The following is a 49,698-nucleotide window of genomic DNA, read 5'->3' as shown; positions in this document are numbered from 1 at the left end:
CCATCAACACCATCACCCACCAACCCACAAAGGACCAGCAAGCAACCATGTCAACGGGGCAAAACAAACTAATTCGTCGACTAATCAAACACACTGTTGAGTTCTCAAAAATCAGACGCACCCACATCGCGATCCGGTGAGGATCTCGGTTGCGTGAGGCAACTGGTGAAACTTAGCGAGCGACTTTCTGTCGTGGCAAATCCTCGACTGTTTCGCTCTGACCCGGTGGTGTCACCGTGACCGATGACCGCTTCGGGTTGTCCTGCCCGGGGCCGGGAACCCGACCTGACCGGTCTTGTTCCCCGCCGCTCCCTGGCGACGAAGAGAACAGTATGCGTACTCAGGACTACGCGCAAATCGAGATGGTGTGACCGCGGGCACATCCACGTTTTCGCAGGTCAGAGGCCTGTTGTGACGCGTGGGGCGTGTCGTGGGGCGTGTCGCGACCCCCGCCACGCGCCTCACGTGGCTGCTGTCAGCCGACCTCGATACCGGCGAAGTTCTTCTTCCCGCGACGCAGCACGAGCCACGAGCCGGCGACCAGGTCGGCCTCGGTGGGTCGGAGCTCGGGGTCCTCGACCCGCACGTTGTTGAGGTAGGCCCCGCCCTCGGCGACCGTCCGGCGCGCATCGCCCTTGCTCTTCACCAGGCCCGCGACCACGAGGAGGTCGACGATCCCGGGCAGCTCGCCGGCCGGGAGCGTCGTACCGCCGGCCTCCCGCAGCGCGGAGGCCAGGGTGTCGGGCTTGATCGACGACAGGTCTCCCCCGCCGAACAGCGCGGCGGCCGCGGCCTTGGCCTGCTCGACCTCGTGCTCCCCGTGGACCAGGGCGGTCACCTCGTCGGCCAGACGCTTCTGACCGGCGCGCAGGAACGGCTTCTCGGCCGTCTGCTGCTCGAGGTCCTCGATCTCATCGCGCGTGAGGAACGTGAAGACCCGCAGGAGCTCGCCGACCTTGTCGTCCTCGACGTTGAGCCAGAACTGGTGGAAGGCGTAGGGCGAGAGCATCTCGGGGTCGAGCCAGAGCGCGCCGCCCTCGGTCTTGCCGTACTTGGTGCCATCCGACTTGGTGAGGAGCGGCGTGGCCAGCGCGTGGACGTGTCCGCCGTCGGTGCGACGGATCAGCTCCACGCCGGCAGTGAGGTTGCCCCACTGGTCGGAGCCACCGAACTGCAGGGTGATCCCGAACTGGCGGTTGAGCTCGAGGTAGTCCATCGACTGGAGCAGGACGTAGGAGAACTCGGTGTAGCTGATGCCGGACTCGAGCCGCCTCTTGACGGTGTCGCGAGCAAGCATCCGGTTGACCGGGAAGTGCTTGCCGATGTCGCGCAGGAAGTCGATCGTCGAGAGCGATGCCGTCCAGTCGTAGTTGTTGACCATCGTCGCGGCGTTGTCGCCCTCGAACGACAGGAACGGCTCGATCTGGGCCCGTACGCGCTCGACCCAGTCCTTGACGGTGTCGAGCGTGTTGAGCGTGCGCTCGCCGGAGTCACGCGGGTCGCCGATCATGCCGGTCGCGCCGCCCACGAGGGCGTACGGCGTGTGCCCGGCCTCCTGGAGTCGCTTGGCGGTGAGGACCTGGACGAGGTGCCCCATGTGCAGGCTCGGTGCCGTCGGGTCGAAGCCCACATAGAACTTGACGCTCCCCTCGCCCAGCGCCGCGTGGAGCGCGTCGCGGTCGGTGGAGTGGGCGATGAGGCCGCGCCACTCCAGCTCGTCGAGGACATTCGGGGTCGTCACGTGGATTCCTTCGGGTGGAGTCGGGCTGGTGGTCGGCTACTAGCCTAGGGCGAGCAGTCAGGAAGGACGGCACGTGATCGCAGGCAGGTACAGGCTCGAGCGGGAGATCGGCCGTGGCGGTTCCGGCACGGTGCACCTCGCCGTCGACGAGGTCCTCGGCCGCCAGGTGGCGATCAAGCGCATCGGGATGATCCCCGGCTCCGACGACGTCGAGCGCGAGCGGGCGGAGCGCGAGGCCCGGCTCGCCGCCGCGCTCAACCACCCCCACGTCGTGTCGGTCTTCGACCTCGTCGACGAGGCCGACGTGCGCTGGCTGGTGATGGAGTACGTCGACGGCGAGACGCTGAGCGAGCGCGTCCGGCGTACGGGACCGCTCGATGCCGCGGGAGCGGCGACACTCCTCGGCCAGACCGCCGACGCACTGGTCGAGGCCCACGCCAACGGGATCGTGCACCGCGACGTGAAGCCCAGCAACATCCTGATCTCCGACGGCGGCGCGAAGCTCAACGACTTCGGGATCGCCCGCTCGGAGAACGACGCCTCGCTCACCCAGACCGGGCTGGTGACCGGCTCCCCCGCCTACCTCGCGCCCGAGGTCGCCAGCGGTTCGTCGGCGACCCCCGCGAGCGACGTCTGGTCGCTCGGCGCGACGCTCTACCACTCCGTCACCGGCAGGGCGCCGTACGACGTCGGCGACAACCTCATCGGCGCGCTCTACAAGATCGTCCACGAGGACCCGCCGCGCCTGCCGGAGGACCACGCGATGGCAAGTCTGCTCGCGGTGATGATGACGCACGACGCGGACCAGCGGTGGTCGATGCAGCAGGTCCGCGACGACCTGGCCCGGATCTCGCGCGGCGAGCGGTCCACCGCCGCGGCCGGCACGGCAGCACCCGCACGGAGGCCCGCGCCCGACCGCGAGCGCACCGGCGTGCTCCCACCGGTGCAGCCGGCACCGCTCCCCCGCGCCGCGCGTCCCCGGCGTCGGCAGTGGGGGTGGATCGCGGCGGCCGCCGTCGCCGCGATCGCGGCCGTCGTCGCGGCGTACGTCTGGGCGGGACGCGGCACGCCGGAGGCAGCGCCGGACGACTCCCCCGTCCCGTCACAGACGGCGGCCACGGACGAGCCGAGCGACGGCGCCTCGGAGCCCACGCCCGAGGAGGTGCGGCAGCAGATGGACGAGTTCATCACCTCCTACCTCGCCACCGTCACCACCGACCCCGAGGCCGCCTTCGCGCGGCTGACCCCCGAGTTCCAGGCGTCGAGCGGCGACTACGAGGGCTACATCGGATGGTGGAGCAAGGTCCGGTCGGCGCAGCTCCAGAGCGTGGAGAGCAACCCCGCGGACGAGACGGTCGCCTACACGGTCACCTACCAGATGAAGTCCGGGGCGGAGAGCACGCAGCGCGTCCGGCTCCAGCTCACGCGGGACGGCGACGACTTCCTGATCGCCGGCGAGAGCAGCTGAGCCCTAGCCGCCCGGAGCGTCGAGGTCGTGGCGCTGCACCCAGAGTGCGGCCTGCGTCCGGTCGGCGACCCCGATGCGCTGGTAGGCGGAGGTCAGGTGCGCCTTCACCGTGCGCTCCGTGATGCCGAGCCGGCCCGCGATCTGCTTGTTGAGCAGTCCGTCCACCACCAGCCGCAGCACCTCGGCCTCGCGGGGAGAGAGCGTCGATGCCGCCGGGGGCCCCGCCCCCTCGGATCGTGCGGCGCGCGTGAGCAGCCGGCGCGCGGCACGCGGGTCGAACGGTGACTCGCCCCGTGCGACGGCGCGGATGCCGTCGAGGAGGGCCTCGGGCTCGGCGTCCTTGAGGAGGTAGCCGACCGCGCCCGCCTCGATGGCGGCGTCGATCCGCGCGTGGTCGGAGAAGGACGTCAGCACGAGCACCTCGGTGCCCGTGTCGCCGTCGACGATGGCGCGGGTCGCCTCGACGCCGTCGAGCACGGGCATCTGGAGGTCCATCACGGCAACGTGCGGGCGGTGCTCGCGGACGAGCTCGACCGCCTCGCGGCCGTCCCTCGCGACGCCGACGACCTCGAGGTCGTCGGTCGACTCGATCAGCCCGGCGAGCCCCCGGCGTACGACGTCGTGGTCGTCGGCCAGGACGACGCGGATCAGCTCGGTCATGCGAGAGGGACCTCCACCCGGACGATCGTGCCCGAGCCGGGACTCGACTCCACGTCGAGGGTGCCGCGGTGCTCGCGCACGAGGCTCTCGGCCGCCCGCAACCCGAAGCGGGCGTCGGCCGGCGTCGTACCGGAGTCGAAGCCGACCCCGTCGTCGACGACCTCCAGCAGCAGGCGGTCGTCCTCGCGCCGCACGGTCAGCGACATCCGGGTCGCGCGGGCATGGCGCGCCACGTTGCGCACCGACTCCTGGGCCAGCCGCCAGACGAGGGCGACCGCGGCGTCGGAGGCGTCCTCGTCGCCGCTGACGTCCACGTCGACCTGTACGCCTGCGCCGGCCAGGGGTGCGACGAGGTCCTGCACGGCGGCTGCCAGGCCGGCGGTGTGCAGGTCGGGTGGATAGATCTCCACGAGCAGCGAGCGGAGCGAGCGCATGCTCACCCGGAGGGCACGTCCCACCTCCTCGAGGTCGGAGGACAGGGGCGCGCCGTTCCGGGCGGCGAGGGTGGACAGGGCGAGCGAGGAGCCGGCCAGGTCCTGGACGACGCCGTCGTGCAGGTCGCGCGCGATGCGGAGTCGTTCGGCGTCGGATGCCTGGACGGCTGCCTCGAGCAGGCGCTGTCGCTCGCGGGCCGCTGCGGACAACCGGCGCGACAGCAGCAGCATCAGCGGCGTGGTCAGCAGCACCAGCGCGGCGAGGGCGCCGATGGTGATCGGGAGGAAGCGGTCGAGGACGGCTGCGCGCTGCTCGCCGAGCTCGTCGGCGGTGAAGTAGGCCTCGAACAGGAGCGGCTCCTGCTCGGGCGACCGGACCCGCGTGTAGACCTCCAGCATGTCACCGCCGAACGCTCGCTCGTAGCGGTTCTCCGGGCGGGTGAGGTCGGAGATCTCGGCGTCGGTGCCGCCGTTCTCGATCACCTCGCGCTCGTCGTCGCCGAGCGGGTAGACGGCCCCGATCAGCTCCGTACGGTCGCTGTAGAGCACGGTGCCGTCCGCGGCCCAGATCTTGATCCGGCCCACGTCGCCCACGAGCAGGCGGTCGAGCACCGTGCGGTCGAGCTGGTCGATGGCCGCCGCGTCCCCGGACACCAGGCCCTCGGGGATCGCCGGCTGGGCGACCGACCGGCCGAGCACCTGGGTGATCGCGCGGGCATCCGCGACGGCCTCCTCGTCGGCCGCCTGACGGCTCAGTGCGCCGGTCACCACCACGACGACCACGAGCGTGACGAATCCCGTGGCCAGGAACTGCGCCACGGGATTCGTCAGCCAACGCATGTGGTGTGCACCTTCCGCCTCAGGCGAGGTCAGTAGTTCACCACACCCCGGCAGACCTGGCCGTCGCGCACGGCGCGGAACACGACCGCGTCGGTGCCGGCGAGGTCGACGATCTTCCGCTCGACCTCGAAGGACCCGCTGCGGGCCGTCGTGGTGGCCGTACCGCGGTCGCTGGTCGAGCCGTTGTGGCGGAGGGCCCAGCGCCACTGCTGGCCGGCGACGTTGCTGTCGATCTCGCCCTCGACCTCGAGGCGGCCGTCGTCGGTCTTGACCTTGAGCTTCCAGACGGCGCCGGCGATGCAGCTGCCGGTGCGGATGACCCGGTCGTCGCTGCCGCCGCCGCTGCGGGTGCCGCCCTTGTCGTCGCTGCTGGTGGTGGGGGTGGTGCTGGTGGTGGTGCCGCCGTGGTCGTCGCCCGCGGGGTCGTCGGCGCCGTGGCCGCCGCGGTCGTCACCGGCCGGGTCGTCGTCGCCACCGCTGCGCAGGGAGACGGATCCGGCCTGGGCGGACGCGGCCGGGACGCTGGCTGCCAGCGCGCCGACGGAGAGGGTGGCGAGCGCGGCACCGACGGCGATCGCGCGGCCGAGTCCGGCCGTGGCGTTCTTGATGGTGGTCATGGGTCCTCCTTGGTAGGTGGGACCAGCCTCGTCGCGGGCGGTCGTCACCGCGAGATGTCCGATGGTGCTAGTACCCGGACCTCCGTCCGAACGGGTGTGAGCAGCACGTGGGCCCGCGGCTAGCGTGGAGCGCGGTCCACCGAAAGGGACGCGCGTGATCGCAGGCAGGTACACCCTCGACCGGGAGATCGGCAGGGGCGGCGCCGGCATCGTGCACCTCGCTCACGACGAGGTGCTCGGGCGGACAGTCGCCATCAAGCGCATCGGTCTCCTGCCCGGCACCACCGACCGGGACATCGAGCGCGCCCAGCGGGAGGCCCGCATCGCCGCAGGGATCACCCACCCCCACGTGGTGTCCATCCTCGACCTCGTCAAGGACGTCGACTGCTACTGGATCGTGATGGAGCACGTGCGGGGCCGCACCCTGGCCGAGGTCGTCCGCGCCGACGGCGCCCTCCGGGCCGAGCGGGCGGCCGGGATCCTCGCCCAGGCCGCCGACGCCCTCGTGCACGCCACTCGCGCGGGCATCGTGCACCGCGACGTCAAGCCGAGCAACATCATGGTCGGGGACGACGACCACGCGAAGCTCGGCGACTTCGGCATCGCCCGCGGCGCCAGCGACTCGGCGCTGACGGTGACCGGCGAGGTCACGGGCTCACCCGCCTACCTCGCCCCCGAGGTCGCGTCCGGCTCGCCCGCGACGGCGGCGAGCGACGTGTGGTCGCTGGGTGCCACGCTGTTCCACGCGGTCATGGGGAGAGCTCCGTACGACGTGGGCGGCAACGTCATGGGTGGGCTCTACCGGATCGTGCACGAGGAGCCGCCGCGCCTGCCGGCGGACCACGCCCTGGCCGGCGTGCTGGCGCACTCGATGGTCAAGGACCCTGGCGGCCGATGGTCCGCGGAGCGGGTCCGTGACGAGCTGCGTCGCATCGCCCGGGGCGGGAGGACCGCGGACGCCACCACCAGGATGGAGACCGTGCCCGTGGAGCCCGTGCCGGTCGCGACTCCACCGCCGGCGACGGGTCCGCCAGCGCAGAGGGAACCCGTGCGCGAGCCTCGTCGCGCCCCGCTCGGCTGGATCGCGGCCGCGGCGGTGCTCGTGCTGCTGGCGGCGCTCGGCGCCTGGCTGTTGTGGCCCGGCGACGGACAACGGCCCGAGGCGTCCGACCCGACGACCCAGCAGTCGGAGGAGCCGTCCGAGGAACCGTCGCAGGAGCCGTCGTCCGCCGAGCCGTCGGAGACCGCCTCGGAGGAGCCGAGCACCGATTCCAGCCCGTCACCCGGCTCGTCCGCGGCTGGTGCCCGCGCCGAGGTGCAGGCTCTCCTGCAGGACTACTTCTCGTTGGTCACCTCGGACCCCGAGGCGTCCTTCGACATGCTGACGCCCGCGTTCCAGGAGGCGAGCGGCGGATTCGGGCGCTACTCCGGGTTCTGGAGCACCATCCGGTCGGCGCGCGTGTCCGACGTCCGGGTCGACGCGCAGTCGCTGACGACGACGTACACGATCGACTACGTCACCACCTCGGGGCGTACGACGACCTCCCAAGGTCGGCTGCAGCTCGTCCGGCAGGGCAATGGCTACCTGATTGCTGCCGAGGGCTGAGGCGCCTGCCGACCGGGTAGGGCGGGTGGGGCTCGAACCCACGACCCAAGGATTATGAGTCCTCTGCTCTGACCGACTGAGCTACCGCCCCTCGCGGCCTCGGGCCGCACGTGACCCTAACCGGCGGCCGTACGCGCCACACCGAGAGGCCGTGTCAAGGCCAGTGGTCTGGTCATCTGCTCCACCCGAATCGGCGTCAAGACTTGATCCGGACTGCATGGTCGTGGCGCTGTCGCGCGCGTTCCATGGAGGGGACGCGCACCGGGGGGTGCCCACCGGCACATGACCTTCTACGCAAGGCCCGTTCTCACTCCATCACTCTCGTGGGGGACGTACGGATGACCACACGCACCAATCACAGCGACGCCCCTCCGACGGGCGTCACCACCACACTCACCGGACGGCGCACCGTCGCCAAGGGCATCGCCTGGACCGTCCCGGTCGTCGCGGTCGCGACGGCCGCGCCGGCCTTCGCTGCCAGCTGCGACACGTTCACGTTCGGTGCCGGCAGCTGCAAGTGCCCGGGGCAGTCGACGACCGACCCCTGGGGCTACTGGCTGGTGCTCTGCTACAACTGCCCGCCCGGGACCAACGCCAACGCAACCGGCCAGGCGACCATCACGGGCATCCGCAACACGCCCAACGGAGACTTGCTCCCCGTGACGCCCAAGCCCGGTGCTTGCCCCACGACCTACGGGTCCATCCCGCTGAACGGGTGCGGTGGACAGATCCACCTGACGGGCGCGAGCAGCGGCAACTACCTCTACATCGACTACACGGTGGGGGGCACGGCCTACCAGTTCCGGATCGATTCGCCCCCGGACTGCGCCCCTGTCCTGGACAGCAACGGCAACGTGGTCGCCCAGAGCAAGTGCGTCACCGCCGGCACCTGCCCCTAGCCCACTGTCGCCTCCATCTCGTGCATCCGCTCCACGACGCGGAAGCCGAGGGCAGTGTTCGTGCGGTGCATCGCGCCGTTCGACGGCGCCGTCCAGGTGTGCACCACCTCGACGGCGCCGGGCAGGGCACCGTAGTTGGCGGTCTTGAGCGCGGCACCGAGGCGACGGCCGCGGTGCTCGGGCATGACGAGGGTGTCGTCCTGCCACGCGTAGGTCTCCCCGTGCGGGACGAAGAGCAGTGAGTAGCCGCCGAGCACGCCGTCCGACCGTCGGCGGGCGGCCGCGACGCGGACGTCGTACGCCTTCATGAGCCGCTCCTCCGACGACGCGAGCCGGGCGTCGTCGAGCACCGCGGCCTCCAGGTCGAGCTCGCCGATGGGGACGTCGGCGTTCATCTGGTTGCGCATCGCCAGGTAAGCGGTGCGGTGCTCGTCAGGGCAGCGTCCGCGCCACGTGACGACGTCGTACGCCGGGTCGACGAGGGCAGCCGGGACCGGCAGGTCGAGCAGCAGGTGGTCCTCGCGGTGCTTCTCCGCCGCGCCCATCGCCGCCGCGAACGCCAGGCCCGGACCGCCGTCCACCGGAGCGACCGACACCTCTCCTCCGACACGGGTGCGGCCGGCCGCGCGAGCGGCATCGACCACCGCTGCCCACAGCAGCCGTCCGGTCCCCCGCCGGCGGTGCCCGGGCAGCACGTTGACCTCGGCCCAGCCCACGTCGAGGTTCTCGGTCAGCGGGAGCTCGAGCTCGGCGACACCGACGAGGACTCCCCCGTCGCACGCCTCGAGGCGCAGGCGCCGAGCGTGCTCGCCCGGCTCGGTCGCGGACACCTCGAACGCGGCGAAGCCCTCGAGCAGCGCGTGGGGGCGGTCGGCCCGCGCCGAGGCGTCCATCACCTCGAACCACGCACGTCGGGCGGCCGGGTCTGACACATCGAGCTCGCGGATGTCCACCTCGCCATCCGACACGGGCGCCGTCCCACGAGCAACCCGATAACGCTGCCACCCCGGCCCGCGACGTGCCACAGTAGGGCGTCTCGGGATTGCGGGAGGGCCGTCGTGGGCAGAGATCGTGGGAAGTTGCAACCGTTGCTGACACCGTCACAACGGCACCTCGTCATGCGCTTCGGCTACGGCATCGACGCCGCGCTGGCGAACGACGTACGCCGTGCGGGTGGCGCGCAGGCCTGGTTCGAGCAGCAGCTCACCCGGCCGGGCGCGTTCCCGGACGGTGCTGCGGACGAGGTACGCCGCTGGTGGCCGGACCTCGACCGCACGCCGAAGGACCTGTGGCAGCGCCAGGTCGACGAGGTGCGCGGCGGCTGGCAGGTGATGGAGGACTACGGACGGTGGCTGCTCGTCCGCCGGATCCGCACCCGGCGTCCCGTGCTCGAGAAGATGACCGAGTTCTGGGAGGCCATGCTCCACGTCCCCGTCAGCGGCGACGCCCACTTCACCTGGCGGGCCGACTACGGCGAGACGATCCGCACGCACGCGCTCGGTCGCTTCGACCAGATGCTCGTCGCGACCACGACCCACCCGGCCATGCTGATCTTCCTGTCGGCAGCGACCTCGACCAAGCGCGCACCCAACGAGAACCTCGGTCGTGAGCTGCTCGAGCTCCACACCCTCGGCGCGGGCAACTACAGCGAGGACGACGTGAAGGCGTCGGCCCGGATCCTCACCGGGTGGCACGTGGACCTCTGGGAGACGTGGGCTGCGTCCTACGTCAAGGAGGACCACTGGACCGGCACCGTGCAGGTGAAGGGCTTCAAGGACAAGAACCGCAAGGGTGACGGCCGCGAGCTCACGAAGGACTACCTGCGCTACCTCGCCCACCACCCGCTGACCGCGCGCCACATCGCCGAGCGGCTGGCCACCAAGTTCGTCCACGACGACCCGCCCTCGTCCCTCGTCAACCGGCTCGCGAAGGTCTACCTCAAGAACGACACCGAGATCGTGCCCGTGCTGCGGGCGCTGGTGGCGAGCAAGGAGTTCCGACGTGCAGGGGGCAAGAAGCTGCGCGACCCCAGCGAGGACGTCGTGGCGACCTACCGCGCGCTCGGCGTGGAGGTCGGTCGCCCCACGGCCGACGACTCCGGTGCGATCGCGATGCTGTGGCAGGCGTCCGGACTCGGGTTGTCGCCGCACGCCTGGCCGCGGCCCGACGGCACTCCGGTGCGCGACGACATCTGGGCGTCGCCGTCGCGCGCGCTCGGCTCGATGAGCATGCACTGGGCGATGGCCGGCGGCTGGTGGCCGACCGTCGACCTCCGCTACCGCAAGCCCGCTGCGTGGGTCCCGGCGAAGAAGCCGATCCGCTTCGCGGACCTCGTCGACGCGGTCAGCCGCGACCTGCTCCACCGGCCGGCGTCGGAGAATCTCCTCGAGACCGCGTGCCTGGCCACCGGCTGCAGGGCCAAGGAGAAGATCGATCGCGAGCACGGCCTCTACCAGTGGGGCTTCCCGCGGCTGCTCGCCGCTGTCCTCGACTCCCCCGACCACCTGGCGTGCTGACATGACCGAGACGACTCCCACGACCGCCTCCTGCGGCTGCCCCGACTACGACGAGGCACGCCTCGCCCTGAGCCGCCGCGCCCTCCTCGGCACCGCGCTCGCCGGTGGCGCGCTCGCCCTCGGCCCGGGCCTGACGCGCTCAGGCCCGCAGGCGTACGCCGTCACCGGCCGCACCGCGAACCGGCTCTCCTCGCCGCTGGGCTCGGTCCTCGTGCTGCTCTCGCTGCGCGGTGCTGCCGACGGCCTCTCGCTCGTCGTGCCCCACGGCGACCCGGCCTACTACGCCGCGCGCCCGCGCATCGGCGTACCGCACACGTCGCTGCTGGCACCCGACGCCATGTTCGGCCTGCACCCGGCTCTGGCCCCGCTGCTGCCGATGTGGAACGCCGGGACGCTGGCGGCCGTGCACGCCACCGGGATGGCGACCCCCAACCGCTCGCACTTCGCCGCGATGGAGGCCATCGAGGACGCCGCGCCCGGCTCCACCGAGCGCAACGGCTGGCTCAACCGGCTGCTCGGCGACCTGCCCGGCACCTCGCCGCTGCAGGGCACCGCGATGGGCAACCAGGTGCCGACGTCGCTCTTCGGGACCAACCCGGCCTTCGTGGTGGACGACGTGGACCGGGCCGAGGTCGCCGGGACGGACGACGACGGCCGGCGGCTGCTCGCGCTCCAGCACGTGTGGAAGGGCCGCGGCCGGATGAACGAGGCGGTCCGCGACGCGATCTCGGGGGCGCAGAGCTTCGGGGTGGCCCGTGACCTGCCGGCGAGCGAGTCCGCGACGGCGGCCTACCCCTCCACCGATCTCGGCCGAGCGCTCTCCGACGTGTCGCGGATCGTGCGCTCCGGCGTCGGTGCCGAGGTGGTCACCGTCGACCAGGGCGACTGGGACATGCACACCGACCTCGGGACGCTCGAGTGGGGCGACATGCGCCGCAACGCCGGCGACCTGGCCGGCTCGATCGCCGCCTTCTTCGCCGACCTCGGCCCGTTCGCCGACCGCGTCACGCTCGTGACGCTCAGCGAGTTCGGCCGGCGGGTCAAGGAGAACGACAACTACGGGACCGACCACGGCTTCGGCAACGTCATGTTCGTCGCCGGCGCCGGGGTCCGCGGCGGTCGCTACTACGGCTCGTGGCCCGGCCTGACCGACTCCCTGGACGCCGACCTGCTCGTCACCACCGACTACCGCAGCGTGCTCAGCGAGATCGTCACCCGCCGCTTCGGCGTCTCGACGGCCCAGGTGTTCCCCGGGTTCGCGCCGACGCCCGTCGGGGTCATGGCCTGATCGGGGCGGGCAGCCGTCACGCCACCTGCACCGGGTGGCGTACGACGGCGTCGAAGAAGTAGCCCTGGGTGTTGAAGGCCGCCTCGAACGGCTGCGTCCGGCCCTGGTCGTCGGTCGCGCGGGCGAGCAGCTCGTGGCGACCCCGACGCGGGTTGCCCCACCGCACCGACCACTGCGTCCAGCCCTGGCCCTCGCGGCCGCGCCGGTCGAGCACCGCGGGTCGCCACGACGCGCCGCCGTCGAGGCTGACGGAGACCTTGGCGATCGTGCCGGCGCCGCTCCACGAGCGTCCGGTGAGGGTGACCGGCCGCGCGGGCAGGACCTGGTCGCGGGCCAGCTCCCAGGCCGAGCGCACCGGGTTGACGGTGAGCGGCGGTGAGTCGGCGGGCCACTGCGGACCCGTCATCCGGTAGAAGGTGGTGTTCCACGGCGAGGTGAGCTGCGTCGTCGAGACCTCGAGCGAGCCGAGCCACTTGATGCTCGCGATGCCCACCCAGCCGGGCAGCACCAGCCGCAGCGGGTAGCCGTGGTCGGGCAGCAGGTCCTCGCCGTTCATCCCCCACGCGAGCAGCGCGTCGTCGAGCGCCTTCTCGACGGAGAACGGTCGCCGGACCCTGCCGTAGTTGGTCCCGCCCGACACGAAGTCGTCGTCGAGCCCGGTCGCCTGGATCGACACCGCGTCGGGCGAGATCCCGACGGAGGCGAGCACGTCGCGCAGGCGCACGCCGCTCCACCGCACGGTGCCGACGGCACCGCTCGTCCAGGCGGTGCCCGAGACGGTCTGGCCCTGCTGGGTCGTGAAGTAGCTGCGGCCGTTGCCGGTGCACTCGAGCACCGCGGTCAGCTCGTGGTGCGGGAGGCGCTGGAGGTCGGCGAAGGACAGCGTGAGCGCCTCGCCCTCGGTGCGCGAGGTGGCGAGCCCGTCGCCGTACACCTTCAGGGCGTAGGTCGAGCGGTCGAGCTGCGGCGTGCGCGAGTGGTTGCGCACGAAGAGCCGCGACTGCGGCGTCAGGTAGGCCGTCGGGTCGACCGAGCTCCACAGCATCTCGGCGTTGGTGCCGAAGTCGCGGAACTGCGTGGCGGGTGTCGGCTTGAGGATCGCCGGGAACGCGCCTGCGGCAGGCGCCGCGCGCCAGAGGGAGGCGGGGGTCAGTGCTGCACCGCCGACGACGGCAGCGGAGGCGAGGAGGCCACGACGGGTGGGCGTGTACGACGTCATGGCGCGACCTTATACGAGTAAGTCACCTGTTTCACTACACCAAGGGTCGGGTGCCATGCTCGGAACATGACGGACGACCGGCCCACCGCCCCCTCCTTCGAGCCCCTTCCCGAGGACTGGGAGAGCGCACTGTTCGTGGTCGCGCACCCCGACGACATCGAGTACGGCGGGGCGGCCGCCGTGGCGCGCTGGACCGGTCAGGGCAAGCGGATCGTCTACTGCATGGTGACCAGCGGCGAGGCCGGGATCGACGGCATCCACCCCGACGAGAGCGGCCCGCTGCGCGAGGGCGAGGAGATCGCCTCCGCGCGTGCGGTGGGCGTCGACGAGGTCGAGTTCCTGAGGCTCCCGGACGGCACCCTGGAGTACGGCGTCGAGCTGCGGCGTGCGATCGCCGCGGTCGTGCGCAAGCACCGACCCGACATCGCGATGACGATCAACTTCCGCGAGACCTTCGGCGGCACGAACCTCAACCAGGCCGACCACATCGCGGTCGGTCGGGCGCTGCTGGACGCCGTACGCGATGCGGGCAACCGGTGGATCTTCCCCGACCAGCTGACCGACGGCCTCGAGCCCTGGGGCGGCGTCCGGGCCGTGTGGTCGGGCAGCTCGCCGCAGGCGACGCACGCCGTCGACGTCACGGACACCTTCCAGGCCGGCGTCGCCTCGCTCAAGGAGCACAAGGCCTACATCGACGGCCTCGGCTGGGAGGGCTGGGACCCCGAGGAGTTCCTCGACGGCATCCTCCGCGGCGGCGGACAGGGGCTCGGCGTCACCCACGCGGCGACGTTCGAGGTGTTCCCGCTCGGTTGGGGCTGAGTGCGGGGCTAACGGCCGAACCGGCGCGACCCGCGCTCCTTCCTGGGCGCCGCGCCGCCGAACCGTGCGCCGACCAGAGGCGCCGGCGCCACCGGTGGCACCTCCGGCGGCGCCTCGACGACCGGTGCCACCTCTGGCTCGCGGTGCGACGCGACGGCCGACAGGTCCTGGTCGGCGAGGATCGCGCGAACCTCGTCGATCATCGCGGTGAGGGCCTCGTCGTCGGCACCGTCGATCGCGGCGACGAGGGCGTGCCGCCCGAGCGACGCGCCGAGCAGGGCGCCCTCCTCGAACCCCAGCCGGACGAATCCCGACCCGTGCTGGTCCTCCAGCGAGCGCAGGATCGCGAGCATCCGGTTCCCCACCTCGGCGAGGCGGTCGAGGTCCTGCTGCTCCGCCTGGATGCCGATGACGCGGGCGTCGACCGTGACCACGGCGCTCCAGCTCACTCCCTCGACGGCGTCGAGCCGGCCGAGGCAGTGGATGACCGCGGCAGCGGGGTCCACCGCACCGACCACGGTGAACGTCGGCACCGTGCGCGGCGCGAGCGGCGCGAGCGCGGCTCGATAGGTGCCCTCGCCCGCGGGTGTCCACGTCACGCCGACGGTCAGGTGGTCGGTGCCGAACGCCTCGACGAGTCGCAGGTCGCCGACACCGGCCAGCTCGCCCATGCGTCGGGCCAGCCGGCCTGTGTAGGGCAGGGCCGCGGCCAGCGCTCCGGACGCGCCGTCGTCGCCCGCCACCGAGCCGTCGGGCCGGACGAGGAACTGGGGTGCGCCGGGCGCGCCGGAGGCGGGGTCCGCGGTCATGCGACCAGCCTGACGCCACCGGCCCCCGCACACCCTCCGTGTTACGCACAGTTCACACGCGGCGGCCCAGTCGTTACGTGGTCGAAATGGCTGAAGGGCCCGAGGCATGACGCCTCGGGCCCTTCGGGTGCTCCCCCACCTGGACTCGAACCAGGAACCCTCCGATTAACAGTCGAATGCTCTGCCAATTGAGCTATAGGGGATCGCTTGTGCAGCGGAGCAGAACACTAGCAAGCAGCGAGCGCCCGGGAGAAATCAGGGCAGCCCGACCTCGATGCGCATCGCCTGGAGCGTCGCCCGGGCGACCTCGCGCACGGCCGGGTCGTCGGGATCGAGACCCTCGTCGTACTCGTAGACCCACTGGACGCCACCCGAGCCGGACGGTGCGCGGCGGGCGATCACGCGCAGCCCGCGACGGCCGGCCACGGCGACGTGGCGCTGGAGGACGACGCTGGCGGTGACTCGCTCGCGAACCAGCTCGAGGAGCCGGCCGGGGTCGGTCAGGACCGCCGTGTGGACCGGGCGCTGCTCGCCCCACGTGCCGACCTCCGAGAGCCGGAAGGTGTCGGTGTCGCGATCCCAGTCGGCGGCCTCGACCTGCTCCCACGGGACGCGGCGGGTGTCGTCGCCACCTGATCCGGCCCTGGCGAGGTAGAACGCGTCGCGGGTGCCGGCGAGCACGGCGCCGTCCTCGGCGGCCGCGGACGCGAGCACCCGCTCCCCCGGCCCGACCGCGACGGAGGGCGACGACGTACGCGACCAGAACGGGCTCATGAGGTGGCTCCTGCCTGGCCGACGGCGCCCTCGCGCAGCTTGCGGCGGTGCTGCTCGAGCATCACCAGCTCACCGAACATCCGGTTGTACTCGAGGGCGTGGTCGACGGGGTTGGTGCGCTGGAGGCGCGCCTTGACGTCGGCGATCCGGCGGGACGTGGTGAGCTCCTGGAGTCGGTAGACGTAGGCGACCGCGAAGGTCGGGTTGGGGTCGGACGTGCCACGCACCGGCTCGACACCGAGCTCCGTGATCGCAGCGACGACGGCGGGATCCGTCGCAGCGCCCCGCACCTTGTTGGCCCAGCCGGGGTCGTCGGCACCGCCGGCCGGTCCACCGGCGGTCGTCACCGCCTCCCAGACGCCCTGGAACGTCGGGTGCGTGAAGTCGCCGGTGGTGACGTGCGCCGTCGTGCGCCCGACGCCGGCCGGGTGCTGGATGACGAGCTTGAGCATCTCCCGCTCGATGAGGAAGCGAGGATCGGACAGGCTCGGCAGCGCGGGCCTGGGCGGCTCCACCTGCTCCGGCGCCTCCGTCGCGCGGGTGGTCCGGCGATCGTCGGGCTGCTTGGCCGGCCTGCTGGCCGCCCGCCGCACCTCGGTGCGGACCTCGTCGACGTCGACGCCGACCATGTGGGCGAGCTCGCGGGAGAAGGAGTCCATCTTCGTCTTGTCGCGGATGCCGGCCACCAGGCCGGCCGCGTCGCGCAGTGCGTCGATGCGACCGTCGGCCCGGTCGAGGTCGTGACGGAGCAGGATGTTGTCGAGGGCGAAGCGGTAGAGCGGCTGGCGCTTGGCGACCAGCTCGCGCACGGCCTCGTCGCCCTCCTTGAGCCGCAGGTCGCACGGGTCCATGCCCTCGGGCGCCACGGCGACGTAGGTCTGGGAGGCAAACACCTGATCGGTCTCGAGCACCTTCATCGCGGCCTTCTGCCCGGCCGAGTCGCCGTCGAAGGTGAAGATGACCTCGCCGCTGGTGGTGTCGTGGTCGCCGAGGAAGCGCCGCAGCACCCGCGCGTGGTCCGTGCCGAACGCGGTGCCGCACGAGGCCACCGCGGTGCGTACGCCGGCGAGGTGGCAGGCCATCACGTCGGTGTAGCCCTCGACGACGACGGCCTGCTGCGCGTCCTTCATCGCGGTGCGGGCCAGGTCGATGCCGTAGAGGACGTGGCTCTTCTTGTAGATCGCGGTCTCGGAGGTGTTGAGGTACTTGGCCTCGATGCGGTCGTCGTCGAAGATCCGGCGGGCGCCGAAGCCGATGGTGTCGCCGTTGGCCTCGCGGATCGGCCAGACGAGGCGCCCGCGGAACTTGTCGTAGTGGGAGCGGCCGAGCGCGACGAGGCCGGCGGCGACGGACTCCTCGTCGGTGAAGCGACGGCCGCGGAGGTGGCGGGTGAGCGCCTCACCGTCGCGCGGGGCGAACCCGACACCGAACATCTGGGCGGCGGCCTGGTCGAAGCCGCGCTGGTCGAGGAACTGGCGCGCGACGACGGCGTCGGACGAGCCGAGCTGCTCGGCGTAGAACTCCTGGGCGACCTTGTGGGCCTCGATCAGCCGGCCGCGCGCCGGACCGCGCGGTCGTACGGGCTCGTCGTCGCCGTCCTCGCGGCGCAGCTGGACGCCGAACTTCTCCGCGAGCCGCTCGACCGTTTCGGTGAAGGTCAGCCCGTCGACCTTCATCACGAAGGCGATGACGTCGCCGCCCTCCCCGCAGCCGAAGCAGTGGAAGAACTGACGCGCCGGGTTGACGTTGAACGACGGGGTCTTCTCGTCGTGGAACGGGCAGAGGCCCTTCAGCGACCCGCCGCCGGCGCGCTTGAGGGTGACGTACTGGGACACGACGTCGTCGATCCGCGCCTTCTCGCGCACCTCGGCGATGTCGTCGTCGCGAATCCGGCCTGCCACGCCGGGGAGTCTACGGGCGCGGACCCACCCCGGACGGCCGGTCTCCACAACCCTCGCAGATCATGGCGGCGCACCCCTAGGGGTTGGCGCGGCTGGTGTGGACGCACCGGGTTTGGGAGGGTCGAACAATGACTGCTCAGCACGGAGCGCCAGAGGGTCAGGCCCCCGGCGCACAGCCCCGCACCCCCGAACGGATCGAGGCCGAGATCGAGGCCCAGCGGGCCCAGCTCGCCGGGACGGTCGACCAGCTCGCCGCGAAGCTCGACGTGAAGTCCCGGGCCAGGGAGAAGGTCGCCTCGGTCAAGGACCGGCCGGAGGTCGTCGCCGCGACCGGGTCCCTGGTGGCGATGGCCGTGGTGCTCCTGCTCTGGCGCCGACGCTCGCACTGACCACACCACACGAACCACCTGAGGGAGATCACCATGAAGAAGCTCACCCTGCTCATCGCCGGAGGCATCGGCTACGTGCTCGGCACCCGCGCCGGACGCGAGCGCTACGAACAGATCAAGAAGGCGGCCACCCGCGTCAAGGAAGACCCGCGCGTGCAGGAGAAGGCTGCGCAGGCCGCCGACCTCGCCAAGGAGAAGGCCCCGATCGTCAAGGACAAGGTCGCCGCCGCCGCCAGCACCGCGGCCGACAAGGTCACCCCGTCGGGCAGCGACCACCGCTCCGAGCTCGAGGACCAGCTCAACCCCGAGAGCACCGCGCTCCAGGACAACCCCTACCCGCAGGGCAACCTGCCCTGATCAGTCGACCAACGCGTGGTGGCGGGCGACGGCGCTGGCGTCGGTCAGTGACGCGACCTGGTCGATGACCACGCGGCGTCGGGCCGCGTCGTCGGCGGCGTCGTCCCAGTCCTGCACGAAGACGGGGTCGAGGGCGTCGACGCCGCGGTCCCACAGCGCCTCGACCAGCTCGGCGACCAGCGAGCGCTGTCGTTCCATCAGCGTCACGCGGTCGTCGGCCTGCATGACGTAGTGGGCGGCGATGCCCTTGAGCACGCCGATCTCCACCTCGGTGGCGGCCGGGACGACCAGGTCGGCCCGGTGCCGGACGAGCGGCTCGCCGCCCGCTGCGGCGAAGGTGGACTCCTGCACACTGCCGCAGAACCGGCCGATGAGGTCGCTGGTGAGGTTCTTGATCGCGGCCAGGCTCCGCCTGCTGCCGTCGTACGACGACCGCGGCCAGGAGCCGATCGCCCGCAGGTCGGCCAGGGCCCGGTCGAGCGCGGCGTCGTCGATGCCCGGCAGGTACCACGACCGCACCGTGGCCCAGAGCGCGTCGCGGTCGAGGCGGGTGAGGTCGAGACGGCCGGCGACGATGCCGTCCTCGACGTCGTGCACCGAGTAGGCGACGTCGTCGGCGAGGTCCATCACCTGCGCCTCGAGGCACCGGCCACGACCGTCGACGCCGTCGCGCAGCCAGTCGAAGACCGGGAGGTCGTCGTCGTAGACGCCGAACTTCACGACCACGCGCGGAGTGCCGTCGGCGTGAACGCCGTGGGGGCCCTCGGCCCCCGCGCGCGACCAGGGGTACTTGGTGCAGGCATCGAGGGTGGCCCGGGTGAGGTTGAGCCCGACCGACCGGCCGTCGGCGTCGAACGTCTTCGACTCCAGCCGGGTGAGCAGGCGCAGCGTCTGGGCGTTGCCCTCGAAACCGCCGCACCCGGTGCTGAGCTCGGCCAGCGCCCGCTCGCCGTTGTGGCCGAACGGCGGGTGGCCGAGGTCGTGCGCGAGGGCCGCGGTCTCCGCGATGTCGGGGTGCGTGCCGAGAGCCCGGGCGAGGTCGCGGGAGATCTGGGCGACCTCGAGGCTGTGCGTGAGCCGGTTGCGGACGAAGTCGTCGGTCTGCGGACCGACGACCTGCGTCTTCGCCGCCAGCCGGCGGGACGCCGCTGCGTGCACGACGCGCGCCCGGTCGCGCTCGAACGCCAGCCGCACGGGCGCGTCCACGCGCTTGGGCGGCTCGGCCACGACGCGCTCGCGCGCCGCGTCGTCGTACAGGTCCTCGATGCTCATCGGCCGGTCAGCCTAGCGAGCGCCGAGGACGCTGCACGACGGGACGGCAGCCTGGATGCTGGATCAGTAGACCGTGACGTGCACGTGGTCGTAGTGGTTGGCCGTCGTCGAACCACGGTCCGACATGCCGCGCCAGCCCTCGCCGGACCGCTCCACCGACCAGATGTTCTGCGAGAAGATGATGTACTCGATGCCCAGCGCCGCGTAGTTGGCGCGCAGGAAGTCGGCCACGGCCCAGCCGGTCTCGCCGGTGACCATGATGTCGATGGCGCGGCCCTGGCCGTGCTCGCCGTCGCCTCGCCACGTGCCGTAACTGGTGATCGAGGGCCAGTTGGCGCACACCACGTCGTGGATCTCGTAGAGCGAGGCGCGCCCGGCGGAGATCGACGAGCCGTTGGAGCAGACGCCGCTGAGGCTCGGGCCCTTGGGCTCGGGCTCCGGCTTGTCGGCGCTGAGGTAGTCGGAGCTGACCCAGCGCGACTGGCCGTCGATGACGACCTGGGTGCGACCCATCTGCTCGCGACCGGTGACGGCGACCTGCTTGATCGCGCCGACCTCGCCGAACTTCTCGGACTTCTCCGACGGGCCGCCCCAGAGGTTGAGCGCGTCGGTGGTCCACATGGACCGGTCGAGCTTCTTCGCCATCCGACGTGCCTGCTGGTCGACCTCGAGGTCCTGGCGCGCGGCCGACTCGGCCTTGGCCGCGGTGCGGATGGTCGACCGCGAGACGACGTCCCCGCGGCGGGCCAGCGCCGTGCTGCCGGAGCCGGAGGCTCCGGAGACGGACTGGGTCCCGGACGAGGCCAGGAGGTTGTCGTCGGAGGTGGCCGGCTCGGCGGCCAGGATGCCCATGGTCACCGCGGACAGCGTCGCCACGACGGCGAGCGGTGCGGAGACGAGGACGGATCGGGGGATTCGGGACGGTTGGGGGGCAGCAGGGGTTTCCCGCTTGTGGCGATGCTGAGCCACAGCGCTGATCCTTTGCAGTTGCTGACGGGGGACAGAGCGCCGATCCACGGGCTGATGTGCTTCTCGGGGGCCCGTGCCCACGTCGACGCGATCATCGAGTAGAGCACACGATTCCGGGCCTGTCCCAAATCTTCACAGCAAAATCATGCGTGTTCCGGGTCACCAGCCACGATTAGCTACGTATGACTACAGGGCGGCCCTGTCACCCGCCGGTGGTCTCGTTCGCGTCCTCGCGCAGGTGCGCTCCGCGCCCGTCGGTGTCGTCGAGCCACCCCTCGGGGAGCACCACCTTCTTGCGCGGCGCACCCTGGCGCCCGCGCGGCGTGCCGAGCTCGCGCTCGGGGAACGGCGCGTCCTCGGCGAGCCCCTCGAGCAGCGTGTCGAGCGCGGCGAGCGAGTCGACGAGGGCCAGCTGGTGGCGCAGCTCGCCGCCGGCCGGGAAGCCCTTGAGGTACCAGGTGATGTGCTTGCGGAACTCCTTGCAGCCCCGCTCCTCCCCCATGTGCTCCGACAGCAGCTCGGCGTGCCGGCGCATCATCACCTTGACCTCGCCGAGGGTCGGGAGCGTCGCGACAGACTCGCCGTGGAAGGCGGCGGCCAGGTCGCGGAACAGCCACGGCCGGCCGAGGCAGCCGCGGCCCACGACGACGCCCGCGACACCGGTCTGCTCGACCATCCGGAGCGCGTCGGCGGCCTCCCAGATGTCGCCGTTGCCGAGCACCGGGATGTCGACGTGGTCGACGAGCGCGGCGATGGCGTCCCAGTCGGCCTCGCCCGAGTAGGCCTGCTGCACGGTGCGACCGTGGAGCGCGATCGCCGCGACGCCGGTCTCCTGCGCGATCCGGCCGGCGTCGAGGTAGGTCAGGTGGTCGTCGTCGAGGCCCTTGCGCGTCTTCATCGTCACCGGGACGTCGTACGGCGTCGCGGCGGAGACGGCCGACGTGAGGATCTCGCCGAGGAGGCCGCGCTTCCACGGCAGCGCTCCCCCGCCGCCCTTGCGGGTCACCTTGGGGACCGGGCAGCCGAAGTTGAGGTCGACGTGGGCCACGCCGAAGTCGGCGCAGAGGATCTCCACGGCCTTGCCGATGTAGACCGGGTCGGTGCCGTAGAGCTGCACCGAGCGGACCGTCTCGAGCTCGTCGAAGACGAGCATCTTGCGCGTGGTCTCGTCGCCCTCGACCAGCCCGCGGCTGGTGATCATCTCGCAGACGTAGAGGCCGGCTCCCTGCTCGGCGCAGAGGCGGCGGTAGGCCGCGTTGGTGATCCCGGCCATCGGCGCCAGCACGACCGGCGTGTCGACGTGGACCGAGCCCAGCGTCAGCGAGGTGGGAAGTGCGGCCATGCCTCCATTGTCGCCGCGGGCCGTCCGACGACCGAAATCAGGGGCGCGCCGGCCCGGCTCAGAACAGCTCGGGCCCGCCGGCGCCGAAGACCATCCGGTGGAGGCCGCGGGTGCGCAGCACCGTGGTGCAGCTCCCCGCCGGCAGGTCGCACGCGGCCACCCGCACCCGGATCCGGTCGGGTGGACCGCCGAAGAGGTAGTCGTAGCGCCGCGGGAGCGCGATGTAGGCGGTGTCGGCGTCCTGCCAGCCTGCGAACCAGCGCCACGGGTTGTCCCACGCCGGGTCGATGCGCGCACCCGTGGTGGGGTCGGTGATCCGCAGGCGCGCGGTCCGGCTCACGCTTAGAGCGAACCTGCCGTCAGGCGAGAGGAAGCCCGGGTCCCCGATGTCGGGGTCCCCGGTGGGGCGACCGTCCTGGAGGTGGACGGGGGTCCCCGTGTAGGTGTCGACCGGGAGGCCGACCGGGATCTCCGAGCCGTACGCGCCGACGGTGGCGGCGGACGTGGTCTCCCCGGTGCTCAGGTCGGTGCGGACCCGCTCGATCCTCCCCGTCACCTGTCGCCAGTAGACGTACTGCGCGTCGAAGCCGAGGACGCCGGGTTCGGCCTCCTCGTAGAGGTCGGTGTCGTCCCCCATCCCCTGCGACGTGGAGGACGACCTTGCCCGTGATCAGGTCGACGACGACCACCCGTGCCGAGCGGCCGTGATCGATCCTGGGGCCGTCGAAGTCGACCCACCCGGCCAACCTGCCGTCCGGCGACACCTCCGGCATCGGGTACCCGCCGTTGAGCCAGGTCAGGCCCCGCCCGTCGTACCACGCGAGTCGGTACCCGTCCGCGTAGCTCGTGGCGAGCCGCAGGAAGTAGCCGTGCGGGGATCGCTGGATCTGGATGATCCGCCACGGAGCGAGGTCGGTGACGACGTCGCCGTCGTGGAGCCTGGTCCCTCGGGCCCAGACGAGGTGGCTCGGGTCGTAGGTCTCGCTCGCCGGGCGGAAGGCACGGGTTCCGACGGCGAGGGCGCCTGCCGGGAGCGCACCGCTGTGGCCGGCACGCTCCTCGGCACGGCTCGCCGAAGGTGCCGAGAACGTCACGGCGGCGAGCACCAGCGCGAGTGCGGTGCGGATCATCCCTTCTTCTCATTCCTCTTCCCGCCGGACGTGCCCGGGCGAGCCACCTTGCCGGACCACGTGATCGGGTCGTAGCCCTCGGTCGGCTCGAAGACCATGTCCCGGATGCGGGCAGCGTCGGGCACGAGGTAGACGAGGCACATCGCCGACTCCGAGCCGGCAGCGAACGGCGTCGGCAGGGGTCCGCTCTGGCAGGCGGAGAAGTCGCCGCCGAGCGTCCAGGGCGCTCCGAGCGTGCCCTGGTCGTCACGCAGGTAGAGCGGGACGTCCAGGCCGGCGAGGTCGGCCTCGCCCGCGTTGGCGAGGGTGACGGTGACGAAGTAGGGACGCGCGTCGGGCATCACCTCGCTGACCCACCCGTCGAACACCGACTCGTCCTGCTCGGCCACCGCGTCCACGCTGACGTCGAGCACCCCGGTCAGGTCGGCCCTCGGCTGCCAGACGACCGTGGCCTCCTCGCCGAGGTCGAGGTCCGTGCCGGGGTCCGTGCCGACAGCAGGATCGACCGCCGCCGTGGGCGTCGGCGCCGGGGACGCCTCGGGGTCGTCGGGGGCGCACGCGGACGCGGCCAGCACGAGGACCGTCGCCAGCCCCGTCATCGGGAGGATCGCGCGCCGCATGCCGACATCGTCACACGGCGTGGCCGCCCGGCGCGGGCGCCGGCGTCAGCAGCCGACGAGCTTCTCCGCGAACCAGCGGGTGATGCCGTCGAGGCTGACCCGCTCCTGGCTCATCGTGTCGCGCTCGCGGATGGTGACCGCGTTGTCGTCGAGGGTCTCGAAGTCGACCGTCACGCAGAATGGCGTACCGATCTCGTCCTGGCGTCGATAGCGGCGACCGATCGCGCCGGAGTCGTCGAACTCGACGTTCCAGTTCTGGCGCAGCTCGGCGGCCAGGGCCTTGGCCTTCGGCGAGAGGTCGGCGTTGCGGCTCAGCGGGAGGACCGCGACCTTGACCGGAGCCAGGCGCGGGTCGAGCTTGAGCACGACGCGCTTGTCGACGCCGCCCTTGGTGTTGGGGGCCTCGTCCTCGGTGTAGGCGTCGATCAGGAACGCCATCAGCGAGCGGGTCAGGCCGGCCGCGGGCTCGATGACGTAGGGCAGGTAGCGCTCGTCGGCGGCCTGGTCGTAGTAGGACAGGTCCTTGCCGGAGAACTCGCTGTGCTGCTTGAGGTCGAAGTCGGTGCGGTTGGCGATGCCCTCGAGCTCCTCGAAGTCACGACCCGAGAACCCGAAGCGGTACTCGATGTCCGTCGTGCCCTTGGAGTAGTGCGACAGCTTCTCCTCCGGGTGCTCGTAGTGACGCAGGTTGTCGGGGTTGATGCCGAGGTCGACGTACCAGCGGGTGCGCTCCTCGATCCAGTAGCGGAACCACTCGTCGTCCTCGCCCGGCTTGACGAAGAACTCCATCTCCATCTGCTCGAACTCACGCGTGCGGAAGATGAAGTTGCCGGGCGTGATCTCGTTGCGGAAGCTCTTGCCCATCTGGGCGATGCCGAAGGGCGGCTTCTGGCGGCTCGACGTCACGACGTTGGCGAAGTTGAGGAAGATGCCCTGCGCGGTCTCGGGCCTCAGGTAGTGCAGGCCGGACTCGTCCTCGATCACGCCGAGGTAGGTCTTGAGCATCATGTTGAAGTTGCGGGGCTCGGTCCACGCGTTGCGGGTGCCGCAGTTGGGGCACGCGATCGACTCGTTGATGTCGACCGTGTCGGGGTCCTCGATGCCCTTCTTGGCCGCGTAGTCCTCCTGCATGTGGTCCGCACGGAAGCGCTTGTGGCAGGACTGGCACTCGGTCAGCGGGTCGCTGAAGGTGCTCAGGTGGCCGCTGGCCTCCCAGGTGCGGGTCGGCAGGATCACGCTGGAGTCGAGGCCGACGACATCGTCGCGGCGGGTGACCATGAAGCGCCACCACTGGCGCTTGATGTTCTCCTTGAGCTCGACCCCGAGCGGGCCGTAGTCCCACGCGGACTTGGTGCCGCCGTAGATCTCACCGCACGGGTAGACGAAACCTCGGCGCTTGGCGAGGGAGACGACGTTGTCCAGGGCGGTCGGGGCGGGCTTGGCCACGGTGGGGTTCCTTCTGCGTTCCCGGGCCGGCTGGCTGCCGGTCCATGTTGGTTCAGGCGGGGCGAGCGGTCAGCCTAACGAGCGGGGCTGGGACTCGTTGAGGTCGGTCCCCTCCTCCACGACCTCGTAGGCGCTGGGCTCGTCCACCGCGTGCACCATCAGCGGCTGGATGTGCATCTTGCCCTCGTACGACCCCAGTGCCCGCCGGTAGGACCCGACGTTCTCCCAGCGCGTGGTCAGCACCCACAGGGTCGGGTCGTCGACGTTGCGGCCGACCTCGCCCCCGACGTGGCCGGGCTTGCCCGCCAGGATCTCGAGCGCGCGCAGCAGGCCCCGCCGCAGCTCGTCAGTCGCGGCGAGGTCGTGGCCGGGGGCGCGGAGGCGGGTGACGACGAGCATGCGCCCACCCTACGGCCGCCGCGTTTGACAATGGTTCTCAATATTGGTGAGAATCGTTCTCATGTTGTCTGTCATCCGACCGGTCGCCCTCGCCACCACCCTCGCCTCAGCCCTCCTCCTTGCGGGCTGCGGCGGACCTGCTGACGACGCCGGGAATGGTCGCTCGGCCGTCGCGGCGTTCTACCCGCTGGCCTGGGTGACCGGTCGGGTGGCAGGCGACGGCTGGACGGTGGACAACCTGACCGCTCCGGGCACCGAGCCGCACGACCTCGAGCTCGGGATCAAGCAGACGGCCGCCGTGGCGGAGGCCGACCTGGTCGTCCTCGAGCACGACTTCCAGCCGGCCGTCGACGAGAACGTCGAGACCAACGCCCCCGATGCTGCCGTGGTCGACGCGGCCGAGGTCGTCGACCTGATGCCGGCCTCGGAGCACGAGCACGAGCACGAGGAGGCCGGCCACGACCACGGCGACCTCGACCCGCACTTCTGGCAGGACCCGCTCCTGATGGCCGACCTGGCCGACGCGGTCGCCGACCGGCTCGCCGAGCTCGACCCCGACGGCGCAACGACGTACGCCGACAACGCCGCGGAGCTGCGCACCGAGCTGGAGACCCTCGACCAGGAGTACGCCGACGGCCTCGCGACGTGCGAGCGCACCACGACGGTGGTCAGCCACGAGGCCTTCTCCTACCTCTCGCGGTACGGGCTGACCTTCGAGGCGATCGCGGGCCTCTCCCCCGACGCCGAGCCGACGCCCGCCGATCTGGCCCGGCTGCAGGACCTGATCACCACCGACGGGATCACCACCGTCTTCTCCGAGCGGCTCGCCAGCACCAAGATGGCTGACTCCCTCGCCGGCGACCTCGGGCTCGAGACGGCGGTGCTCGACCCGATCGAGGGCCTGTCCGACGAGACGGCCGACGAGGACTACCTTTCGCTCATGGGCGAGAACCTCGACGCGTTGCGGACGGCCAACGCATGTCAGTGACACCGGATGCTCCCGCACCCGTCGTCGTACGCGGTGGGTCGGTCGCCATCGGCGGCCGGCCGATCCTGCGAGGCATCGACCTGACCGTCGAGCCCGGCGAGTTCCTCGCGCTGCTGGGCGCCAACGGGTCCGGCAAGTCCACGCTCGTCCGCGCGATCACCGGCCTGCTGCCGATGGCTGCCGGGTCGGTCAGCCTCTTCGGGACGGCGTACGCCGACTTCCGCGACTGGCACCGCATCGGGTTCGTCCCACAGCGCTCCACCGCCAGCAGCGGGGTCCCGTCGACGGTGTGGGAGGTCGTCGCGTCGGGGCGGATCACCCGCCGCCGTCCGTTCCTGCCGCTCTCCCGGGAGGACCGCCAGGCCATCGCCGACGCGATCGACGTCGTCGGCCTCGGCGACCGCGCCTCGATCGGCATCTCCCAGCTCAGCGGCGGGCAGCAGCAGCGCGCGCTGATCGCGCGCGCACTCGCCGGGCAGCCCGACCTGCTGGTGCTGGACGAGCCCGCAGCCGGCGTCGACCTGGCCAACCAGCAGGCCCTGGCCGACGCGCTCGGCGTGCTCAAGGCGCGCGGCGCGACGATCGTCCTCGTCGCCCACGAGCTCGGTCCGATGGAGCCGCTGATCGACCGTGCGGTCGTGATGCGCGACGGTCGCGTGGCGTACTCCGGTCCGGCCCTCGGCGCGCGCGACGGCCACGACCACCACCACGCCGAGGGCAGCACGCACGACCACGTCCCCCACGTCGGGTCGCCGTTCGACGGGCTCGGAGGCGGGCGGTGAACGACTTCCTCTCCCTCTTCTCGCTCCCCTTCATGCAGCGCGCCCTCGTGGCCGCGCTCCTCACGGGTCTGGCCGCTCCGGCGATCGGGACCTTCCTCGTCCAGCGGCGGCTCGCGCTGCTCGGTGACGGGATCGGGCACGTCGCCGTCACCGGTGTCGCGATCGGACTGCTGACCGGTGCCTCGCCGACGTGGACCGCCGTGGTCGTCGCGGTGCTCGGCGCCGTGCTGATCGAGGTGATCCGCGAGCGCGGGCACACCAACGGGGACGTCGCGCTGGCGCTGCTCTTCTACGGCGGCCTCGCCGGCGGCGTCCTCATCACCGGCATCGCCGGCCAGGGTGCGGCCCGGCTGCAGGAGTACCTCTTCGGCTCGCTGACCAGCATCTCCGCCGGCGACGTGTGGTTCACGTTCGGGCTCACCGTGGTCCTGCTGGTGACGACCCTCGGCCTGCTCCCCCAGCTCTTCGCGGTCGCGAGCGACCCCGAGTTCGCCCGCGTCGCCGGGCTGCGGGTGCGCGCCTACAACCTCCTGATCGCGGTGCTCGCGGCGGTCACCGTCACGGTCGCGATGCGCACCGTCGGCCTGCTCCTGGTCTCGGCGCTGATGGTCGTCCCGGTCGCCACCGCTCAGCAGCTCGCGCGATCGTTCCGTACGACGCTCACGGGAGCGATGGTCGTGGGGGTCCTGGCCGCCCTGGGCGGCCTGCTGCTCAGTGCCGCGCTGTCCTTCCGGGCGACGGTCGCGCCGGGACCGACGATCGTCCTGCTGGCGCTGGCGATGTTCGCCTCGACCTGGCCGATCGGGGTGTGGCTGCGGCGGCGGCGCCGGCTCCTCTCGCCCTTCCCCGCGGTGGAGAGCACCTCCCACACGGTCACCGACGAGCACCCGCACGAGCACGGCCAGGCCTGCGGCCACCCCGCGGTCCCGCACGAGGACCACGTCGACTACGTCCACGACGGCCACCGGCACGCCGTACACGGAGAGCACTATGACGAGCACTGAGCGACCGGCCGTACGCCCCACGCGCCAGCGGCGCGCCGTCGCCTCGGCCCTGGCCGGGTTCGACGACTTCCGCAGCGCGCAGGAGATCCACGACCTGATCTCGCGCCAGGGCGACTCGGTCGGCCTGGCGACGGTCTACCGCACCCTGTCAGCGCTCGCCGATGCCGGCGAGGTCGACATGCTGCGCAACGAGGACGGCGAGGCGATCTGGCGCAGCTGCTCCGACACGCACCACCACCACCTGGTGTGCCGCACGTGCGGCGCCACCGTCGAGGTCGAGGGGCCGGCGGTCGAGAAGTGGACCGGCGCCATCGCCGCCGAGCACGGCTACGCCGACATCAGCCACACGCTCGAGATCTTCGGCACCTGCCCGGCCTGCCTGGTTTCGTGACGGCGCTGGCGCGCCTCCTCAACCACCGGTAGGAGGATTGGGCACTGCCCCGCCGTAGCGACGATCCCGGCTGGCGTACGTCTCGATGGCCGACCACAGGTGGCGACGGTCGACGTCGGGCCACAGCACGTCGGTGAAGACCATCTCGCTGTAGGCCGCCTGCCACAGCATGAAGTTGGACAGCCGCTGCTCCCCCGAGGTGCGCCAGATCATGTCCGCGTCGGGGAGCTCGGGGACGTAGAGGTGGCGGGCGAAGGTCTTCTCGTCGATCTTGTCGGGGTTGAGCCGGCCGGCGGCGACCTCGCGGCCGATCGAACGTGCGGCGTCGGCGAGCTCGGCGCGTCCGCCGTAGTTGACGCACATCGTGAGGGTGAGGACGTCGTTGTCCTTCGTCATCTCCTCGGCGACCTGGAGCTCCTTGATCACCGACCTCCACAGCCGCGGCGCGCGGCCCGCCCAGCGCACGCGCACGCCGAGCTCGTGCATCTCGTCGCGGCGACGCCGGATCACGTCGCGGTTGAAGCCCATCAGGAAGCGCACCTCGTCGGGCGAGCGCGACCAGTTCTCGGTGGAGAAGGCGTAGGCGCTGATCGCCTTGACGCCGATCTCGATGCCGCCCTCGACGACGTCGAAGAGCGTGCTCTCCCCCTCCTCGTGTCCCTTGGTGCGCGGCAGCCCGCGCTGCTTGGCCCACCGTCCGTTGCCGTCCATCACGATCGCGACGTGCTCGGGGACGAGGTCCTTCGGGACCGGCGGCGGGGTCGCGCCGCTCGGGTGCGGGGTCGGCGGCCTCACCTGTCGCTTCACGGCCGCAAGCGTAGTGCGGTCGGCGTACGCCGTCCGGACAGAACCGCCTGGTTGCCGGACAGTCGTGCTGCGTCCCGCCTCGATCACGACATGACTGTCCGTCAGCTCGCGGGAGGGCACGAGGAACCGGCGGCCCTGGCCCTTGAGTCGCCCAGAGACTCAACGTGCATCCCGGGCGTGTCGCCGACGATCAGGGGTGGCCGACGCGGGCGAGCAGGCGCTGGACGGTCCCGACACCTCGAGACGTGGCCCGGACCCCGAGCCGCCACTCGATGACGGGAGTGCCGTTGCTGCGGCGCTCCACGTGGTTCAGGACGATCGCGTGGAGGTGGTCGGCGGCCAGCACCGTGACGTCGCCGCGGCCCGGGTCCCACGGCAGCCTCCGGGAAGGGTGACGGGCCGTCGAAGAGCGTGAGCTCGCAGCCGTCCGGCAGCGCGTCGAGGTCGAGGTCGACGAGCCAGGCCACGGGGCGTACGACGGCGAGGTCGGCGTAGTCGCACACGGTCGAGAGCCGCTCGGCCACCGCATCGGCGAGCGGCTGTGGATCACCCGCTGCCGTGAAGGCGACGGTGCCGTTGGACAGGTGGCTGAGCACGTCGGTGGCGCCTGCGGCGGCGAACGCGTCGAGCAGCTGGTCCCGGCTCGGGCTCCGTCGCTGGCCGACGTTGAGGTTGCGGAAGAACGCGACCGATGTCGCCGTCATCGCTCGACGTAGGCCATCGAGCGCAAGCCACGCTCGAGGTGCCAGGCGAGGTAGGCCGAGACGAGGTTGCTGGCCTCGCGCAGGTGGCGCGGGTCGGCGGCGTGCACGAGGGGCCAGTCGCCGACGAGCAGCGCGCCCAGCACGACCACCGTCTCGGAGGCGGGGGTCGCGGAGCCCGGCAGCCGGTCGGAGGCGCACAGCACGCCACCGGCCGACGGGTTGAAGAAGCGGTGCGGACCCTCGACCCCGCACTGCACGCAGTGGTCGAACGACGGGGCGTAGCCCGCGACCGACAGCGAGCGCAGCAGGTAGGAGTCGAGGACCTGCTTGGCCGGGTGCTCGCCACCGGACATCGCCCGCAGGCCGCCGACGAGGAGCAGGAACTGCTGGACGGCCGGCTCTTTCTCCTCGGTCACGAGCCGCTCGGCGGTCTCGAGCATGACGGTGCCCGCGGTGTAGCGGTCGTAGTCGAGCCCGAGCCGCGAGTTGAACGGGTCGAGGGTCTCCGCCTGGGTGATCACGTCGAGGCTGCGGCCCTCGGCGAGCTGGAGGTCGACGTGGGTGAACGGCTCGAGGCGCGAGCCCCAGCGCGACGTCGTACGCCTCACGCCCTTGGCGACCGCGCGCACCCGCCCGTGCTGACGTGTCAGCAGGGTGATGATGCGGTCGGCCTCACCCAGCTTGTGGGTGCGCAGCACGACCGCCTCGTCGCGGTAGAGGGGCACGCGACCATTCTCCCCCACCCGCGGTGCCGCGGCCGGCTAGGGCGTCAGCGTTTCCGGGCGCGCGCCGTGGTCGTGGCTGCGGCGGCGCCGGCCGTGGCCCAGCAGTCGAGTGCGAAGTCCGTGGCGGCCGCGGTCAGCCGGTCCGGGCGGAAGCGCCACTCGAGGATCGAGGTGGCCCGCTCCATCCGGACGTGCGGCAGCTCGGCGGCGAGCATGTCAGCGTCGACGAAGGGGTGGATCGGGTCGATCGGGTGGCCGACGACGAAGACGGGCGCCTGGATCCGGCGACGCTGGCTCGACGACGGTGCGAGGCGGCCGAAGATCACGCCGTGCAGCACCGACGCGACCGAGTCGGCGCGGTGGTCGACGGTCTCGAGGCCGATGCCCGCCCAGAACGGCACGAGCCCCCGCGGGATCGAGCGCGAGACCTTCTGCAGGGTGTTGGCGGTGAAGGGGAGGTAGCGCGCGGCGAGCATGATCGGCACGAAGGCGAGAATCCCGGCGACCAGCGCGTTGTTGAGCACGGGCATCTCGACGATCAGGCCCTTGACCCGCTCGGGCGCGATCACGGCGACCTCGAGCGAGACGTTGGCGCCGAGCGACGTCCCGCCGATGACGGCCTGTTCGGCGCCGAGGTGGTCGAGCAGCGCCACGACCTGCTCGCCGAACGACGTCATCGAGTAGACGAGCGGGTCGGCCGGCTGGTCCGAACGGCCATGCCCGAGCAGGTCCAGGGTGACAACGTGCAGGCCCTGCGCCGCCATCGCCCGCGCGAGGGGCTGCTGCATCCGCCGCGGCATGAGCAGGCCGTGCAGCAGCACGACCCACTGGTCGCCCGAGCCGTACTCGGTGTACTCCAGCCGGTCGCGCCCGCCGTCGGACTCGACGAAGAACTGGCCGATCCGCTCGCTCACCAACATGACGTGAATGTACTGCTCACGCCCGGTTGACGGCGCTGATCACGGCCTTGAGCGAGGCGGTGACGATGTTGGCGTCGAGCCCGACGCCCCACAGCACCTTCTCGCCGACGGCGCACTCGACGTAGGCCGCCGCGATCGCGTCGCCGCCTGCCGAGAGCGCGTGCTCGGCGTAGTCGAGGACCCGCACGTCGTGGCCGAGGCCGGAGATCGCATCGACGAAGGCGGCGATCGGTCCGTTGCCCTCACCCGACAGCTCCTGCCGCTCGCCGTCGACGTACACCCCGACGGTGAGCTGGTCCTTCTCACCCGCCGCGCTGGAGGTGTGGACGGAGTCGAGCTCGAGCGGGGTGCGACGGTCGAGGTACTCGCCGCGGAAGACCGCCCAGATCTCCTCGGGGGTGATCTCGCCGCCCTCGGTGTCGGTGTGCTGCTGGACGACCCGGCTGAACTCGATCTGCGCGCGACGCGGCAGATCGAGCTTGTGCTCGGACTTGAGGACGTAGGCCACGCCACCCTTGCCGGACTGGCTGTTGACCCGGATCACGGCCTCGTAGGTGCGCCCGACGTCCTTGGGATCGATGGGGAGGTACGGCGCCTCCCACGGCAGGTCGCGCACGTCGACGCCCTGGTCGGCCGCCTGCCGGTCGAGGTCCTCCAGGCCCTTCTTGATGGCGTCCTGGTGCGAGCCGGAGAAGGCGGTGTAGACGAGGTCGCCGGCGTAGGGGTGGCGCGGGTGGACCGGCAGGTTGGTGCAGTACTCGACCGTTCGACGGACCTCGTCGATGTCACCCAGGTCGACCTGCGGGTCGATCCCCTGGCTGAACAGGTTCATCGCCAGCGTGACCAGGTCGACGTTTCCGGTGCGCTCGCCGTGGCCGAAGAGGCAGCCCTCGACGCGGTCGGCGCCGGCCATCAGCGCCAGCTCGGTGGCGGCGACGGCGGTGCCGCGGTCGTTGTGCGGGTGCAGGCTGATCGCGGAGTGCTCGCGGCGGGTCAGGCCGCGGCCGAAGTACTCGATCTGGTCGGCGTAGGTGTTGGGCGTCGACATCTCGACCGTGGCGGGCAGGTTGAGGATGATCTCGCGGCCGGCCTCCGGCTGCCAGACGTCGGACACGGCCTCGCACACGCTCAGCGCGAAGTCGGTGTCGGACTGGGTGAAGATCTCCGGGCTGTACTGGTAGCCGAAGTCCTCGGTGCCGACGATGCCGCCCAGCCGCTCCTCGGCGTACTTCATCACCATCTCGGTCCCCCGCACCGCGATGTTGCGGCACTCGTCGGGGGTGACGTTGAAGACGACGCGCTGGAAGAGCGGCGCGGTCGCGTTGTAGAGGTGGATCGTCGCGCGCGGGGCGCCGACCAGCGAGTCGACCGTGCGCTCGATGAGGTCCTCACGGGCCTGCGTCAGCACCGAGATCTGCACGTCGTCGGGGATCCGGTCCTCCTCGACGAGCTTGCGCACGAAGTCGAAGTCGGTCTGGCTCGCGCTCGGGAAGCCGACCTCGATCTCCTTGTAGCCCATCTTCACCAGCAGCTCGAACATGGTGAGCTTGCGGGCGGGGGTCATCGGGTCGATCAGCGCCTGGTTGCCGTCACGCAGGTCGGTGGAGAGCCACCGCGGCGCCTTCTCGACCTTCTTCGTCGGCCAGGTGCGATCGGGTACGTCGACGGGGACGAACGGCGTGTAGCGACCGAACGGCATCGGGCTGGTGCCCTGCTGGTTGCTGGTGTTGCTCAGGTTGGTCATGACTTCCTCGGTCTGCGTCAGGGGCGACCGGCGCGCACCACACTCCGCAACGAGGGGGCCGGGGTGTCAGGCCTCGTTGCGGCTGGGAAGGAGGAGTCGGCTGCGCATCATGACGGGTTCACGATAGCCCGCGCCGGCCGGTGCCGGCGCGGGTCCGGCCACAACGTGGACACCTCAGGCCCGCCCGCGGGCGGCGTACGCCACCGCGGTGACGTCGAACGGGCCGTCGCCGAGGTTGCGGCGCAGCACCTGCTCGAGGCGGGTGCGGGCCTCGGGGTCGAGGGCGGCGATCGCCTCGCCCGCCGGACCGACGCCGTGCTGGTAGGGCTCCCACCACTCCTCGAAGGTCGGGTGGGTGACGGTGACGGCGAGCTCGTCGGCCTCGATGTCGGTCAGGCCGGCCTGCTCGAGGATGCCGACCAGGCTCTCGCGCGACCCGCCCTGGAAGTCGCTCTCGTCGGGGTGCTGTGGCGCCACCTCGGCCATCGCCGTCCACAACGGCGCCATCGGCGCGCGGGAGCCCCTGAGGTCCCAGACCGTGGCGCCGACCCGGCCACCGGGCCGGGTCACCCGCGCCATCTCGCGCACGCCGGCGACCGGGTCGGTCATGAAGTGCACGACCAGGCAGGCGGCCGCGACGTCGGCGGAGTCGTCGTCGAAGGGCAACGACTCGGCACCTCCCTGACGGACGTCCACGCCCGGGTTGCGGTCACGACAGGCGGCGACGAACGGCTCGCTCGGGTCGACGGCCACGACGTGGTCGGCCCCCAGCCGCTCGACCAGGACCGCGGTGAGTGCGCCCGGTCCGCAGCCGACGTCGACGGCGCGCTGCCCGGGCGCGACCTCGAGCCAGTCGACCAGCGTGCGGGCGAGCGGCTGGGAGTAGCGACCCATGAACCGGTCGTACGCCTCACCCGCCACATCGAAGCTCACGTCGATCGACGCTACTCGCCTCGTAGGCTCACGTCATGCCCCGATTGCTGGTGGTCCACCACTCCCCGACCCCGTCGGTCACCGCCCTGACCGACGCGGTGGTCGCGGGTGCCTCGGACGACGCGATCGAGGGCGTCGAGGTCGTCGTCCGCGCCGCCCTCGAGGCCGACGCCGACGACGTGCTGACCGCTGACGGCTACGTGCTCGGCACACCGGCGAACTTCGGCTACATGAGCGGCGCGCTCAAGCACTTCTTCGACTCGATCTTCCTCCAGGCCGGCGGCGCGCTCGCCGACGACGGCTCGGCAGGGGCGGTCAAGGGAGGCCGCAAGCCCTTCGGGCTCTACGTCCACGGCCGCTACGACGCCACGGGCGCGGTGCGCTCGGTGCAGTCGATCGTCGGTGCACTCGGCTGGCGCCAGGCGGCGCCGGTCCTGGAGGTGCTGGGCGAGGTCGCCGACGCGGACCGGGAGTCGGCGTACGACCTGGGCGGGACGCTGGCCGCCCTGGTGATGGCATGAGGACCCTCGTCGCGCTCGCGGCGCTCGTGCTGGCCCTGTCGGGTTGCACGTCGTCCCCGACGAAGCCCGTGAGCGACACCCCCTCGCCCTCGGCGTCGACCACCCCCACCGAGACCACCCCGCCGCCCGATCCCGGCCCGACGCCGAAGGTCGGCGAGTGCCACCTGCTGTCCTTCGGCCAGGCCGTCAACGTGGTGGGCCGCACCGAGCCGGTGAAGTGCAAGCGCAAGCACACGGCGGAGACCTACTTCGTCGGCCGGCTGAAGCTGGCGACCAAGGCCGGTCATGTTCGTCGCGTCGACTCGCAGGCCGCGCAGAAGCAGGCCCGCACGACCTGTGCGGCGCGGCTCCCGAAGCACCTGGGGCGTACGCCACGGGAGCTGCGGCTGACCCTGGCCCGATCGGTCTACTTCACACCTCCGCCCCAGCGCGCGGAGGCCGGCGCGGACTGGTTCCGCTGCGACGTGGTCGTCGTCGCCGGGCCGCGCCGGTTGCTGACGCTGCCGCGCGCCACGAAGGGGTTCGGCGCCGCTCCGGCCGTGGCGATGTGCGCCACCGCAGCGCCCGGCACCACGGCGTTCAAGCGGGTCGGGTGCGCCGCGAAGCACGCGTGGAGGGCGGTCTCGACCGTCGACCTCCCGGGCAAGCGGCTGCCGTCGAAGGGTGCCGTCGCCGACCTGATGGACGGTCCGTGCGGTGACGCCGCACGAGAAAGCGCCGCCGACCCGCTCGACTTCACCTGGTCGCAGGAGAGTCCGACGCAGGAGCAGTGGGACGCCGGGCAGCGCTACGGGATCTGCTGGGTCCCGGCATGATCTGCCCATGACCCCTCGCGAGCGCACCGACGTGCGCCGGCTGCCCGAGAAGCAGGTGCGCGACGTCGCGACGCTCCACGCGATCCTCGACGAGGCGCTCCAGGCAGCGGTCGGCTTCCAGGTCGACGGCCAACCGTTCGTGCTGCCGATGGCGTGCGCCCGCGACGGCGGGAGCCTGCTCCTGCACGGGTCCACCGGCAGCCGGCTGATGCGCGTGCTCGCGACCGGCGCTCCGGTCTGCGTCAGCGTCACGCACCTCGACGGCCTCGTCTACGCGCGGTCCGCCTTCGAGTCGAGCATGCGCTACCGCAGCGCGACCGTGCTCGGCACCGCCACCCTCGTCGCAGACGAGGAGAAGCTGCACGCGCTCGAGGTGCTCACCGAGCACCTGCTGCCCGGCCGCTGGGCCGAGCTGCGGGCACCGCGCGCCAGGGAGCTGGCGGCCACCACCGTGCTGCGGGTCCCGCTCGACGAGTGGTCGGTCAAGGTCGGCGACGGCTTCCCCGACGACCCCGACGAGGACCTCGACGAGCCGGTCTGGGCCGGCGTCGTGCCGATGCGCGTGGCGTACGACGACCCGGTCGACGCGCCCGACCTCGGGCCCGACCGCCCCGTGCCGCCGCACGTGCTGGCGGTCACCTCCGGCGACGGGAGCTGACCCCACCTGGGTGGCGGCACACGACACCCGGCCCCCGTTGGGTGGCGGCACACGACACTCCGAGGCGCCGATCCGGTGTCGTGTGCCGCCACTCAAGTCCTCGCGCGATGTCGTGTGCCGCCACCCACGGGGCACACAGCGGTCAGATCCGGCGACCGAGGATGACCTGTTTCTCGCTGAGGCCCGGACCGACGAGGTCCCAGCCGCGTGAGGCGTAGGGGTGCCGCGCCGGGTATGCAGGATCTGCGGTCGTCATGAGCAGCCAGCGGTCGTGCGGCAGGTCCGCGGTCACTGCGTCCAGGAGCACGCCGCCTGCGCCGAGGCCGCGAGCGGCGGGACGTACGCCGAGCGACACGAGCTCGAAGTGCCCGTCGAGCCACTCGTCGGCGAGGCCGGAGGGCCAGACCGCCGTCACCCGGTCGGTCCACCACTGACCGTTCTCGCCCGTGAGGCCGTAGGCGAAACCCATCAGCTCCCCGCCGCGACGGACCCGCGCGAGCCGGAAGCCCGCACGCGCGACGTGGCGGTCCCACGTGTCGGCACGCCACGAGGCGAGATCACGGGTCTCCTCGAAGACCTCCGCGTAGACGGGCCACAGCTCCTCGGCGTCCGCGTCGGTCGCGGCCGTGACGAGGTCGACCTCCACGCCTAGAAGCCGAGCTTGCGCAGCTGGCGCGGGTCGCGCTGCCAGTCCTTGGCGATCTTGACCTGGAGGTCGAGGTAGACGGGAGTGCCGAGCAGCGCCTCGATCTGCTTGCGCGCGGCCGTGCCGACCGAGCGCAGGCGGGCGCCCTTGTGGCCGATCATGATCCCCTTCTGCGAGTCGCGCTCGACGTAGAGGTTGGCCACGATGTCGAGCAGCGGCTTGTCGTCGGGCCGGCCCTCGCGCAGGCCCATCTCCTCGACGACGACGGCGATCGAGTGCGGCAGCTCGTCGCGCACGCCCTCCAGCGCGGCCTCGCGGATCAGGTCGGCAGCCAGCGCCTCCTCGGGCGCGTCGGTGAGGTCGCCGTCGGGGTAGAGCGGCGGCCCCTCGGGCAGCAGCCCGACCAGCAGGTCGGACAGCAGCTCGACCTGGTCGCCCTTGACGGCCGAGACCGGCACGATCTCGGCCCACTCGGTCGACGTCTCGGCGCCCAGCGAGGCGATGTCGAGGAGGTGCTGGCCCAGCTGCTCGGGCGTGACGAGGTCGGTCTTGGTGGCGACGGCGATGCGGGTCGTACGGCGCACCTTGGCGAGCTCGGTCACGAGGAACCGGTCGCCGGGGCCGATCTTCTCGTTGGCCGGGAAGCACACCGCGACGACGTCGACCTCGGCCCACGTCGTGCGGACGAGGTCGTTGAGCCGCTCGCCGAGCAACGTGCGCGGCCGGTGCAGGCCGGGGGTGTCGACGAGGATCAGCTGCGCGTCGTCGCGGTGGACGATGCCGCGCACGACGTTGCGGGTGGTCTGCGGCTTGGACGACGTGATGACGATCTTCTGACCGACGAGTGCGTTGGTCAGCGTCGACTTGCCCGCGTTGGGGCGACCGACGAAGGACGCGAAGCCGCTGCGGTATCCCTCCGGCGCCTGGTAGAACGCACCGGCCGGCGCGACCCCGGAGAGGTCGAACTCGTCGTCCAGCTCGTCATCGAGCTCGTCGTCCACCTCATCCTCCAGCTCGTCCTCGTCGAGCTCGACGGTGGTGTCGTCCTGCTCGTCAGCCATCAGTTGCCTCTCGCGCCGCGTCGTAGTCCGCCCAGATCTGCTCGTCACTCTTCCCTGCCGCCTTGCCCGCGCGCCAGACGGGGCCGGGGTCGACCGCACGCGGCTGCCGGCCGAGCGTCGCGCGCCAGTAGCCCATCACGTCGTAGTGGCTGGTCGGGAGGCCGATCTCGCGCATCAGGTGCTTGCGGATCGCGCGCATCTGCGCCGACTCCCCCGCCATCCAGAAGTAGCCGTCGCCCTCGGGCCAGTCGATGCCCTCGACGACCTGCGCCAGCGCGCTCTGACCGGGTGCGGGCGGCTCGAGCCACGTCACCTCGGCGTGCATGGGGAGGTAACCGGCGAGGTCGTCCGGGACCTCCGCGAGGACGTAGGACGGCAGGTCCGGGTGGCTCTCGAGGATGCGGGCCATCGCCGGCATGGCCGTCAGGTCGCCGGCGAGCAGCAGCCAGGCGGCGTCGGCGGGTGGCGCGAAGGAGGCCTTGGGCTCGGTGATCGTGACCGTGTCGCCGACGCAGTCGCGCGTCGCCCACTCGGTCACCAGCCCGACGTCGTGGACCACGATGTCGAGGACCAGCTCGCGTCCGTCCCACGACCGCACGGTGTAGTAGCGGCTCTGGAACTGACCGGGCACCACGAGGCCGACCCACTCGTCGGGTACACCGGTGCTGGCGAAGCCGTCGAGGCCGTCGAGGACGAGCCGGACGAGGTGGTCCGTCAGCGGCTCACGGCTCACCACCCGTGCGCTGAACTGGGCTGCCCGCGTGCTCATCCGCCGAGGTTATCGCCGCGTCACCAGTCGGGACGCATCGGGAAGCCGGACCGTCCGTCGTCGTGGTTGCGGGTCGCGAGCACTTGGTGGAGCTCGACCTCGTCGCGCTCGAAACCGACTCGCGAGCCGGCGAGGTAGAGGCCCCAGACCCGGGCAGTGCCCTCGCCGACCTCGGCCACGCACTCGTCCCAGTGCTCGACGAGGTTGCGGTTCCAGTCGCGGAGCGTGGAGGCGTAGTGGAGGCGGAGGTTCTCCGAGTGGTGCACCTCGAGGCCCTGGTCCTGCGCGGCCGCGATGATCGTGCCCGAGCCGATGAGCTCGCCGTCGGGGAAGACGTAGCGATCGATGAACGCGCCGGTCTGCTGCCTCCCGTTGTGCGGGCGGGTGATGCAGTGGTTGAGCAGGCGGCCGCCGGGCTTGAGCCGATCCCGCAGGTGGTCGAAGTAGGCGGGGTAGTTGCGCACACCGATGTGCTCCATGAGCCCGATCGAGCTGACCGCGTCGAACCCGGTCTCGGTCACCGCGCGGTAGTCGAGGTGGCGCACCTCGGCGAGGTCGGCGAGCCCCTCGCGCTCGATGGCTGCCTGCGCCCACTGAGCCTGCTCGGCCGAGAGCGTCACCCCGAGGGCGCGTACGCCGTACTCGCGGGCGGCGTGGCGCACCATCGTCCCCCAGCCGCAGCCGACGTCGAGCAGCCGCTGCCCGGGCTGGAGGGCGAGCTTGCGGGCGACGAGGTCGAACTTCGCGGCCTGTGCATCCTCGAGCGTCGCGGTCGGCGGGTCGTAGAGGGCGCAGGTGTAGGCCATCGAGGGGCCGAGCACCATCTCGTAGAAGCGGTTGGAGACGTCGTAGTGGTGGGAGATGACCTCGGCGTCGCGGGTGAGCGAGTGACGCACACCTTCCACGGCGCGCCGCCAGCGAGGCAGGTGCTCCTGCGGCGGCGGGGCCGGCGGGCGCAGGTGGGAGAGCCCGAGGCTGCGCACGATGGCCACGACCTCGGCCGGGCTCGGCACCCGGAAGTGGGTGTGCTCCTTGAGCAGGACCAGGGCGTCGTAGGGGTCGCCCGGGTGCACGCCGACGAGGTCGAGGTCGCCGGCGGTGTAGGCCCGCGCGAGGCCGAGGTCGCCGGGCGCGGTCATCAGGTAGGACAGGCCGCGCTCGGTGCGCAGGTGCATGCCGATCTCCGCGTCGCGCGGTCCGGCCGTGCTGCCGTCGTAGGCGGTGAAGCGCAGGGGAAGACCGCCTCGGAAGAGGCCGCCGATGGCCTCGCCGATGGACAACCGTCCGTCGGTCACCCGGCCGGAACCGGAGTCGAGCTTGTAGCTCATCGTTGTCGTACCACCTTGTCGTAGAGGGACGTGAGTCGCTCGTCGGGGTCGTGGACCCCCTTGACCCGGGCGAGGTGCTCGCCGCCGTAGAGGCGGTCGAACTCGTCCGGGGCGTAAAACGCCTCGGAGTAGAGGCTCTTGTGGCCGCCGAGCTCGGAGACCTTCGCCTCGATCGCGCGGTTGCGCGGCGAGTGCGGGGCGTCGGGGCCGACGTTGACCACGCCCCAGAAGCCGACGTTGACGTAGGTCGTGCCGCCTGTCAGCGGGTAGCCCGGCCACTCGCGCTCGCGCAGCCGCAGGGGACACAGCCACACCGGCCGCATGCCGACCTCGCGGTCGAACCACGCGAGGAACTCGGTCAGCCGCTCCACCGGGACCTCGACGTCCTGCACCACACGCTCGCCCTGGGGCCGGCCGGCGCGCCGGTCGAGCCGGTCGCCGATGGCGAAGCGGCGGTCGAGGGCGACGAGCTTCCAGTAGACGTCGGAGCGACGCAGCCGTCGCGGCCACAGTCGTCGTACGACCGGGTGCTGGGCGCCGAAGGCACGTGAGCACCAGAACCAGTCGGTGTCCCAGCGCCAGAGGTAGTCGAGCATCGTGAGGCGGTCGGTCGACCGCTGCTGGATCGAGCGGTAGAAGACCTGCTGGCCGGCGTAGTCGCTGGTCGGGCCGGGCTCGTCGGTCCATCGCGCGAGCGTCAGGTAGAGCTCGTCGGGCGCGAAGGCCACGCCGTCGAGGCCGTCGACGCGCTCGCCATCCCACTCGCGCGTCGCGACGATGCGCTCCACGGCCTCGGCGAGCGCGTGGGCGTCGTCGAAGCGGACGTGGCGAAGGGCAACGAAGGCCTGGACCGGCTCGAGCTCGATCCGCAGCCGGGTGGCGTAGCCGAGCGAGCCGTAGGAGTTGGGGAACGCGTCGAACAGCTCGTCGCCTGGCTTGCAGGTCACGACCTCGCCACTGCCGGTGAGCACGTCCATCTCGAGGACGGACTCGTGCGGCAGCCCGCTGCGGAAGCTCGTCGACTCGATGCCGAGGCCGGTGACCGCCCCGCCGAGCGTGATCGTGCGCAGCTGGGGCACGACCAGCGGGATCCGGCCGTGCGGGAGGGTCGCCTCGACGAGGTGCTCGTAGGTGCACATGCCCTGCACCTCGGCGACGTCGCCGTCGACCTCGATCACGCCGTCGAGGCCGGAGACGTCGAGGCCGGCGGTCAGCGCCGTCCGTCCCCGGAAGAGGTTGCTCGTGCGCTTCGCGAGCCGCACCGGCGCGTCGGACGGCAGGGAGGCGTAGGACTCCTCGAGCCGCGCCACTCCTGCAGCGTGCTCGTCCCAGCCGATCGGGGTACGCACAGCAGCACGCTAGCGACCGGCGCGGACACTCGCGAGCGACTATCGACTACGTCACAGATGGTTGCGCTGCACAACCATCTACGTCACACTCCGGGCGTCGCCAACCAGGTGTGGACCACACCGCGTGGGTCACCGACGAGGACCGGGACGTCGGGTCCCGCGAAGTCGATGGCGGCGGCGAGGTCGGGGGCGTCGCCGTCGGTCAGCACCACCGCGGCCTCGAGCCCGGTCGAGCCCGACGACAACGCCATCGCGACGCAGACCTCGAGCGCGGAAAGGCGCAGGTGCTCGAGACGGACGCTCGCAGCGGCGTACGTCCGGCCGTCGAGGTCGCGTACCGCGGCACCCTCGGTGGAGCGGGCACGCGCGCGCGTCGCCCGGGCCAGCGTCACCAGCTTGGCGTCCTCGGCGCTGAGGTCGGGCTGATCGCTCATGCGGTCAAGCCTAGTGAGCGGCCTCCGGCACGGACGACACCGCCGCCGGTCGAGGGACCGCCGCGAAGGGCGAGAGCAGGAACCAGCCCGGCAGCGCGCTGGCGACGTCACCGGTGGCGTGCACCCGCATCGACGCGTCGCCCACCGCGCTCGCCCAGGTGCGGTCGCCGCGCCAGACCTCGGTGAGGGTCCGCAGGGAGGTCTCCAGCCGCGCCGCGGGCTCGTCGCCGGGGTCGTCGTCGCAGACGTCGACGTCGTCGGGTGAGATCACCAGCCACCACCGGGCGACGCCCGGCGCGACGTCGCGGAACTCGAACGCCACGACGGTCCGCCGGGGTGGCAGCGCGTCGTGGTCGACGTTTCGGTGCATGTCCCACAGCAGCAGCTTGGGGTCGAGGTCGGGATCCGCGAGGTCGGGGATCCAGCGGGTGCCCCAGACGCCGAGTGCCTCGACGACCGGGCGCAGCTCGAGACCCGCGTCGGTGAGCAGGTAGCGCACCTCTCCCCCGGTCTCCTCGCGGCACACGATGCCTGCTCGGGTGAGCTGCTGGAGCCGTCGGGACAGCAGCGTCGGCGACATCCGCGGCAGCCCGCGGCGCAGCTGGTTGAAGTGCTGGCTGCCGAGGATCAGCTCACGGACCACGAGCAGCGTCCAGCGCTCGTCGAGCAGCTCCATGGCCTTGCTGACGGGGCAGAACTGGCGATAGCTCGCGCCCATGGTGGGCACGGTACGCCGCCCGATCGGGGTAGTACAGATCGTGCACTCGTCGGTCTGGTCCGACCGCTCCTAGCGTCGTCACCACCACGGACCCACGGGAGGAGCACCACCATGACCACGCCGACCACGGCACCCTCGGACACCGCACTCAAGGACCGGCACCGCGCAATGTGGGCCTCCGGCCACTACGACCGGGTGGCCCGCGAGATCATCCCGGTCCTCGGCGAGCGGCTCGTCGCCTCGCTCGGGATCACTTCCGGTGAGCGGGTCCTCGACATCGCCGCCGGGACCGGCAACGCGGCCGTCCCGGCGGCCCGCACCGGCGCGTCGGTGGTCGCCTCCGACCTCACGCCCGAGCTGCTCGACATCGGCCGGGCCGAGCACCCGGACGCCGGCATCGACTGGCAGGTCGCCGACGCCGAGGCACTGCCCTGGCCCGAGGCGTCGTACGACGTCGTGATGAGCACGGTCGGCGTGATGTTCGCGCCGCACCACCAGGCAGCGGCCGACGAGGTCGTGCGGGTGCTGCGGCCGGGTGGCCGGTTCGGCCTGCTGAGCTGGACGCCGGAGGGCTTCATCGGACGCCTGTTCGCCACGATGCGCGACTTCGTGCCGCCGCCGCCGGCGGGCGTGCAGCCGCCGCCGCTGTGGGGCAGCGAGGCGCACGTGCGCGACCTGCTCGGCGACCGGGTCGAGGACCTGGCCTTCGAGCGCGACCACGTCGACGTCGACCTGTTCAACGGACCGACGGACTTCCGGACCTACTTCCGCGACAACTACGGCCCGACGCTGATGGCCTACCGCGGGCTGGCCGACCAGCCCGACCGGATCACTGAGCTCGACGCGGCGCTGGACGCACTGGCTGCAAGCGCCGACGAGGGCTCGGGCCGGATGCGGTGGGAGTACGTCGTGGTCAGCGGCCGCCGGAGGTGACCTGGGTGGGGGCGTCGGCAGCGGCGTCCTCACCGTCCTCGGACAGCACCGTGACCAGCACGGTCTCGATCTTGTTGCGCCGACCGGTCGCGCGCTCCGCCTCGAGCCGGAGGCCGTGGCACTCCACGACCGACCCGGGGATCGGGACCTTGCCGAGGTGCTTGGCCATCAGGCCGCCCACGCTGTCGACGTCCTCGTCCTCGACGTCGAAGCCGACGATCTCGTCGAGGTCGTCGACCGGGTAGCGCGAGGAGACCCGGATGGCGCCGCCCTCGAGGCGTTCGACCTCGACCTCGTCGACGTCGTACTCGTCGGTGATCTCGCCGACGATCTCCTCGAGCACGTCCTCGATGGTGATCAGCCCGGCCGTGCCGCCGTACTCGTCGACGACCACGGCGATGTGCTGCCGGCGCGCCTGGAGCTCGGTGAGCAGCGCGTCGACCGGCTTGGACTCCGGCACGTAGTGGACCGGGCGCATCACCTCGTCGACCCGCTGGGTGAACTCCACGTCGGGTGCCTCGAAGTCACGGCGGACGAGGTCCTTGAGGTAGGCCATGCCGACGATGTCGTCGAGGTTCTCCTCGATCACCGGGATCCGGGAGTAGCCGCTGCGCAGGAAGAGCGAGAGCGTCTGGCGGATGTTCTTGTGCCGCTCGACGTAGACGACGTCGGGACGCGGCACCATCACCTCCCGGGTGGTGGTGTCGCCGAGCTCGAAGACGGAGTGGATCATCCGGCGCTCGCCCGACTCGATCACGGCGGACGCCTCGGCCAGGTCGACCAGCTCGCGCAGCTCGGTCTCGGTCGAGAACGGTCCCTCGCTGAAGCCGCGGCCCGGGGTGATCGCGTTGCCGAGCAGGATCAGCAGCGCGGGGATCGGGCCCAGGATCGTGGTCACGAGCGACAGGGGGCCGGCGGAGAGCAGCGCGACCCGGGCATCGTGCTGGCGGCCGAGCGTGCGCGGCGCGACCCCGATCACGACGAAGGAGACGACCAGCATGACGCCGACGGTCGTGAGCACGCTCGGCACGAGCGCGTCCTGGTAGGCGTCGCGCGACCAGGCCCCGACGAGGACGATCGCGCTGATCTCGCACAGCAGGCGCATCAGCAGCGCGGTGTTGAGGTAGCGCGGCGGGTCGTCGAGGATCTGCACGAGGCGACGGGCACCGGCGACGCCGTCGGACCGGAGCTCCTCCGCGCGGGCGCGGGAGAACCCGTTGAGCGCGGCGTCGGCGGCGGAGAAGAGCCCGGCGAGGAGGACCAGCAGGGTGGCGGAGCCGAGCTGCCAGAGGTCGGCGGTCACGTCGGTCACCTCAGTCGGCGTCGGGTGCGGCGCGCCACTTGTCCAGCAGCTCGCCCTGGAGGCCGAACATCTCGGCGTGCTCCTCGGGCTCGGCGTGGTCGTAGCCGAGGAGGTGGAGGATGCCGTGGACCGTCAGCAGGTCGATCTCGGCCTCGCGGCCGTGGCCCGCCTCCTCGCCCTGCCGCTCGGCGACGGCCGGCGCGAGGACCAGGTCGCCGAGCACGCCCTCCTCGGGCTCTTCGTTGACCCGGCCGGGGCGCAGCTCGTCCATCGGGAAGGCCAGCACGTCGGTCGGGCCCTCCTTGTCCATCCACTGCCCGTTGAGCGCGGCGATGGTGTCCTCGTCGACGGCCTTGATGCACAGCTCGGCCTGCGGGTGGACCCGCATCTGGTCCATCACGAAGCGTGCGAGCCGGGACAGCCGGCGTACGTCGAACTCGTGGCCCGACTCGTTGAGGACCTCGATGCTCATGCCTGGCTCCTCGGTCCGCGCTCGGCCTTCTTCGGGCCGGTGCGCTCGCTGTCGGCGTCGAAGACCTCGTAGGCCTCGACGATGCGCCCGACGAGCCGGTGGCGTACGACGTCGGTGCCGGTGAGCCGGCAGAACGTGATGTCCTCCACGCCCTCGAGGATGCCCTCGACGACCCTCAGTCCGGACTTGGTGCCGGAGGGGAGGTCGACCTGGCTGGTGTCGCCGGTGACGACGATGCGCGAGCCGAAGCCGAGTCGGGTGAGGAACATCTTCATCTGCTCGGGCGTCGTGTTCTGCGCCTCGTCGAGGATGATGAAGGAGTCGTTGAGCGAGCGGCCGCGCAGGAAGGCCAGCGGCGCGACCTCGATGGTGCCGGCGGCGAGCAGCTTGGGGATCGTGTCGGGGTCGACCATGTCGTGCAGCGCGTCGTAGAGCGGACGCAGGTAGGGGTCGATCTTCTCGCTCAGCGTGCCGGGGAGGAAGCCGAGCCGCTCCCCCGCCTCGACGGCCGGGCGGCTCAGGATGATCCGGTTGACCTCCTTGGCCTGCAGCGCCTGCACGGCCTTCGCCATCGCGAGGTAGGTCTTGCCAGTGCCGGCGGGGCCGATGCCGAAGGTGATCGTGCTGGTGTCGATCGACTCGACGTAGCGCTTCTGGTTGAGCGTCTTCGGACGGATCGTGCGGCCGCGGTTGGAGAGGATGTTGAGGCTCAGCACGTCGGCCGGGCGCTCCTGCGTCTCCGTGCGGAGCATCTGGATGATCCGCTCGACGGTCTCGCCGGTGACGCCCTGGCCGGTGCGCACGAGCGTCACGATCTCGTCGAGCAGCCGCTCGGCCGACGCGACCTCCGCGGAGTCGCCGGCGAGCGTGATCCGGTTGCCGCGGACGTGGACGGTCGCGTCGAAGGCCCGCTCGATCAGCCGGAGGTGCTCGTCGCCCGGACCCAGGACGGAGACCATGTCGATGCTGTTGGGGACCACGACGGTGTGCGTCGGCTTGTCCTGCTGCGTGCTGCGGGTCGTGTCAGTCATGGATGCCCGTGACGGGCGGCCTTCCGGGTCGGTGGCGGAGCCCTTCCATGCTACCGAGCGGTCGGCGTACGGCACACCTGAGTAAGGGTGGTGCTGCTCCGGCTCAGGGCCGGGTGACCTGCAGCATGCCGAGGCACATCTCGTCGGTGGTGCCCTCACCCCACACGACGTAGCGGTCGGGCTGGCCCTCGAAGGCCGGCAGCTTGTCGCGCAGCCACTGGACGTGGGTGCAGGTGACCTCGACCTGCTCGCCCGGCTGCAGGGTGATGGGCTCGATCGACCTGCTCCCCTGGTCGTCGAAGTCCCAGACCGGGATGTCGAGGATGGTCTGCGCCTCGGGCGTCCCGGGGCGGACCTCGATCCTGATCGAGCGGCCGAGCAGGTGCATGTGTCCGGCGACGCCGTGGATGGTGATCGGCTCGGAGAGGGTGCGCAGACAGGACTGGGTCTCACCGGGCTTCGGCTCGCCCCCGCACAAGACGTGGAGCAGGTCGGCCGTGTTGCCCTCGGCACCGAAGCGTTCCTTGACGCTGGCCACGGCGTCCGCGCGGTCGCAGCGGTCGATGTCGTCGTGCTCCGGGCGGCAGGGCAGCTCGACGGGCGCGGGCAGGAGCATGGTGCTGAGGGACTGGTAGTCGCGCTTCGCGGGAGCGAGCCGCAACTGCGTTGCCGAGGTGTCGGGCTCCTGCCCGGCGAGCAGGTTGTAGTGCACCTGCATCACGATGCGGCTGCCGCTCGCGAGTCGGATGCCGAAGCCGGGCTTGATCACCGACTCCTCGCCACCTGGAGCCCACGCGCCGATCCACGACGACCGGTCGACGTTCTGGAACCGGTCGAGGCCGGTGCCGCCGAAGCAGGTCCACCCCTCGCCCTCCTCCGCGGCGTCCTTGGCTTCGGCCGCTGCGACCTGCTCGGGCGGAACCTGGAAGAGGATGACGTGGTGCACGACATCGGGGTTGCCCGGGAGGATCTGGGTCCCGGTGAGCCACGCCGGCCGGTCCAGCTCGGGGTCGAGCAGGAAGCACCGGTAGTCGTCGGTGCCGGTGCCGTAGGGCGCGGACGGCGTGTAGCTGCCGGGCATCGCGATCGTCGTACGCGTCTCTCCCGCACGCAGCGGGCGTGCCTTGGCCGGCTTCACCTGGTGGCCGTCGTGGCCCACGGTGACCTCACCGTCCGGGCTGCTCGACGCGCCCTGCGTGACGTCGGGCGGCTGGGTGGCGCTGTCGCCATCGGCCCCACCGCCACCGCACGCGGACAGCGTCAGCAGGCCGGTGGCGAGGAGGGCGGCCCATGCGCGACGGCGCGGCATCAGACCAGTGCCTCGGTCATGCCGCTTGCCCCGGCGAGCACGTGGACGTGGGTGTGGAAGACGGTCTGGCCGGCGCCGGCACCGGTGTTGACGATCATCCGGTAGTCGGCGTTCCCGGCCTCCTTGGCCACCTGGTCGGCGAGCGCCACAGCGCGGCCCAGGCTCGCCGGGTCGGCGGCCGCGGACTCGGCAGCGTTCTCGTGGTGGTCCAACGGCACGACGAGCACGTGGAACGGCGCCTGCGGGTTCAGGTCGCGGAAGGCGATCGCGTCGTCGCTGCGGCCGAGCACCTCGGCCGGGATCTCGCCCGCCACGATCTTGCAGAAGACGCAGTCGGCAACGGTGCTCACCGGACCAGACTAGGCGGCGTGGGACCGATCGGGGGACGGCTACGTCCAACTACCGTGAAGAACATGACCTTCCCCGCCCGCCGCCTGTCCGTACGACGACCTGCGCGCGCGTCCGCCGCCGTTGCCCTGCTCTGCACCCTCGGCCTCGCCGCGTGCGGCAGCGATGACCCAGTGCCGACCTCGGGCGACACGAACGAGCCGGCGAAGCGGGGCACCGACAAGCCGAAGCCGACCGAGGCGAGCGAGACCCCCACCTCCTCGCCCACCTCCTCGCCCACCGATGACGACGGCACCGCCGTGCCGATCTACTGGGTCGGAGACGGCCCGGGTGGCGAGCCGCGGCTGTTCCGCGAGTTCCACAGGGTGCAGGGCGACCCGCTCACCGAGGCCGCGCGCCTCGTGATGGGTGGCGGCCAGCCCGACGACCCCGACTACCGCACGCTGTGGCCCGAGATCGACGTCACGCTGGTCGAGGCGACCGACGGGGTGCTCTACGTGGAGGTCCCCACCGACGGCTTCTCGGAGCGCCCGGACGGGATGACGAAGCGTGACGCACGGCTGGCGGTGCAGCAGCTCGTCTACACGCTCCAGGGGGTGCAGCAGGAGCGGATCCCGGTGACGATCGGGCGTCCCGACACCGAGCCGCAGATCTTCGGCCTCCCCACGACCAAGCCGTTCGAGCAGGCCAGCGCGCTCGAGACCCTCAACCTCGTCAACATCACCTCCCCCGAGGAGGGCGCCACCGTCACCGACGACGTCCTGACGGTGACCGGCGTGGCCAACTCCTTCGAGGCGTCCGGACCGTGCCGACTCTCGGCCGACGGGGTCGAGATGCTGCTCCAGCCCTACCAGGCGGAGGGCTGGATGGAGGACCGGCTGTTCCCATTCGAGGTGGACTTCACCCTCGAGGGCATCAGCGGCGAGGTCGTCGTCCAGTGCGAGACCGACGACCCGTCGGGCGGCGCCGAGGGCGACGGGCCGTCGATCGACACGAAGACGATCACCGTCGGGTAGGCGTCAACCGGTCCGCGTGCTGGGGCGTCCCACTGCGTGACCATCCAGACCGACTGGCCCGGACCGCGTCGAGGGAGGGTGGGCGTGGCAGAGGACCTCGATCTCCGGGGCGCCGACGCGGACTCGGCGGTCGAACAGCTGTACGCCGCCCACTGGCGACGGCTGGTCCGGCTCGCGGTGCTGCTGCTGCACGACCAGACCGCCGCGGAGGACGTGGTGCAGGACGCGTTCATCGCGCTGCATCGTCGGTGGTCGCGGCTGCGTGATGCCGATCGGGCGATGGCCTACCTCACCCAGGCGGTCGTGAACGGATCGCGCTCGGCACTGCGTCACCGGGTGGTGGTCGAGAGGCACGCACGGACCGCACCCCGGGCCGAGGTGGTGGTCGAGACGCCGGTCGACGCCGCCGGCCGCCGCGACGCCGTGCGCGACGCACTGCGGCACCTGTCGGACCGCCAGCGCGAGGTGCTCGTG

The 49,698-nt window shown here is 71.6% G+C and carries 52 protein-coding genes, 2 tRNA genes and 1 pseudogene (1 of these 55 only partly in view); 18 read left to right on the top strand and 37 right to left on the bottom strand.

What is annotated here, in order from left to right:
* Window positions 1-475: 475 nt before the first annotated feature.
* Entirely contained in the window at window positions 476-1,741 is a 1,266-nt protein-coding gene (tyrS, locus tag JI751_RS18850) for a tyrosine--tRNA ligase (RefSeq protein ID WP_201940085.1), read from the bottom strand.
* A 73-nt stretch (window positions 1,742-1,814) separates the two neighbouring features.
* Here tyrS and JI751_RS18845 point away from each other — a divergent pair, with 73 nt between their 5' ends.
* Entirely contained in the window at window positions 1,815-3,209 is a 1,395-nt protein-coding gene (locus tag JI751_RS18845) for a serine/threonine-protein kinase (protein ID WP_201940084.1), read from the top strand.
* Between the two features lie 3 nt (window positions 3,210-3,212).
* On the opposite strand, the gene JI751_RS18840 is transcribed toward JI751_RS18845, so the two are convergent.
* The 3 genes from JI751_RS18840 to JI751_RS18830 are packed head-to-tail and all read right to left on the bottom strand — an operon-like array spanning window position 3,213 to window position 5,760.
* Window positions 3,213-3,869 carry a response regulator gene (locus JI751_RS18840; RefSeq protein WP_201940082.1) on the bottom strand — a complete coding sequence of 219 codons (657 nt, stop codon included), beginning with the start codon at window positions 3,867-3,869 and terminating at the stop codon, window positions 3,213-3,215.
* Complete coding sequence (locus JI751_RS18835; RefSeq protein ID WP_201940080.1) at window positions 3,866-5,143, bottom strand: sensor histidine kinase; 1,278 nt, start codon at window positions 5,141-5,143, stop codon at window positions 3,866-3,868. The genes JI751_RS18840 and JI751_RS18835 overlap by 4 nt, the downstream gene beginning before the upstream one ends.
* 29 nt (window positions 5,144-5,172) lie before the next feature.
* Entirely contained in the window at window positions 5,173-5,760 is a 588-nt protein-coding gene (locus JI751_RS18830) for a hypothetical protein (protein WP_201940078.1), read from the bottom strand.
* Window positions 5,761-5,914: 154 nt separating this feature from the next.
* Here JI751_RS18830 and JI751_RS18825 point away from each other — a divergent pair, with 154 nt between their 5' ends.
* On the top strand, window positions 5,915-7,366 hold the full coding sequence (locus JI751_RS18825; RefSeq protein WP_201940076.1) for a serine/threonine-protein kinase: 1,452 nt from the start codon (window positions 5,915-5,917) through the stop codon (window positions 7,364-7,366).
* Between the two features lie 17 nt (window positions 7,367-7,383).
* Here JI751_RS18825 and JI751_RS18820 read toward each other — a convergent pair.
* Window positions 7,384-7,457, bottom strand: a tRNA-Ile gene (locus JI751_RS18820).
* Between the two features lie 247 nt (window positions 7,458-7,704).
* Here JI751_RS18820 and JI751_RS18815 point away from each other — a divergent pair.
* Entirely contained in the window at window positions 7,705-8,265 is a 561-nt protein-coding gene (locus JI751_RS18815; RefSeq protein ID WP_201940074.1) for a hypothetical protein, read from the top strand.
* On the opposite strand, the gene JI751_RS18810 is transcribed toward JI751_RS18815, so the two are convergent.
* Window positions 8,262-9,218 (bottom strand): GNAT family N-acetyltransferase, encoded by a 957-nt coding sequence (locus JI751_RS18810; RefSeq protein WP_201940072.1) that lies wholly within the window; start codon window positions 9,216-9,218, stop codon window positions 8,262-8,264. The two genes, JI751_RS18815 and JI751_RS18810, sit on opposite strands and share 4 nt — an antisense overlap.
* A gap of 165 nt (window positions 9,219-9,383) precedes the next feature.
* Here JI751_RS18810 and JI751_RS18805 point away from each other — a divergent pair, with 165 nt between their 5' ends.
* Together JI751_RS18805 and JI751_RS18800 are read left to right on the top strand one after the other, a co-directional pair.
* Window positions 9,384-10,781, top strand: coding sequence for a DUF1800 domain-containing protein (locus JI751_RS18805; RefSeq protein WP_236666527.1), 1,398 nt, complete (start codon window positions 9,384-9,386; stop codon window positions 10,779-10,781).
* Between the two features lies 1 nt (window position 10,782).
* Window positions 10,783-12,069: a DUF1501 domain-containing protein gene (locus JI751_RS18800; RefSeq protein ID WP_201940068.1), complete on the top strand. Its 1,287-nt coding sequence runs from the start codon at window positions 10,783-10,785 to the stop codon at window positions 12,067-12,069.
* Between the two features lie 16 nt (window positions 12,070-12,085).
* Here the strand turns inward: JI751_RS18800 and JI751_RS18795 are convergent, their stop codons facing one another.
* Window positions 12,086-13,288, bottom strand: a complete 1,203-nt coding sequence (locus JI751_RS18795; RefSeq protein ID WP_201940065.1) for a sulfite oxidase — start codon at window positions 13,286-13,288, stop codon at window positions 12,086-12,088.
* 66 nt (window positions 13,289-13,354) lie between these two features.
* Between JI751_RS18795 and JI751_RS18790 the strand changes: the two genes are divergently transcribed.
* Window positions 13,355-14,107 (top strand): PIG-L deacetylase family protein, encoded by a 753-nt coding sequence (locus JI751_RS18790; protein WP_201940063.1) that lies wholly within the window; start codon window positions 13,355-13,357, stop codon window positions 14,105-14,107.
* An 8-nt stretch (window positions 14,108-14,115) separates the two neighbouring features.
* On the opposite strand, the gene JI751_RS18785 is transcribed toward JI751_RS18790, so the two are convergent.
* From JI751_RS18785 to dnaG, 4 genes are all read right to left on the bottom strand, one after another.
* Window positions 14,116-14,916, bottom strand: coding sequence for a hypothetical protein (locus JI751_RS18785; RefSeq protein WP_201940061.1), 801 nt, complete (start codon window positions 14,914-14,916; stop codon window positions 14,116-14,118).
* A gap of 130 nt (window positions 14,917-15,046) precedes the next feature.
* Window positions 15,047-15,119 (bottom strand) — tRNA-Asn (locus JI751_RS18780).
* A gap of 52 nt (window positions 15,120-15,171) precedes the next feature.
* Window positions 15,172-15,690: a hypothetical protein gene (locus tag JI751_RS18775; RefSeq protein ID WP_201940059.1), complete on the bottom strand. Its 519-nt coding sequence runs from the start codon at window positions 15,688-15,690 to the stop codon at window positions 15,172-15,174.
* The gene (dnaG, locus tag JI751_RS18770) at window positions 15,687-17,591 is read right to left on the bottom strand and encodes a DNA primase (protein ID WP_201940058.1); all 1,905 of its coding nucleotides are present in this window, start codon (window positions 17,589-17,591) and stop codon (window positions 15,687-15,689) included. The genes JI751_RS18775 and dnaG overlap by 4 nt, the downstream gene beginning before the upstream one ends.
* Before the next feature lie 128 nt (window positions 17,592-17,719).
* Between dnaG and JI751_RS18765 the strand changes: the two genes are divergently transcribed.
* Entirely contained in the window at window positions 17,720-17,980 is a 261-nt protein-coding gene (locus JI751_RS18765) for a DUF3618 domain-containing protein (RefSeq protein WP_201940057.1), read from the top strand.
* Between the two features lie 33 nt (window positions 17,981-18,013).
* Window positions 18,014-18,337 (top strand): YtxH domain-containing protein, encoded by a 324-nt coding sequence (locus tag JI751_RS18760; protein ID WP_201940117.1) that lies wholly within the window; start codon window positions 18,014-18,016, stop codon window positions 18,335-18,337.
* Here the strand turns inward: JI751_RS18760 and JI751_RS18755 are convergent, their stop codons facing one another.
* From JI751_RS18755 to JI751_RS18725, 7 genes are all read right to left on the bottom strand, one after another.
* On the bottom strand, window positions 18,338-19,609 hold the full coding sequence (locus JI751_RS18755) for a deoxyguanosinetriphosphate triphosphohydrolase (RefSeq protein WP_201940056.1): 1,272 nt from the start codon (window positions 19,607-19,609) through the stop codon (window positions 18,338-18,340). It abuts the gene before it with no gap.
* A 63-nt stretch (window positions 19,610-19,672) separates the two neighbouring features.
* On the bottom strand, window positions 19,673-20,461 hold the full coding sequence (locus tag JI751_RS18750; protein WP_504739130.1) for a VldE C-terminal domain-containing protein: 789 nt from the start codon (window positions 20,459-20,461) through the stop codon (window positions 19,673-19,675).
* Between the two features lie 319 nt (window positions 20,462-20,780).
* A complete protein-coding gene (dusB, locus tag JI751_RS18745) occupies window positions 20,781-21,920 on the bottom strand; it encodes a tRNA dihydrouridine synthase DusB (RefSeq protein WP_201940054.1) in 1,140 nt (379 codons plus the stop codon).
* 58 nt (window positions 21,921-21,978) lie between these two features.
* Window positions 21,979-22,557 (bottom strand): hypothetical protein, encoded by a 579-nt coding sequence (locus JI751_RS18740; protein WP_201940053.1) that lies wholly within the window; start codon window positions 22,555-22,557, stop codon window positions 21,979-21,981.
* Window positions 22,558-23,046: 489 nt separating this feature from the next.
* Complete coding sequence (locus JI751_RS18735; RefSeq protein WP_201940052.1) at window positions 23,047-23,670, bottom strand: hypothetical protein; 624 nt, start codon at window positions 23,668-23,670, stop codon at window positions 23,047-23,049.
* A gap of 45 nt (window positions 23,671-23,715) precedes the next feature.
* Window positions 23,716-25,116: a glycine--tRNA ligase gene (locus JI751_RS18730; protein ID WP_201940050.1), complete on the bottom strand. Its 1,401-nt coding sequence runs from the start codon at window positions 25,114-25,116 to the stop codon at window positions 23,716-23,718.
* 69 nt (window positions 25,117-25,185) lie between these two features.
* Window positions 25,186-25,515 carry an antibiotic biosynthesis monooxygenase family protein gene (locus JI751_RS18725; RefSeq protein ID WP_201940048.1) on the bottom strand — a complete coding sequence of 110 codons (330 nt, stop codon included), beginning with the start codon at window positions 25,513-25,515 and terminating at the stop codon, window positions 25,186-25,188.
* Window positions 25,516-25,576: 61 nt separating this feature from the next.
* Here JI751_RS18725 and JI751_RS18720 point away from each other — a divergent pair, with 61 nt between their 5' ends.
* From JI751_RS18720 to JI751_RS18705, 4 genes are read left to right on the top strand one after another with little or no spacing between them, the layout of a single operon-like run.
* On the top strand, window positions 25,577-26,503 hold the full coding sequence (locus JI751_RS18720; protein ID WP_201940046.1) for a metal ABC transporter substrate-binding protein: 927 nt from the start codon (window positions 25,577-25,579) through the stop codon (window positions 26,501-26,503).
* Entirely contained in the window at window positions 26,494-27,285 is a 792-nt protein-coding gene (locus JI751_RS18715) for a metal ABC transporter ATP-binding protein (protein ID WP_201940044.1), read from the top strand. Before JI751_RS18720 ends, JI751_RS18715 begins: the two co-directional genes overlap by 10 nt.
* Window positions 27,282-28,289: a metal ABC transporter permease gene (locus JI751_RS18710; RefSeq protein WP_307814374.1), complete on the top strand. Its 1,008-nt coding sequence runs from the start codon at window positions 27,282-27,284 to the stop codon at window positions 28,287-28,289. Before JI751_RS18715 ends, JI751_RS18710 begins: the two co-directional genes overlap by 4 nt.
* Window positions 28,276-28,680 (top strand): Fur family transcriptional regulator, encoded by a 405-nt coding sequence (locus JI751_RS18705; RefSeq protein WP_201940041.1) that lies wholly within the window; start codon window positions 28,276-28,278, stop codon window positions 28,678-28,680. Before JI751_RS18710 ends, JI751_RS18705 begins: the two co-directional genes overlap by 14 nt.
* 18 nt (window positions 28,681-28,698) lie before the next feature.
* Here the strand turns inward: JI751_RS18705 and JI751_RS18700 are convergent, their stop codons facing one another.
* The 7 genes and pseudogenes from JI751_RS18700 to JI751_RS18675 all read right to left on the bottom strand — a co-directional run bounded on the left by JI751_RS18700 (window position 28,699) and on the right by JI751_RS18675 (window position 34,513).
* Entirely contained in the window at window positions 28,699-29,487 is a 789-nt protein-coding gene (locus tag JI751_RS18700; protein WP_307814372.1) for an isoprenyl transferase, read from the bottom strand.
* 190 nt (window positions 29,488-29,677) lie between these two features.
* Window positions 29,678-29,833, bottom strand: coding sequence for a hypothetical protein (locus JI751_RS21260; RefSeq protein WP_236666526.1), 156 nt, complete (start codon window positions 29,831-29,833; stop codon window positions 29,678-29,680).
* Between the two features lie 130 nt (window positions 29,834-29,963).
* A pseudogene (locus tag JI751_RS22085) lies at window positions 29,964-30,191 on the bottom strand (DUF1697 domain-containing protein); the annotation flags it as partial.
* Window positions 30,188-30,916 (bottom strand): DNA repair protein RecO, encoded by a 729-nt coding sequence (gene recO / locus JI751_RS18690; RefSeq protein WP_201940036.1) that lies wholly within the window; start codon window positions 30,914-30,916, stop codon window positions 30,188-30,190. The gene recO and the pseudogene JI751_RS22085, both read right to left, overlap by 4 nt.
* A 44-nt stretch (window positions 30,917-30,960) precedes the next feature.
* Complete coding sequence (locus JI751_RS18685; RefSeq protein WP_201940035.1) at window positions 30,961-31,836, bottom strand: alpha/beta fold hydrolase; 876 nt, start codon at window positions 31,834-31,836, stop codon at window positions 30,961-30,963.
* 16 nt (window positions 31,837-31,852) lie between these two features.
* Entirely contained in the window at window positions 31,853-33,580 is a 1,728-nt protein-coding gene (gene leuA / locus JI751_RS18680; RefSeq protein WP_201940033.1) for a 2-isopropylmalate synthase, read from the bottom strand.
* 174 nt (window positions 33,581-33,754) lie between these two features.
* Complete coding sequence (locus JI751_RS18675) at window positions 33,755-34,513, bottom strand: class I SAM-dependent methyltransferase (protein ID WP_201940031.1); 759 nt, start codon at window positions 34,511-34,513, stop codon at window positions 33,755-33,757.
* Between the two features lie 35 nt (window positions 34,514-34,548).
* On the opposite strand from JI751_RS18675, the gene JI751_RS18670 reads away from it, so the two are divergent.
* From JI751_RS18670 to JI751_RS18660, 3 genes are read left to right on the top strand one after another with little or no spacing between them, the layout of a single operon-like run.
* Window positions 34,549-35,034 carry a flavodoxin family protein gene (locus tag JI751_RS18670; RefSeq protein ID WP_201940029.1) on the top strand — a complete coding sequence of 162 codons (486 nt, stop codon included), beginning with the start codon at window positions 34,549-34,551 and terminating at the stop codon, window positions 35,032-35,034.
* Entirely contained in the window at window positions 35,031-35,849 is an 819-nt protein-coding gene (locus tag JI751_RS18665) for a septum formation family protein (protein WP_201940027.1), read from the top strand. Before JI751_RS18670 ends, JI751_RS18665 begins: the two co-directional genes overlap by 4 nt.
* 7 nt (window positions 35,850-35,856) lie before the next feature.
* A complete protein-coding gene (locus tag JI751_RS18660; RefSeq protein ID WP_201940025.1) occupies window positions 35,857-36,507 on the top strand; it encodes a pyridoxamine 5'-phosphate oxidase family protein in 651 nt (216 codons plus the stop codon).
* Window positions 36,508-36,649: 142 nt separating this feature from the next.
* Here JI751_RS18660 and JI751_RS18655 read toward each other — a convergent pair whose 3' ends face one another.
* The 7 genes from JI751_RS18655 to JI751_RS18625 form a co-directional block, all read right to left on the bottom strand.
* Complete coding sequence (locus tag JI751_RS18655; RefSeq protein ID WP_201940022.1) at window positions 36,650-37,153, bottom strand: GNAT family N-acetyltransferase; 504 nt, start codon at window positions 37,151-37,153, stop codon at window positions 36,650-36,652.
* 2 nt (window positions 37,154-37,155) lie between these two features.
* Window positions 37,156-38,214, bottom strand: coding sequence for a GTPase Era (era, locus tag JI751_RS18650; RefSeq protein WP_201940020.1), 1,059 nt, complete (start codon window positions 38,212-38,214; stop codon window positions 37,156-37,158).
* Entirely contained in the window at window positions 38,207-38,983 is a 777-nt protein-coding gene (locus JI751_RS18645) for a siderophore-interacting protein (protein WP_201940018.1), read from the bottom strand. Before JI751_RS18645 ends, era begins: the two co-directional genes overlap by 8 nt.
* A 20-nt stretch (window positions 38,984-39,003) precedes the next feature.
* Complete coding sequence (locus tag JI751_RS18640; RefSeq protein WP_201940017.1) at window positions 39,004-40,311, bottom strand: SAM-dependent methyltransferase; 1,308 nt, start codon at window positions 40,309-40,311, stop codon at window positions 39,004-39,006.
* A complete protein-coding gene (locus JI751_RS18635) occupies window positions 40,308-41,660 on the bottom strand; it encodes an FAD-binding oxidoreductase (protein ID WP_201940015.1) in 1,353 nt (450 codons plus the stop codon). Before JI751_RS18635 ends, JI751_RS18640 begins: the two co-directional genes overlap by 4 nt.
* A gap of 83 nt (window positions 41,661-41,743) precedes the next feature.
* On the bottom strand, window positions 41,744-42,094 hold the full coding sequence (locus tag JI751_RS18630; protein WP_201940013.1) for a cytidine deaminase-like protein: 351 nt from the start codon (window positions 42,092-42,094) through the stop codon (window positions 41,744-41,746).
* A gap of 10 nt (window positions 42,095-42,104) precedes the next feature.
* Entirely contained in the window at window positions 42,105-42,812 is a 708-nt protein-coding gene (locus JI751_RS18625; RefSeq protein WP_201940010.1) for a winged helix-turn-helix transcriptional regulator, read from the bottom strand.
* 111 nt (window positions 42,813-42,923) lie between these two features.
* Between JI751_RS18625 and JI751_RS18620 the strand changes: the two genes are divergently transcribed.
* A complete protein-coding gene (locus JI751_RS18620; protein WP_201940008.1) occupies window positions 42,924-43,745 on the top strand; it encodes a class I SAM-dependent methyltransferase in 822 nt (273 codons plus the stop codon).
* Here the strand turns inward: JI751_RS18620 and JI751_RS18615 are convergent.
* The 5 genes from JI751_RS18615 to JI751_RS18595 all read right to left on the bottom strand — a co-directional run bounded on the left by JI751_RS18615 (window position 43,726) and on the right by JI751_RS18595 (window position 48,210).
* A complete protein-coding gene (locus JI751_RS18615; protein WP_201940007.1) occupies window positions 43,726-45,048 on the bottom strand; it encodes a hemolysin family protein in 1,323 nt (440 codons plus the stop codon). The genes JI751_RS18620 and JI751_RS18615 overlap by 20 nt on opposite strands.
* A gap of 10 nt (window positions 45,049-45,058) precedes the next feature.
* Complete coding sequence (gene ybeY / locus JI751_RS18610) at window positions 45,059-45,520, bottom strand: rRNA maturation RNase YbeY (protein WP_201940006.1); 462 nt, start codon at window positions 45,518-45,520, stop codon at window positions 45,059-45,061.
* Window positions 45,517-46,551 carry a PhoH family protein gene (locus JI751_RS18605; protein WP_201940005.1) on the bottom strand — a complete coding sequence of 345 codons (1,035 nt, stop codon included), beginning with the start codon at window positions 46,549-46,551 and terminating at the stop codon, window positions 45,517-45,519. The genes ybeY and JI751_RS18605 overlap by 4 nt, the downstream gene beginning before the upstream one ends.
* A 103-nt stretch (window positions 46,552-46,654) precedes the next feature.
* Window positions 46,655-47,860: a hypothetical protein gene (locus tag JI751_RS18600; protein WP_201940004.1), complete on the bottom strand. Its 1,206-nt coding sequence runs from the start codon at window positions 47,858-47,860 to the stop codon at window positions 46,655-46,657.
* Window positions 47,860-48,210, bottom strand: a complete 351-nt coding sequence (locus JI751_RS18595) for an HIT domain-containing protein (RefSeq protein ID WP_201940003.1) — start codon at window positions 48,208-48,210, stop codon at window positions 47,860-47,862. The genes JI751_RS18600 and JI751_RS18595 overlap by 1 nt, the downstream gene beginning before the upstream one ends.
* 63 nt (window positions 48,211-48,273) lie before the next feature.
* Here JI751_RS18595 and JI751_RS18590 point away from each other — a divergent pair, with 63 nt between their 5' ends.
* Window positions 48,274-49,224 (top strand): Gmad2 immunoglobulin-like domain-containing protein, encoded by a 951-nt coding sequence (locus JI751_RS18590; RefSeq protein WP_201940002.1) that lies wholly within the window; start codon window positions 48,274-48,276, stop codon window positions 49,222-49,224.
* A gap of 84 nt (window positions 49,225-49,308) precedes the next feature.
* On the top strand, window positions 49,309-49,698 hold the 5' portion of the coding sequence (locus tag JI751_RS18585; RefSeq protein ID WP_201940001.1) for a SigE family RNA polymerase sigma factor. 138 nt of this gene lie beyond the right edge of the window; the window shows 390 of its 528 coding nt (coding positions 1-390); the start codon lies at window positions 49,309-49,311; its stop codon lies beyond the right edge, outside the window.

The sequence above is a fragment of the Nocardioides baculatus genome, from assembly GCF_016735675.1.
GTDB classification, from domain to species: domain Bacteria; phylum Actinomycetota; class Actinomycetes; order Propionibacteriales; family Nocardioidaceae; genus Nocardioides; species Nocardioides baculatus.
This window is presented reverse-complemented; position numbering and strand designations above follow the sequence as displayed.

What these genes read in the sequence shown, in the direction of transcription:
- JI751_RS18840 (WP_201940082.1), bottom strand. Translation starts at nt 3,869, where the DNA reads ATGACCGAGCTGATCCGCGTCGTCCTGGCCGACGACCACGACGTCGTA.
- JI751_RS18835 (WP_201940080.1), bottom strand. Translation starts at nt 5,143, where the DNA reads ATGCGTTGGCTGACGAATCCCGTGGCGCAGTTCCTGGCCACGGGATTC.
- JI751_RS18830 (WP_201940078.1), bottom strand. Translation starts at nt 5,760, where the DNA reads ATGACCACCATCAAGAACGCCACGGCCGGACTCGGCCGCGCGATCGCC.
- JI751_RS18815 (WP_201940074.1), top strand. Translation starts at nt 7,705, where the DNA reads ATGACCACACGCACCAATCACAGCGACGCCCCTCCGACGGGCGTCACC.
- JI751_RS18805 (WP_236666527.1), top strand. Translation starts at nt 9,384, where the DNA reads ATGCGCTTCGGCTACGGCATCGACGCCGCGCTGGCGAACGACGTACGC.
- JI751_RS18800 (WP_201940068.1), top strand. Translation starts at nt 10,783, where the DNA reads ATGACCGAGACGACTCCCACGACCGCCTCCTGCGGCTGCCCCGACTAC.
- JI751_RS18795 (WP_201940065.1), bottom strand. Translation starts at nt 13,288, where the DNA reads ATGACGTCGTACACGCCCACCCGTCGTGGCCTCCTCGCCTCCGCTGCC.
- JI751_RS18790 (WP_201940063.1), top strand. Translation starts at nt 13,355, where the DNA reads ATGACGGACGACCGGCCCACCGCCCCCTCCTTCGAGCCCCTTCCCGAG.
- JI751_RS18785 (WP_201940061.1), bottom strand. Translation starts at nt 14,916, where the DNA reads ATGACCGCGGACCCCGCCTCCGGCGCGCCCGGCGCACCCCAGTTCCTC.
- JI751_RS18775 (WP_201940059.1), bottom strand. Translation starts at nt 15,690, where the DNA reads ATGAGCCCGTTCTGGTCGCGTACGTCGTCGCCCTCCGTCGCGGTCGGG.
- JI751_RS18765 (WP_201940057.1), top strand. Translation starts at nt 17,720, where the DNA reads ATGACTGCTCAGCACGGAGCGCCAGAGGGTCAGGCCCCCGGCGCACAG.
- JI751_RS18760 (WP_201940117.1), top strand. Translation starts at nt 18,014, where the DNA reads ATGAAGAAGCTCACCCTGCTCATCGCCGGAGGCATCGGCTACGTGCTC.
- JI751_RS18755 (WP_201940056.1), bottom strand. Translation starts at nt 19,609, where the DNA reads ATGAGCATCGAGGACCTGTACGACGACGCGGCGCGCGAGCGCGTCGTG.
- JI751_RS18750 (WP_504739130.1), bottom strand. Translation starts at nt 20,461, where the DNA reads ATGGGCATCCTGGCCGCCGAGCCGGCCACCTCCGACGACAACCTCCTG.
- dusB (WP_201940054.1), bottom strand. Translation starts at nt 21,920, where the DNA reads ATGGCCGCACTTCCCACCTCGCTGACGCTGGGCTCGGTCCACGTCGAC.
- JI751_RS18740 (WP_201940053.1), bottom strand. Translation starts at nt 22,557, where the DNA reads ATGGGGGACGACACCGACCTCTACGAGGAGGCCGAACCCGGCGTCCTC.
- JI751_RS18735 (WP_201940052.1), bottom strand. Translation starts at nt 23,670, where the DNA reads ATGCGGCGCGCGATCCTCCCGATGACGGGGCTGGCGACGGTCCTCGTG.
- JI751_RS18725 (WP_201940048.1), bottom strand. Translation starts at nt 25,515, where the DNA reads ATGCTCGTCGTCACCCGCCTCCGCGCCCCCGGCCACGACCTCGCCGCG.
- JI751_RS18720 (WP_201940046.1), top strand. Translation starts at nt 25,577, where the DNA reads ATGTTGTCTGTCATCCGACCGGTCGCCCTCGCCACCACCCTCGCCTCA.
- JI751_RS18715 (WP_201940044.1), top strand. Translation starts at nt 26,494, where the DNA reads ATGTCAGTGACACCGGATGCTCCCGCACCCGTCGTCGTACGCGGTGGG.
- JI751_RS18705 (WP_201940041.1), top strand. Translation starts at nt 28,276, where the DNA reads ATGACGAGCACTGAGCGACCGGCCGTACGCCCCACGCGCCAGCGGCGC.
- JI751_RS18685 (WP_201940035.1), bottom strand. Translation starts at nt 31,836, where the DNA reads ATGTTGGTGAGCGAGCGGATCGGCCAGTTCTTCGTCGAGTCCGACGGC.
- leuA (WP_201940033.1), bottom strand. Translation starts at nt 33,580, where the DNA reads ATGACCAACCTGAGCAACACCAGCAACCAGCAGGGCACCAGCCCGATG.
- JI751_RS18670 (WP_201940029.1), top strand. Translation starts at nt 34,549, where the DNA reads ATGCCCCGATTGCTGGTGGTCCACCACTCCCCGACCCCGTCGGTCACC.
- JI751_RS18665 (WP_201940027.1), top strand. Translation starts at nt 35,031, where the DNA reads ATGAGGACCCTCGTCGCGCTCGCGGCGCTCGTGCTGGCCCTGTCGGGT.
- JI751_RS18660 (WP_201940025.1), top strand. Translation starts at nt 35,857, where the DNA reads ATGACCCCTCGCGAGCGCACCGACGTGCGCCGGCTGCCCGAGAAGCAG.
- era (WP_201940020.1), bottom strand. Translation starts at nt 38,214, where the DNA reads ATGGCTGACGAGCAGGACGACACCACCGTCGAGCTCGACGAGGACGAG.
- JI751_RS18645 (WP_201940018.1), bottom strand. Translation starts at nt 38,983, where the DNA reads ATGAGCACGCGGGCAGCCCAGTTCAGCGCACGGGTGGTGAGCCGTGAG.
- JI751_RS18640 (WP_201940017.1), bottom strand. Translation starts at nt 40,311, where the DNA reads ATGAGCTACAAGCTCGACTCCGGTTCCGGCCGGGTGACCGACGGACGG.
- JI751_RS18630 (WP_201940013.1), bottom strand. Translation starts at nt 42,094, where the DNA reads ATGAGCGATCAGCCCGACCTCAGCGCCGAGGACGCCAAGCTGGTGACG.
- JI751_RS18625 (WP_201940010.1), bottom strand. Translation starts at nt 42,812, where the DNA reads ATGGGCGCGAGCTATCGCCAGTTCTGCCCCGTCAGCAAGGCCATGGAG.
- JI751_RS18620 (WP_201940008.1), top strand. Translation starts at nt 42,924, where the DNA reads ATGACCACGCCGACCACGGCACCCTCGGACACCGCACTCAAGGACCGG.
- ybeY (WP_201940006.1), bottom strand. Translation starts at nt 45,520, where the DNA reads ATGAGCATCGAGGTCCTCAACGAGTCGGGCCACGAGTTCGACGTACGC.
- JI751_RS18605 (WP_201940005.1), bottom strand. Translation starts at nt 46,551, where the DNA reads ATGACTGACACGACCCGCAGCACGCAGCAGGACAAGCCGACGCACACC.
- JI751_RS18600 (WP_201940004.1), bottom strand. Translation starts at nt 47,860, where the DNA reads ATGCCGCGCCGTCGCGCATGGGCCGCCCTCCTCGCCACCGGCCTGCTG.
- JI751_RS18590 (WP_201940002.1), top strand. Translation starts at nt 48,274, where the DNA reads ATGACCTTCCCCGCCCGCCGCCTGTCCGTACGACGACCTGCGCGCGCG.